The sequence below is a fragment of the Halobacillus yeomjeoni genome (assembly GCF_020171525.1).
GTDB classification, from domain to species: Bacteria; Bacillota; Bacilli; order Bacillales; family Halobacillaceae; genus Halobacillus; species Halobacillus yeomjeoni.
The window spans coordinates 115,344-173,014 of sequence record NZ_JAIVAI010000006.1 but is presented as its reverse complement, the minus strand read 5'-3'; the positions used below and the strand labels follow the sequence as shown (position 1 = coordinate 173,014).

The 57,671-nt window shown below is 44.1% G+C and carries 53 protein-coding genes (1 of these 53 only partly in view); 40 read left to right on the top strand and 13 right to left on the bottom strand.

Annotation, left to right across the window (positions count from 1 at the left end; translation table 11 throughout):
• Positions 1-251: the beginning of an AraC family transcriptional regulator gene (locus LCL89_RS14635; RefSeq protein ID WP_224810702.1), read on the bottom strand. The gene continues 598 nt to the left of window position 1, outside the view; only the first 251 of its 849 coding nucleotides appear in the window; its start codon is at positions 249-251; its stop codon lies beyond the left edge, outside the window.
• Between the two features lie 352 nt (positions 252-603).
• Here LCL89_RS14635 and LCL89_RS14630 point away from each other — a divergent pair, with 352 nt between their 5' ends.
• The 11 genes from LCL89_RS14630 (at position 604) to LCL89_RS14580 (ending at position 16,703) form a co-directional block, all read left to right on the top strand.
• Complete coding sequence (locus LCL89_RS14630; protein WP_224810701.1) at positions 604-1,779, top strand: galactokinase; 1,176 nt, start codon at positions 604-606, stop codon at positions 1,777-1,779.
• A complete protein-coding gene (galE, locus tag LCL89_RS14625; RefSeq protein WP_224810700.1) occupies positions 1,776-2,786 on the top strand; it encodes a UDP-glucose 4-epimerase GalE in 1,011 nt (336 codons plus the stop codon). The genes LCL89_RS14630 and galE overlap by 4 nt, the downstream gene beginning before the upstream one ends.
• The gene (galT, locus tag LCL89_RS14620; RefSeq protein WP_224810699.1) at positions 2,783-4,300 is read left to right on the top strand and encodes a UDP-glucose--hexose-1-phosphate uridylyltransferase; all 1,518 of its coding nucleotides are present in this window, start codon (positions 2,783-2,785) and stop codon (positions 4,298-4,300) included. Before galE ends, galT begins: the two co-directional genes overlap by 4 nt.
• 12 nt (positions 4,301-4,312) lie before the next feature.
• Positions 4,313-5,272 (top strand): aldose epimerase family protein, encoded by a 960-nt coding sequence (locus LCL89_RS14615; protein ID WP_224810698.1) that lies wholly within the window; start codon positions 4,313-4,315, stop codon positions 5,270-5,272.
• Complete coding sequence (locus LCL89_RS14610) at positions 5,260-7,212, top strand: beta-galactosidase (protein ID WP_224810697.1); 1,953 nt, start codon at positions 5,260-5,262, stop codon at positions 7,210-7,212. The genes LCL89_RS14615 and LCL89_RS14610 overlap by 13 nt, the downstream gene beginning before the upstream one ends.
• Positions 7,213-7,627: 415 nt before the next feature.
• Positions 7,628-8,884 carry an ABC transporter substrate-binding protein gene (locus LCL89_RS14605; protein ID WP_224810696.1) on the top strand — a complete coding sequence of 419 codons (1,257 nt, stop codon included), beginning with the start codon at positions 7,628-7,630 and terminating at the stop codon, positions 8,882-8,884.
• An 8-nt stretch (positions 8,885-8,892) separates the two neighbouring features.
• Positions 8,893-9,846, top strand: coding sequence for a carbohydrate ABC transporter permease (locus LCL89_RS14600; RefSeq protein WP_224810695.1), 954 nt, complete (start codon positions 8,893-8,895; stop codon positions 9,844-9,846).
• Positions 9,846-10,667, top strand: a complete 822-nt coding sequence (locus LCL89_RS14595; RefSeq protein WP_197317280.1) for a carbohydrate ABC transporter permease — start codon at positions 9,846-9,848, stop codon at positions 10,665-10,667. The genes LCL89_RS14600 and LCL89_RS14595 overlap by 1 nt, the downstream gene beginning before the upstream one ends.
• 38 nt (positions 10,668-10,705) lie before the next feature.
• On the top strand, positions 10,706-12,964 hold the full coding sequence (locus LCL89_RS14590) for an alpha-galactosidase (RefSeq protein WP_263620731.1): 2,259 nt from the start codon (positions 10,706-10,708) through the stop codon (positions 12,962-12,964).
• Between the two features lie 1,044 nt (positions 12,965-14,008).
• Positions 14,009-15,412 carry an FAD-binding oxidoreductase gene (locus tag LCL89_RS14585; protein ID WP_224810694.1) on the top strand — a complete coding sequence of 468 codons (1,404 nt, stop codon included), beginning with the start codon at positions 14,009-14,011 and terminating at the stop codon, positions 15,410-15,412.
• On the top strand, positions 15,405-16,703 hold the full coding sequence (locus LCL89_RS14580) for a (Fe-S)-binding protein (protein WP_224810693.1): 1,299 nt from the start codon (positions 15,405-15,407) through the stop codon (positions 16,701-16,703). The genes LCL89_RS14585 and LCL89_RS14580 overlap by 8 nt, the downstream gene beginning before the upstream one ends.
• A 163-nt stretch (positions 16,704-16,866) precedes the next feature.
• Here the strand turns inward: LCL89_RS14580 and LCL89_RS14575 are convergent, their stop codons facing one another.
• Complete coding sequence (locus tag LCL89_RS14575) at positions 16,867-17,592, bottom strand: DsbA family oxidoreductase (protein ID WP_224810692.1); 726 nt, start codon at positions 17,590-17,592, stop codon at positions 16,867-16,869.
• Positions 17,593-17,715: 123 nt separating this feature from the next.
• Here LCL89_RS14575 and LCL89_RS14570 point away from each other — a divergent pair, with 123 nt between their 5' ends.
• The 14 genes from LCL89_RS14570 to LCL89_RS14505 all read left to right on the top strand — a co-directional run bounded on the left by LCL89_RS14570 (position 17,716) and on the right by LCL89_RS14505 (position 33,261).
• Complete coding sequence (locus LCL89_RS14570; protein WP_224810691.1) at positions 17,716-18,087, top strand: cbb3-type cytochrome c oxidase subunit I; 372 nt, start codon at positions 17,716-17,718, stop codon at positions 18,085-18,087.
• Positions 18,088-18,510: 423 nt separating this feature from the next.
• Complete coding sequence (locus tag LCL89_RS14565; RefSeq protein ID WP_224810690.1) at positions 18,511-19,401, top strand: nitrilase-related carbon-nitrogen hydrolase; 891 nt, start codon at positions 18,511-18,513, stop codon at positions 19,399-19,401.
• A 491-nt stretch (positions 19,402-19,892) separates the two neighbouring features.
• A complete protein-coding gene (locus LCL89_RS14560; RefSeq protein WP_224810713.1) occupies positions 19,893-21,242 on the top strand; it encodes an NAD(P)-dependent oxidoreductase in 1,350 nt (449 codons plus the stop codon).
• A 28-nt stretch (positions 21,243-21,270) separates the two neighbouring features.
• Positions 21,271-22,557: an NAD-dependent dihydropyrimidine dehydrogenase subunit PreA gene (gene preA, locus LCL89_RS14555; RefSeq protein ID WP_224810689.1), complete on the top strand. Its 1,287-nt coding sequence runs from the start codon at positions 21,271-21,273 to the stop codon at positions 22,555-22,557.
• 19 nt (positions 22,558-22,576) lie between these two features.
• Positions 22,577-23,992, top strand: a complete 1,416-nt coding sequence (gene hydA, locus LCL89_RS14550; RefSeq protein WP_224810688.1) for a dihydropyrimidinase — start codon at positions 22,577-22,579, stop codon at positions 23,990-23,992.
• A 65-nt stretch (positions 23,993-24,057) separates the two neighbouring features.
• Positions 24,058-25,539, top strand: coding sequence for an NCS1 family transporter (locus LCL89_RS14545; RefSeq protein WP_404813434.1), 1,482 nt, complete (start codon positions 24,058-24,060; stop codon positions 25,537-25,539).
• Between the two features lie 82 nt (positions 25,540-25,621).
• On the top strand, positions 25,622-25,843 hold the full coding sequence (locus tag LCL89_RS14540; protein WP_197317288.1) for a hypothetical protein: 222 nt from the start codon (positions 25,622-25,624) through the stop codon (positions 25,841-25,843).
• A gap of 72 nt (positions 25,844-25,915) precedes the next feature.
• Complete coding sequence (locus tag LCL89_RS14535) at positions 25,916-27,382, top strand: CoA-acylating methylmalonate-semialdehyde dehydrogenase (protein ID WP_224810687.1); 1,467 nt, start codon at positions 25,916-25,918, stop codon at positions 27,380-27,382.
• 11 nt (positions 27,383-27,393) lie between these two features.
• Positions 27,394-28,752, top strand: a complete 1,359-nt coding sequence (locus LCL89_RS14530; protein WP_224810686.1) for an aspartate aminotransferase family protein — start codon at positions 27,394-27,396, stop codon at positions 28,750-28,752.
• An 88-nt stretch (positions 28,753-28,840) separates the two neighbouring features.
• A complete protein-coding gene (locus LCL89_RS14525; RefSeq protein WP_224810685.1) occupies positions 28,841-29,677 on the top strand; it encodes a peptidoglycan-binding protein in 837 nt (278 codons plus the stop codon).
• A 201-nt stretch (positions 29,678-29,878) separates the two neighbouring features.
• Positions 29,879-30,064, top strand: coding sequence for a hypothetical protein (locus LCL89_RS14520; RefSeq protein ID WP_197317292.1), 186 nt, complete (start codon positions 29,879-29,881; stop codon positions 30,062-30,064).
• 19 nt (positions 30,065-30,083) lie between these two features.
• Positions 30,084-30,389: a DUF4212 domain-containing protein gene (locus LCL89_RS14515; RefSeq protein WP_224810684.1), complete on the top strand. Its 306-nt coding sequence runs from the start codon at positions 30,084-30,086 to the stop codon at positions 30,387-30,389.
• 15 nt (positions 30,390-30,404) lie between these two features.
• Entirely contained in the window at positions 30,405-32,063 is a 1,659-nt protein-coding gene (locus LCL89_RS14510; RefSeq protein ID WP_224810683.1) for a sodium:solute symporter family protein, read from the top strand.
• Between the two features lie 301 nt (positions 32,064-32,364).
• Positions 32,365-33,261 (top strand): AEC family transporter, encoded by an 897-nt coding sequence (locus tag LCL89_RS14505; protein ID WP_224810682.1) that lies wholly within the window; start codon positions 32,365-32,367, stop codon positions 33,259-33,261.
• A 37-nt stretch (positions 33,262-33,298) separates the two neighbouring features.
• On the opposite strand, the gene LCL89_RS14500 is transcribed toward LCL89_RS14505, so the two are convergent.
• From LCL89_RS14500 to LCL89_RS14485, 4 genes are all read right to left on the bottom strand, one after another.
• Positions 33,299-33,688: a hypothetical protein gene (locus LCL89_RS14500; RefSeq protein ID WP_197317296.1), complete on the bottom strand. Its 390-nt coding sequence runs from the start codon at positions 33,686-33,688 to the stop codon at positions 33,299-33,301.
• Positions 33,689-34,371: 683 nt separating this feature from the next.
• Positions 34,372-34,542 carry a hypothetical protein gene (locus tag LCL89_RS14495; RefSeq protein ID WP_224810681.1) on the bottom strand — a complete coding sequence of 57 codons (171 nt, stop codon included), beginning with the start codon at positions 34,540-34,542 and terminating at the stop codon, positions 34,372-34,374.
• A gap of 89 nt (positions 34,543-34,631) precedes the next feature.
• Positions 34,632-34,916 carry a hypothetical protein gene (locus LCL89_RS14490; RefSeq protein WP_197317298.1) on the bottom strand — a complete coding sequence of 95 codons (285 nt, stop codon included), beginning with the start codon at positions 34,914-34,916 and terminating at the stop codon, positions 34,632-34,634.
• A 46-nt stretch (positions 34,917-34,962) separates the two neighbouring features.
• A complete protein-coding gene (locus LCL89_RS14485; RefSeq protein WP_224810680.1) occupies positions 34,963-35,430 on the bottom strand; it encodes a sigma-70 family RNA polymerase sigma factor in 468 nt (155 codons plus the stop codon).
• A 167-nt stretch (positions 35,431-35,597) separates the two neighbouring features.
• On the opposite strand from LCL89_RS14485, the gene LCL89_RS14480 reads away from it, so the two are divergent.
• Entirely contained in the window at positions 35,598-36,101 is a 504-nt protein-coding gene (locus LCL89_RS14480) for a sigma-70 family RNA polymerase sigma factor (protein ID WP_224810679.1), read from the top strand.
• A 36-nt stretch (positions 36,102-36,137) separates the two neighbouring features.
• On the opposite strand, the gene LCL89_RS14475 is transcribed toward LCL89_RS14480, so the two are convergent.
• Entirely contained in the window at positions 36,138-36,515 is a 378-nt protein-coding gene (locus LCL89_RS14475) for a hypothetical protein (protein ID WP_197317300.1), read from the bottom strand.
• Positions 36,516-36,715: 200 nt separating this feature from the next.
• Between LCL89_RS14475 and LCL89_RS14470 the strand changes: the two genes are divergently transcribed.
• Positions 36,716-37,162 carry a VanZ family protein gene (locus LCL89_RS14470; protein WP_263620730.1) on the top strand — a complete coding sequence of 149 codons (447 nt, stop codon included), beginning with the start codon at positions 36,716-36,718 and terminating at the stop codon, positions 37,160-37,162.
• A 28-nt stretch (positions 37,163-37,190) separates the two neighbouring features.
• On the opposite strand, the gene thrB is transcribed toward LCL89_RS14470, so the two are convergent.
• Genes thrB through LCL89_RS14455 form a run of 3 tightly spaced genes read right to left on the bottom strand, consistent with a single transcriptional unit; the run spans position 37,191 to position 40,463 of the window.
• The gene (thrB, locus tag LCL89_RS14465) at positions 37,191-38,117 is read right to left on the bottom strand and encodes a homoserine kinase (RefSeq protein WP_224810677.1); all 927 of its coding nucleotides are present in this window, start codon (positions 38,115-38,117) and stop codon (positions 37,191-37,193) included.
• The gene (gene thrC, locus LCL89_RS14460; protein ID WP_224810676.1) at positions 38,114-39,166 is read right to left on the bottom strand and encodes a threonine synthase; all 1,053 of its coding nucleotides are present in this window, start codon (positions 39,164-39,166) and stop codon (positions 38,114-38,116) included. The genes thrB and thrC overlap by 4 nt, the downstream gene beginning before the upstream one ends.
• A 1-nt stretch (position 39,167) precedes the next feature.
• On the bottom strand, positions 39,168-40,463 hold the full coding sequence (locus tag LCL89_RS14455) for a homoserine dehydrogenase (protein WP_224810675.1): 1,296 nt from the start codon (positions 40,461-40,463) through the stop codon (positions 39,168-39,170).
• Positions 40,464-40,797: 334 nt separating this feature from the next.
• Between LCL89_RS14455 and LCL89_RS14450 the strand changes: the two genes are divergently transcribed.
• The 13 genes from LCL89_RS14450 to LCL89_RS14390 all read left to right on the top strand — a co-directional run bounded on the left by LCL89_RS14450 (position 40,798) and on the right by LCL89_RS14390 (position 53,419).
• Positions 40,798-41,052, top strand: coding sequence for a hypothetical protein (locus LCL89_RS14450; RefSeq protein WP_224810674.1), 255 nt, complete (start codon positions 40,798-40,800; stop codon positions 41,050-41,052).
• A 291-nt stretch (positions 41,053-41,343) separates the two neighbouring features.
• Positions 41,344-42,333: a LacI family DNA-binding transcriptional regulator gene (locus LCL89_RS14445; RefSeq protein WP_224810673.1), complete on the top strand. Its 990-nt coding sequence runs from the start codon at positions 41,344-41,346 to the stop codon at positions 42,331-42,333.
• A gap of 156 nt (positions 42,334-42,489) precedes the next feature.
• On the top strand, positions 42,490-43,887 hold the full coding sequence (locus LCL89_RS14440) for a sucrose-specific PTS transporter subunit IIBC (RefSeq protein WP_197317307.1): 1,398 nt from the start codon (positions 42,490-42,492) through the stop codon (positions 43,885-43,887).
• Positions 43,888-44,173: 286 nt separating this feature from the next.
• Positions 44,174-45,133: a mannose-6-phosphate isomerase, class I gene (gene manA, locus LCL89_RS14435; RefSeq protein ID WP_197317308.1), complete on the top strand. Its 960-nt coding sequence runs from the start codon at positions 44,174-44,176 to the stop codon at positions 45,131-45,133.
• Positions 45,134-45,163: 30 nt separating this feature from the next.
• Positions 45,164-46,870, top strand: coding sequence for a phospho-sugar mutase (locus LCL89_RS14430; protein WP_224810672.1), 1,707 nt, complete (start codon positions 45,164-45,166; stop codon positions 46,868-46,870).
• A 354-nt stretch (positions 46,871-47,224) separates the two neighbouring features.
• Positions 47,225-47,683 carry an IDEAL domain-containing protein gene (locus tag LCL89_RS14425; protein WP_197317310.1) on the top strand — a complete coding sequence of 153 codons (459 nt, stop codon included), beginning with the start codon at positions 47,225-47,227 and terminating at the stop codon, positions 47,681-47,683.
• 260 nt (positions 47,684-47,943) lie between these two features.
• Positions 47,944-48,081 (top strand): anti-repressor SinI family protein, encoded by a 138-nt coding sequence (locus LCL89_RS14420; protein ID WP_224810671.1) that lies wholly within the window; start codon positions 47,944-47,946, stop codon positions 48,079-48,081.
• A 77-nt stretch (positions 48,082-48,158) separates the two neighbouring features.
• Complete coding sequence (locus LCL89_RS14415) at positions 48,159-49,367, top strand: helix-turn-helix domain-containing protein (RefSeq protein ID WP_224810670.1); 1,209 nt, start codon at positions 48,159-48,161, stop codon at positions 49,365-49,367.
• Between the two features lie 383 nt (positions 49,368-49,750).
• On the top strand, positions 49,751-49,978 hold the full coding sequence (locus LCL89_RS14410) for a helix-turn-helix domain-containing protein (RefSeq protein ID WP_197317312.1): 228 nt from the start codon (positions 49,751-49,753) through the stop codon (positions 49,976-49,978).
• 27 nt (positions 49,979-50,005) lie between these two features.
• A complete protein-coding gene (sinI, locus tag LCL89_RS14405) occupies positions 50,006-50,122 on the top strand; it encodes a DNA-binding anti-repressor SinI (protein ID WP_224810669.1) in 117 nt (38 codons plus the stop codon).
• Positions 50,123-50,139: 17 nt separating this feature from the next.
• Complete coding sequence (locus LCL89_RS14400) at positions 50,140-50,718, top strand: hypothetical protein (RefSeq protein WP_224810668.1); 579 nt, start codon at positions 50,140-50,142, stop codon at positions 50,716-50,718.
• Between the two features lie 743 nt (positions 50,719-51,461).
• The gene (locus LCL89_RS14395; RefSeq protein WP_224810667.1) at positions 51,462-52,550 is read left to right on the top strand and encodes a glycosyltransferase family 4 protein; all 1,089 of its coding nucleotides are present in this window, start codon (positions 51,462-51,464) and stop codon (positions 52,548-52,550) included.
• 131 nt (positions 52,551-52,681) lie between these two features.
• Complete coding sequence (locus LCL89_RS14390) at positions 52,682-53,419, top strand: 7-cyano-7-deazaguanine synthase (RefSeq protein ID WP_224810666.1); 738 nt, start codon at positions 52,682-52,684, stop codon at positions 53,417-53,419.
• A 46-nt stretch (positions 53,420-53,465) separates the two neighbouring features.
• Here the strand turns inward: LCL89_RS14390 and LCL89_RS14385 are convergent, their stop codons facing one another.
• From LCL89_RS14385 to LCL89_RS14375, 3 genes are all read right to left on the bottom strand, one after another.
• Positions 53,466-55,919 (bottom strand): EAL domain-containing protein, encoded by a 2,454-nt coding sequence (locus tag LCL89_RS14385; RefSeq protein WP_224810665.1) that lies wholly within the window; start codon positions 55,917-55,919, stop codon positions 53,466-53,468.
• 86 nt (positions 55,920-56,005) lie between these two features.
• Positions 56,006-57,124 (bottom strand): diguanylate cyclase, encoded by a 1,119-nt coding sequence (locus LCL89_RS14380; RefSeq protein WP_224810664.1) that lies wholly within the window; start codon positions 57,122-57,124, stop codon positions 56,006-56,008.
• A gap of 228 nt (positions 57,125-57,352) precedes the next feature.
• Entirely contained in the window at positions 57,353-57,526 is a 174-nt protein-coding gene (locus tag LCL89_RS14375; RefSeq protein WP_224810663.1) for a hypothetical protein, read from the bottom strand.
• Between the last annotated feature and the right edge of the window lie 145 nt (positions 57,527-57,671).

The window sequence follows — 57,671 nt, the reverse complement described above, 5'->3', positions numbered from 1 at the left end:
GGGATATTCACGATAAAGGCTTGACCAGGAGAGAGTTGAAACAGCTTCCCATCGATTTCGATAGCTCCCTGACCAGAGATCGTATATTGAAAAATATATTTCCCTGTATCTCTTCGATTCCTTCCATCCCAATCATAAAGTGTCGTTTTCTGCTCATCCCAGCCGAGGGACCAGATCTGGGCAGTTTTTTGTAATTTCCGGTCTGAAAATCGGTATCCATACGACCCGAATGTACTATTCGCTGTTTTCAAGTGAATCCTCCTCTTTTGGACGTAAGTATTTATTAGAGTTTGTGAGGGGGCTCTCAAATTAGTTTCGAAACGAAAGTCTCCCATTCTATCCATTGATAATACTTATTTGTTGTTGAATAAGAAAAGCAAATATAAGCAATAAATTGCACTTTTAGTGATAGTTATACTCTTAATCTAGCATATAATGCGAACTAACACGAGATGATAGAAGCAAAAAAGTACAAATATCACCTTCTTTATTTACCATTGATATCGAATTGAAACAGTCATTAGAATATAGATAGTTTCTTAACTTGGAAGCGTTTCCTTAACAGATGAAATGAATGAAAAATAACAAAGATGAGGTGATCGAATGCAAGATTTGATGGATCGTTTTAAAATCGAGTTCGGTGAAGGTGGAGAGGTGGCGACGTTTTTCGCGCCCGGCCGTGTCAATTTAATAGGAGAACATACAGATTATAATGGTGGGCACGTTTTTCCATGTGCTTTAAGCGTGGGGACCTATGCCGCTGCTAGAAAAAGGTCCGATGATAAAGTTCGTTTTTACTCGATGAATTTCCCTGAGTCAGGGGTCATTGAAACGACGAAGAACGACTTAAAATTTGAAAAAGCTCACGATTGGGCGAACTACCCAAAAGGAGTCATCGATATCTTCCAAAAAGAAGGGGTGGATATTCCTTATGGGCTGGACATCGCTTACTATGGAAATATTCCAAACGGTGCTGGACTTTCCTCATCAGCATCCATCGAATTGGTCACCGGTGTACTGTTGGACGAAATATTTGAATTATCAATGGATCGAGTGAAGATGGTCCAGTTATGTCAAAAAGCAGAGAATGAATTTGTCGGTGTCAATTGTGGCATCATGGACCAATTTGCTATCGGTATGGCAGAAAAAGACTATGCCCTGTTATTGAATTGTGACACCCTTGATTATATACAGACACCGATGAAGCTGAAGGATCATACTCTGATCATCGCTAATACAAATAAACGAAGAGGTTTAGCAGATTCCAAATACAATGAACGACGCAGCGAGTGTGAATCAGCGCTGAAAGATCTGCAAAAGCATCTCGATATAGAATCTCTTGGAGACCTCACGGAAGAAACATTTGAAGAGTATAGATCTGTGATTCAAGGTACGGTTGTTCAAAAGAGAGCTGCACATGCGGTTTTGGAAAACCGCCGGACCATCAAAGCGGTCGATAAATTGAATCAGGGAGATATTGAAGGTTTTGGGAAGTTGATGAATGATTCTCACGTTTCTTTGCGGGACGATTATGAAGTGACAGGCTTTGAACTGGATACCCTCGTTGAAGCCGCGTGGAATAACGGTTCTACAGGCTCCCGTATGACCGGAGCCGGTTTTGGCGGGTGCACAATCAACATCGTACCTCAACAAGAGGTGGATAACTTTATCGAAGCAGTCTCCAGGACCTATCACGAAAAAACAGGTATCGAAGCCGAATTTTACGTCGTTGAGGTCGGAGATGGTGCGAAGAAATTGGAAGAAGGGGTGACACTATGACAGTACTCGTTTGTGGGGGAGCCGGTTACATAGGCAGTCACGCAGCAGCACAATTGCTGGATGAGGGGGAAAAAGTAGTCATCATTGATAACCTGCAAAAGGGTCATACACAGGCACTCTTTCAAGAGGCTGAATTTTATGAAGGGGATCTTCGCGATTTATCCCTGCTCCGGAAGGTTTTCGATGAACATGAAATCGACTCTGTCCTACATTTTGCCGCGGATTCTCTTGTAGGAGAAAGTGTGGAACAGCCTCTGAAGTACTATGATAATAATGTGAATGGTGCGATTTCATTATTGAAAGTCATGGCAGAATACAATGTTTCCAAAATTGTATTCTCATCTACGGCGGCCGTCTATGGGGAACCGGAACAGATTCCTATCCAGGAAAGTGATGGGACGAATCCTACGAACCCTTATGGAGAGACGAAACTGGCTATTGAAAGGCTTCTTAAATGGGCAGAGCAGGCACATGGAATCAAACATGTCGTCCTCCGTTATTTCAATGTGGCCGGTGCCGATCCTGAAGGGAGAATTGGCGAAGATCACAATCCTGAGACACATTTGATTCCAGTCGTATTGCAGGTAGCACAGGGGAAAAGAGATAAAATCATGATGTTCGGAGACGATTATCCTACCGACGACGGGACGTGTGTCCGCGATTATATCCATGTGCACGATTTGGTCAACGCTCATCTGCTGGCAATAGATAAATTGAACCAAGATGGTGAAAGTGGAATCTTTAATCTTGGAAACGGACAAGGGTTCAGCGTGAAACAAGTGATTGAGACTGCCCGACAAGTCACAGGTCATGAAATTCCCGCTGAAGTTGCTCCTCGTCGTGCAGGGGATCCTGCTAAGCTTGTCGCTTCTTCAAGCAAGGCGATGGAAGAATTGTCCTGGAAGCCTCGTTTTGCCGAGCTTGAGACTATGATTGAAACAGCCTGGAATTGGTTCAAGGATCATCCATATGGATACAAGGAACAGGAGAAGGAGGTAAACCGATGAAAATTTATGAGGATATCGAGCGGCTGCTGGACTATGGATTGCATAAACAGATGATTTCAGTTTGGGATATCGATTACGTACGAAATTCTCTTTTCCGCCTTTTTCAACTGAACGGTGAAAAGAAAGTGCAAGTTCAGAATGAAAGAATACCAGAATCTCCAGTCGATATTTTAGAAAGCATGCTCGACTACGCAGTCGAACAGAACTTGATTGAAGATGACTCTATCACTGAGAAGGATTTGTTCGACCCGAAAATCATGGATTGCCTCGTTCCTGCGCCATCTGCTGTAATCAAAGACTTTTACGAAAAGTATGAGAGCGAGGGAGCGGAAGCGGCAACGCGTGATTTTTATCAACTATCCAAAGATACCAACTATATCCGTACAGACCGGATCGCAAAGAATATGCATTGGTATAGTGAAACGGAATATGGCGATTTAGAAATTACGATCAATCTATCCAAACCGGAAAAAGACCCTAAAGCGATTGCGGCTGCGAAAAACAATAAAGAAGCGAATTACCCGGACTGCCTTCTCTGTAAAGAAAATGTCGGTTACGCAGGTCGACTCGATCATCCGGCGAGAGATAACCACCGGATTATCCCGGTCGACCTGGAGGGAGAACACTGGTTTCTTCAATACTCTCCATATGTGTATTATAACGAGCATGCGATCGTTTTATCGCGGGAACACCGTCCTATGAAAATCAATAAAGAGAGTTTCGACCGTTTATTGGATTTCACTCATCAGTTTCCTCACTATTTCATAGGGTCGAACGCAGATCTTCCGATTGTAGGTGGATCGATTTTGAGCCACGACCACTTCCAGGGAGGCCATCATGAATTTCCTATGGCAAAAGCTCCGCTGGAATCCGTGTTCGAAGTTTCAGGGTTCGAGGATGTGCAGGCAGGAATCGTCCGCTGGCCGATGTCGGTGATTCGTTTATCATCGGAAAATAGAGAACGTTTATCTGAACTGGCAGACGTTGTTTTGAGTTCTTGGAGAAATTATTCCGATCCTGAAGCCGAAATCTACTCTGAAACGAACGGTGAGATGCACAATACCGTCACGCCGATTGCCAGGAAACGTGAAAGTCGATTTGAACTTGATTTGGTCCTTCGGAATAATCGAACGAGCGAAGAGCACCCACTGGGCATCTTCCATCCTCACGAAGAAGTTCATCATATCAAGAAAGAAAACATCGGCTTGATTGAAGTGATGGGACTTGCGGTACTTCCAGGACGCTTGGTCAAAGAAATGGATACCCTTGTTGATTATATCGCGAACGGTGAATTGGACGGAAAAGCTCAGGAGAATGAGGACATTGCCAAGCACGTTCCATGGGCAAAACAAATTACCGCCGAAGTGGACGACTTCTCTTCAGAAAATATTCATCGTCTATTGAAAAATGAAATAGGCAGACGTTTCTCAGAAGTATTGGAGCACGCAGGCGTTTATAAGCGAACAGAAACCGGCCGGCAGGCATTTGGTCGTTTCATTAAGCAGTTAGGATGAAGGAGGTTAACTATGGAAACGATGACCATGGATCATACGACCTTTAAAGGTATACAAGCGGTAACGATGGAAAATGACTCGATACGTACAGTCATTCTCCCTTCCTATGGCGGGAAGATGGTCAGCTTTTTTGATAAGGAAGCTGAATATGAATGGCTTTTTCAGACAGACCGGGAAGAGTTGGAGATCCCGCCTTATGGAGCGGATTTTTCTGCTTTTGACTCAAGCGGATTCGACGAGATGTTTCCTGGAATCGATCAAGGACCTCACCCGAACGATTGGAAGGAAATCCCGGACCACGGCGAAGTATGGGCTCTCCCATGGGATTATGAATTTGATGGGGAATTATTGATTCTTTCCGTGAACAGTCCCGTTTTTCCGTACCGTTTGACGAAATGGATGCAGCTTAAAGAAGGTGAACTGAAAATTTCTTATCAAGCTGAAAATAAAGGGGACAAGGATTTTCCTTTCATTTGGACACCGCATGCGTTGTTAAACTATAATGGCGAAACACGGATACAACTGCCTGAAGGCATGGATGAAGTCATGAACGTAGAAGCAGGTACTGAGCACCTTGGAGACTGGGGCGACACTCACAACTATCCTTTGACTCTTTCAAATAAAACGGGGCAGCAAGTGGATTTATCCAAATTAGAGCCAAATGAAGACGGTTCAGTGGAAAAGTTTTATTTCACAACCTCCATGACCGAAGGATGGTGTTCCGTCGTGCAGTCCGATATCCAACGGACGTTGACCTACGAATTTCCGAAAGATAAAGTTCCTTATCTCGGAATATGGAAGACAGAGGGAGGATATCGGGGAGAATACAATTTCGCATTGGAACCTTGCACGGGTGTCTATGATGATGTGTATCTGGCTGAGAAGATTGGAAGATCATCTTCCATCCCGGCACAAGGTGTATACCAATGGTCGTTGAAAATGAAAGTAGGAGGGGAAACATGCCCTATTTAGGAGTCGATTACTATCCGGAACACTGGCCGGAATCTCAAATAGAAGAAGATTTACAAGGAATCAAGGATCTCGGAGCGAATATCGTTCGGATCGGTGAATTCGCCTGGCATTTGATGGAGCCGGAAGAAGGACATTTTGATTTTTCATATTTCGATCGGGTCATCAAAAAAATAAAAGAGCACGGGTTTTCAATCATGTTCGGAACACCGACAGCGACATTCCCGGCTTGGTTATACAAAAAAGATCCATCCATCGTTTCGAAGGATGAAACGGGCCAGCCACGGGTATTCGGCGGGCGTCGGCAGTATTGTTTCAACTCCGATGTTTATCATGAACACGCTTCAAGGATTACACAGAAACTGGTTGAGCACTACCGTGATGAAGAAGCCATCATCTCCTGGCAGGTGGATAATGAATTCGGACATGAGGGTAGCGACATCTGTTTCTGTGAACAGTGCCATTCCCGTTTTCAAAGTTATTTACATACGAAGTATGAAACGATCGATGCTTTGAATGAAGAGTGGGGAACCATCTTCTGGGGGCAGACTTACAACGAATTTTCAGAAATTCCAATGCCGACCTCAACGATCACGACCCATAACCCAAGCCTGAAATTGGAGTGGGCGAGATTCCGTTCAGACTCATTGAACCGCTTTGCCAATGACATGACAGAAATCGTCAAACAACATAAAGGTGAGAATCAAACGGTGACGACGAACACGACTGGAGACTTTTTCAACAAGTACTTCGATCATGAAGAAAACGTCAAAGCCATGGATTTCGTGTCCTACGATAACTATCCGGTCTGGGGTGGATTGGAAAAGCCTGTTTCTCCAGATACCATCGCAATGATGCATGATTTCAACCGCGGCCTTTTAGGAAAAAATTATTGGATCGTAGAAGAGCTGATGGGGGCGCAGGGCCATGATGTCATCGGATATCTCCCCAGGCCCGATCAGGCGAAGATGTGGTCTTACCAGGCTTTTGCTCACGGATGCTCTCATCTGCTGTATTTCAGATGGCGCGGAATGACCCGGGGGGCGGAACAATTCTGCTATGGAGTCATCGATCAGGACAACCGTTATGGAAGAAAGTATCGGGAGGTCCAATCCCTCTTTGAAGATGTGAAGGACAGAGATGAACTTCTTGAAGCACCCGTCCATTCGGACATTGCTGTCGTTTATGATTATGACAACATTTGGTCTTGGCGGGCACAGAGGCAGAGCAAGGACTTTGATTTTAAAGAGGAACTGCTCCGTTTATACCGTCCTTTCTTCGATTGGAACGTATCGATGGATCTCATTCCTTCCAGTCGTGGCTTCAGTTCCTACAAAGTCATCCTTGTTCCAGTCATGCAGGTGATGGATCCGGATTTGGCTGAGCGTCTGAAAGATTTTGCTGAGAATGGCGGAACCGTCGTCTTTTCTTTCCGTACCGGGGTAAAAGGTAAAGACAATAATCTGCGCTTCGGCGAACCGCTCCCTGGTCTCGTGAGTGATTTGACAGGCGCATATGTAGAAGAAAGTGAATCTTTGACGAAGGAGCACGCCCTTCCATTACAAGGACAGGGCAAGTATGCTGAACAATCTGCATCGGTTTCCATCTGGCGTGATCTCCTTGTCCCTGAAACAGCAGATGTGCTGTACAAGTATAACGATCCTTTCTACGATTCGTATGCAGCCGTAACGAAGAATACATTCGGTGAAGGGACAGCTTATTACATCGGGGGCGGTCTTGATTCCAACAGCTTGGATGAAATTTCTGAGGAGATTCTAAAGGAACAAGGCATCGAGTACATGGAAACGGAAAAAGGTGTTGAAATCCATGATCGTAGAGTGGGAGAAGAATCCTATCGTTTTGTCATCAATCACAATGAGGAAACGAGTCACTTCCAAGGAGAAGCTCTCCAACCTTTTGAAAGTAAGATCATTAAACTGTGATAATCATATAGCTTCCAAAGAAACAACCAGTTTACGCTGGTTGTTTTTTTTTTCGTCCCGTTGGGTGCTGAGTTCAGATCAGGGAGAGGGCTGTCCCCGTTCACCCGAAATAAATTAGAAGAGAAGGCAAAATAGTACAAAATACACCGCAAAAAATTATTAAATACGAATTTTTTGCTTTTTTTAATTCTTACAGATTATAGTCCACAAAATTTATAAGCAGGTAAGTAGGTTTATAGATTAAAAACCGTGCATGATGATTTACATATTCATCCATGACAACTGTTCATACAGCAAAAAAGTGCAATTATTATACAATATTTTTACCGTTGAGTTGTCCTGGAATTATCACTACCATTAAATATACAGAAAGCGTTTTCAACAGTTTTCATAAAAATGAATGGAGGTTGGCGTAATGAAAAAATGGTTAGGATTTATAGCGCTTATATTAATGGTCGGATTTATATCCGCATGTTCAGGTGGTGGAGAAGGGTCAGCGAAAGACGGAGATACGATCACCCTTTTCTCTACCATTTCAGATGAAAATGTAAAAAGTGAAATGGAAGCGATCATCGATGATTTCGAAAGTGAAAATCAAGGCATCAAAGTTGAAACGAATTTCCCAGGAGGGGAATACGAAAACCTTTTGAAAGTCAAAATGGCAGCCAATGATATGCCGGATGTATTCGATACACACGGATGGGCGCAGATTCGTTATGGCGATTACTTAGCAGACTTGAGTGAGGAGGACTGGGCATCGGAAATGTCCGGAACGATTGAACCTGTTTTGACGGACGATCAAGGAAAGGTTTACGCCCTTCCTTTAAACGAAGCAAAAGAAGGAATCTCCTATAATGAAGAAGTCTTGGAAGAGTACGGTGTAGAAGTACCGAAGACGTTCGATGAACTGATGGCAGCTTCTAAGAAAATCCATGAAGGCAGTAATGGTGAAGTGACGCCATTCTTCTTCGCTGGTGCAGATCCATGGACACTCGGTCAGTATTTCGACTACTTTGCAACACCATTGTTGATCAGTGACGAACAACATGATTACGGCGAAGAGTTATTGAACGGTGAATTTGATTGGTCGAGGTGGACATTCCTACCTGAGAAATTCAAGGAAATGTATGAAAAAGGGTACATAAACAAAGATGTACTGACGGCGAAATACAGCGATGGACCCCGATTATTTGCAGAAAACAAAATTGCATTCGCAATGTATCCACCATCCTTCGTGACAGAAGCGAAAAAGATCAACGAAAATGTAGAAGCAGGATTGATGCCGATTCCAGCGATCCATGAAGGGGATGAACCTACTTTTGTCGGTGGTGAACGTTACACACTAGGGGTGTGGAAGGATTCACCGAAGAAAGAAGCTGCAAAGAAACTGCTTGCGCATTTCGCCAAGCCGGAGAACGCCAAGCGTATGGCTGAAGCTTCAGGTTTACCAGCAGGCTTAGAAGGAGTTCAAGCTGAAAGTATGTATCAAGAGTACTATCAGAAGTATTCCGATGTTCGTGTTTATCCTTACTTTGACCGCGTATATCTGCCAAATGGAATGTGGGATGTAATGACGACATTAGGCCAGGAAGTGTTGTCTGGAGCGATCACTCCTGAACAATACTCTGAGCGCATGTCTGAAGAAGTGGAGCGATTAAGATCTCAAAACTAAACAGAAAAATGCAGGAAGAAGAAGTGAATAACACTTCTTCTTCTCCGCATTTAAAACCAGTCGAGTCGCCTGAAAGTAAAAAGCCGGTTCCAAAGAAAAAGCGCGGTTTCCATATCAACTGGCTTTATGTTCCTGTCATCATTTTAATGTCTGTGTTTATCATTTATCCTTTCTTGAACGGTGTAAGAATTTCTTTTACCAATTGGAATGGCTACTCTCAAACGATGAACTGGATCGGGTTAGATAACTATATCCGCATGTTCACCGATCCGAATACATGGTTGATTGTAAAAAATACTTTGATATATGGGATTGGAAGTACGATTCTTCAAAATGGTATAGGCCTTCTGTATGCCATTCTTTTGAACAAGAGTATGAAGTTCCGGGCGGTGACCCGGACGATTGTTTATCTTCCTGTCATCATCAGCCCTCTTATCATGGGGTACATCTGGTATTTCATTTTCCAATACAACGGCGGGGCTTTGAACGATATCATCACTTTATTCGGTTTTGAACCTGCGAACCTTTTAGGAAATCCTGATGTCAACGTGTGGTTGATCACCTTTGTTAACACGTATCAATTCCTTGGTATTGCGATGATCATTTACCTGGCAGGCCTGCAGGGTATTTCAAAGGATTATTACGAAGCGGCGACTCTGGACGGGGCTTCCAGCTGGCAGCAGTTCAAAAATATTACGCTTCCTTTATTGATTCCATCCATCACGATCAATGTCGTCATCAACTTGATCAACGGTTTGAAGCTTTTCGATGTCATCATAGCGATGACCAACGGTGGTCCAGGGTATGCTTCGCAATCTCTTTCCACGATGATGTATCAATTGTATTTCGCAAGACAGGATGCAGGGTATGCAGCTGCACTCGGAAACCTGATGTTCTTGATCATCGTCATCATCAGTCTGACAGCTCTTATCTACCTGCGTCGTAAGGAGGTTGAAGCCTAATGGATAAACAAAAGAAAGTGGTATGGACGATTTTAGGAATCACCGTCAGTCTTATGCATATCATTCCGTTCTATATTCTAATGACGACCTCTTTCAAAAATAGTAGTGACTTCAGCTCGAAATGGCTGTTTCCTGATTACTTGGATTTCAGTAATTTCTCGAATGCGTGGACACAGGCGCAGATGGGGACTGCATTATTCAATAATGTGGTCATCACGGTGATATCTGTCACGGCCTTGATCGTTTTAGGTTCACTGGCTGCCTATCCTTTAGCCCGTGTTGCAAGCCGTTTGAATAAAGTCATGTACATCAGTTTTGTCGCGGTAATGATTGTGCCGCCTCTGACTATTTTAGTTCCATTATATAAATTCATTGTCGATATCGGAGGACTGAATACGATTTGGGCGGTCGTTCTCGTCCACGTATCGTTCTGGCTGCCTCTGACGATCTTCCTTTATACAGGTTTCATTCGTTCGACGATTCCGAAAGAATTGGATGAAGCGGCGATGATTGATGGAGCCAGTCGACTGCAGATTTTCTTTAGAGTGGTATTTCCACTCCTGAAACCAGTGACAGCTTCAGTCATCATCATTACAGGAATGTTTGTATGGAATGATTATCAGTTTTCCGTGTTCTTTTTACAGGATAAAGATGCGCATACCATCACTGTCGCTTTATCCCAGTTCTTCTCGCAATATTCGAATGATGTAGGACTGGTCGCAGCAGGGTCATTGCTCGGGATGCTGCCGATGGTCATCGTATTCTTGTTCTTGCAGAAATATTTCATCGCTGGACTGTCATCCGGTTCAGTCAAAGGGTAAACAACCAGAGTTTAATTTAGAGGGGAAGTTTTATAATTATGATTTTTGAAAACGAATCACCAAGGCAGTTCCATTTGCAGAATGACGAAATCAGCTACGTGTTACATGTTCTGAAAAATGGACATTTAGGCCACCTTTACTTCGGGACACGTTTGAACCACAGGGAAGATTTTTCTCATTTTCAGCAAGAAGCAGAACGTGCAGGTACGTCATATGTCTATGAAGGAGATATGAATTTCTCCCTGGATTTGGCGAGACTTGAGTATCCGGTCTATGGGAGCACCGATTACAGAGAGCCTGCCCTGCAGATAGAACAGTTGAACGGAAGCAGAATCAGTGATTTTAAGTATGCTTCGCACCGGATTTATGCAGGTAAACCTGAACTCGAAGGCTTGCCGGCCACATATGTGGATGAAGAGGAAGAAGCGCGTACGCTTGAAATTACACTTCATGATCGGGTGATGGAAGCGGATTTGATTTTGACGTATACGATTTTCAAAAATTACAATGCGATTACTCGTTCGTCTAAAGTCGTGAACCATGGCAGAGAAGATCTTAATCTCTCCCGTGTTCTGAGCGCATCAATTGATATGCCCGATTCTGATTACGAGATGATCCAGCTTTCTGGAAGCTGGTCGAGGGAACGCCACGTAAAATCGCGCCGGATTGAAAGTGGTGTGCAATCCATCGGCAGCACGAGAGGTACGAGTTCCAGTCAGCAGAACCCTTTTTATGCGCTTAAGCGACCGAATACGACGGAAGATGTCGGAGATGTCATCGGAATGAGCCTCGTATACAGCGGGAACTTCCTCGGACAGGTGGAAGTCGATCATTATGATGTAGCAAGAGCTTCCATCGGACTTCAGCCGTTTGATTTCAATTGGAAGTTGGAGCCTGGAGAAGCATTTCAATCTCCTGAAGCGGTCATCGTGTTTTCAAATCAAGGAATGAATGGCATGAGTCAGATTTATCACAATCTATATCATCAAAGGCTGGTCCGAGGGAAGTGGAGAGATCGGGAGCGTCCGATTTTGATCAACAACTGGGAAGCGACGTACTTTGATTTTGATGAGGACAAAATCGTATCCATCGCTTCTCAAGCCAAAGAATTGGGAGTCGAACTTTTCGTCCTCGATGACGGCTGGTTCGGAAAGCGGGATGATGATACCACTTCCCTGGGAGACTGGTTCTATGATGAACGAAAACTTCCTGGAGGAATCTCTCGTTTAGCGGAAAAAGTAACGGAAGCAGGGCTGGATTTCGGGCTTTGGTTCGAACCGGAAATGGTGTCCAAGCAAAGTGAACTCTTTGAAAAGCATCCGGATTGGGCGATCCAAGTAGAAGGACGGCCGATGTCTCATGGAAGAAACCAATACATATTGGATTTTTCCAGAAAAGAAGTGGTTGATTACATTTATGAATTGATGCACGATGTTCTGTCCAATGCTCCGGTCACCTACGTGAAGTGGGATATGAACAGATACATGACAGAAATCAGTTCAGCCGCGTTACCTTCAGATCGTCAAAAAGAACTCCCGCATAGATATATTTTAGGAGTTTATGACTTATATGAACGTCTGATCAGAGATTTCCCTGAAATCCTATTCGAATCTTGTGCATCGGGCGGTGCCCGCTTCGATCCGGGGATGCTTTATTACGCGCCCCAAACATGGACGAGTGATGACACGGATGCGGTCGAGCGTTTGAAAATCCAGTATGGAACGTCGATGGTATATCCGCTCAGCACGATCGGTGCCCACGTTTCAGAAGTCCCGAACCATCAGGTGAAAAGGATCACTTCATTGAAAACCCGAGGTGAAGTGGCGTTCTTTGGAACATTCGGCTATGAGCTGGATGTGACGAACATGTCTGAAGCCGAGAAGGAAGAAACGAAAAACCAGATCGATTTTTATAAACAGCACCGCGAATTGATCCAAAAAGGAGACTTTTACCGCCTGGTCAACCCATTCGAAGGAACTGGCAATGACACGGCATGGATGGTCGTATCCGATAATCGCGACAAAGCTTTGGTCGGTCACTATCGAGTACTGGCAAGGCCGAATGACGGATTCCACCGCCTTTACGTGAAAGGACTGGATCCTGATAAAAAATATCACGTCCGCCAACTCGCGAGTCATGAAGATTACAACGAGTCCCATAGTGGTAGCACTCACTTTGGAGATGAGCTTATGTTTGCCGGCTTGAATCTCGGAGCCGGTTACTCCGGAACCCAGGCGGGTGGTATAAAAGAAAGTGGAGATTTCTCATCAACCTTATGGCTGATTGAAGAAGCATAAAGAATGAAAATACACCTGAGGTCATCCATGAATAGGATGACCTCAGGTGTTTCTTGTAACTCTCCCTGCACATCACTATATTTTCCCCCGCTACTCCCTTATACTCTTATATTAATAGATCTATTAACCTCAGAAATCAGGAAACTGTCCGTTCGCCTTTGTATGGTTTGGGAGAGAAGGGAAAACAGGTCGCTTTCCGCGGGCAGCTGTCGAGCCTCCTCGTTTCACTGCGGGGTCTCGCCTAACCTGTATTTCCCCTCAGGAGTCTCCCCATTTTCCCTTCTCTCCCTATAAAATTCACCTGAACGGACATTACCAAGGATGAATACCAAATCTTCGCTTAAAATAATCATGTCTTTAAGAAACCAAGAAGACATTTATATCTTATATAAAAGGGTATATAGAAAACACCTCCTATCCTATGCCGGAAATCTTTTGGTACTAAAAAAAGGAAAAGAGGCAAGGATGGTTTCGAAATTATAATTAGGCAATTACACTAAGACCTGGTCCGTTGCGATGAAAAGAAAAGGGCGGGCTCGGAAACGACTCCCTTTCCTGCGGTGGAACAGGCGAGCTTCCTCGAGCTTTTCGCCCTGTGGGATCTCGCATAGTCCCTTCTCCCGCGGGAGTGTCGCCGTTTCCAAGCCCACCCGCCTAATGATACGAACGGACCATTCTATTTATTGTATTGAGAACGGATATAATATACACAATCTACCAATTTAATAATCAAACTTGGCAGAATAATAGCTTTTTATTATGTATCATTATTTTTTAGGATTACTCAATATTCCGTGTTTCCGTTATTCGAATAATCGGAAGGAGGTCCGGGAAATCGGGAGACTCCTGTGGGATGCACATGTCAGGTGAGACCCCGGAAGACGGAGTCTGAGGAGGCTCAGCGCATGCCCACGGAAAGCGAGTGATTTCCTGGACGTCCTATTTTCAATACAGCGAAACGGAAACACCCCAACCTCGGTATAAATCTACAGTAGCTTTGGACATTTGTTGAATGAGATATATCTTTGAAGAGGAGTGGAGAGGATGGAATCGTGGATTGAGAGATTAAAGGAAATTCTTCCGGAAAAAAGAGTCATGACCGATTTGGCGGACCGATACAGTTACAGCTTTGATGCTTCATTCGGTGAATACCTGCCGGATGTCGTCGTCCAGCCGCAGCAGAAGTCAGAGATTGTATCCATTCTTAAATTGGCAAACCTACATAAAATTCCCGTCTATCCTCGAGGCCAAGGGACGTGTCTGAGCGGTGGACCACTGCCTGTCTATGGCGGGATCGTCCTCGATATGTCACAGTGGCCGAAAACGATTGACCTGCGACCGGAAGATCTGATCGTTTCCGTATCACCGAGCGTTTTGACAGCAGACATCAATAAAGCAGCCGAAGAGCACGGATTGATGTATGCGCCCGATCCCAGCAGCGCCCATGTCGCTACGATTGGCGGAAATCTAGCGGAAAATTCCGGGGGACCGAGAGGCTTGAAATACGGGGTTACGAAAGATCATGTCATAGGCCTTGAAGTGATCACTCCAGAAGGGGAGATCATACGGACAGGAGGACAGACGATCAAAAATGTGACCGGGTATGACCTGACCAAACTGATCGTAGGTTCGGAAGGGACGCTTGGGGTCATCACTGAAGCGACGTTGAAATTGATGCCGAAACCTCCTGCCGTACAGACGATGATGGTCAGCTTTGATAAAGTTCGCAGCGCAGGAGAGGCTATCTCAAAAACACTCACATCAGGGATTCTTCCTTCCAAAATGGAGTTTATGGATCAAGCTTGTATACAGGCAGTTGAAAACTTCAAACCGATTGGACTGCCGGTGGAAGCTGCAGCAATTGTCATTATAGAACTGGATGGGCATCCTGAAACGTTGAAAATCGAGCGGAAACTCGTAGAAGATATCATGAAGAAAATAGGGGCCACGGACATTATCATTCCGAAAACTGAAAAAGATGCGGATGAAATATGGCACGCAAGAAAACAAGTTTCTCCGGCTATCGCACAAATCAAACCGACGAAGGTATCTGAAGATGCGACCGTCCCCCGCAGCAAAATCCCCGATTTGATTGAACGCCTGCAAGTCATTAAAGAAAAATATGATGTCGAAATCGTCGTGTTCGGCCATGCCGGTGACGGAAACCTCCATCCGAATGTGCTGTGTGACAAGCGCGACCATGAAGAAATGGCAAGGGTGGAACAGGCGGTCGGAGAGATATTCGAAGCGGCGATTGAACTAGGAGGAACACTTTCCGGGGAGCATGGAATCGGAACGATGAAAGCCCCGTTTATGGAACAGGAACTCGGTGAAATCGGCCTGGATATGATGAAACGGGTGAAAGAAGCCTGGGATCCCAATGGAATTATGAATCCAGGAAAAATATTTGCGGAAAAAAGCCAGAAACTGGTGCTTCGGAATGAGTAATCTAAAAGCTTTGCAGGAAAAGCTCAATTATGACAAAACGTTTGACTGTGTCCAGTGCGGCTATTGTCTGCCCGCTTGTCCAACGTATGAAACGATGGAAAGGGAGACACATTCTCCTAGGGGGCGGATCAATTTAGTGAAAATGGTCGCTGAAGGAAAAGGAACCGTCCAGGACCTTGAGAACCCTATTGAAAAATGTCTCGGGTGCATGGCCTGCACGACCGTCTGTCCGACAAATGTCCAGTACGGACAAATTTTAGAAGGGGCCAAGCAAGTCATCGATGAACAAAAGGTGAAATCTCCAACTCAGAAGAAGCTGGAACAGTTTTTATTCCAATCATTTTTCCCTTCACAAAAATGGATGAATACTTTGGGGCATGCCACATGGCTGTATCAAAAGTCAGGATTTCAAAAAGTAGCGCAAACCTTGGGGTGGACGAAACTTGCCCCCAATCATTTGGATGCCTTTGAGAGAGTGCTCCCGGATCTGCCTTCTCCAAAAAGGAGAAAGAAACGCGTGAAGCGATACATGAGAAAAAGGCCCGCATCAGCCAAAGTGGCTTTTTTTACAGGGTGTATCATGGACAGCATGTTTTTCGAATCCAATGAGAACACGATAGAATTGCTGCTTAGAAGTGGAGCGGAAGTCGTGATTCCGGAACAACAGACGTGCTGTGGGGCACTCCATGCCCATTCAGGAAAAATCAGTTCTTCTGTGGATTTGGCTAAAAAGAATATTGCAGTCTTTGAAGAGGAAAACGTTGATTATATCGTTAATAATGCAGGTGGATGCGGAGCGAGAATGATTGAATATCATCATTTGTTTGAAAAAGGATCCGCTTGGTATGAACGAGCGCTTACGTTTGTTTCTAAGGTGAAAGATATTTCAGAGGTTTTAGTCGAATTAGATGGTCTGGAGTTTAAGTGTTCACTTGATAAAACCATAACCTATCAGCCTTCCTGCCATATGACCAATGTACAGAAGGTGACGGAACCTCCTCTTGAATTGATCGGGAAAATACCAGGAGTCCAATTGAAAGCAATGGATCGCCCTGATTTTTGCTGCGGTTCAGCGGGGGTTTATAACATCGTGAATTACGAGGACTCAATGGAGATTTTAGATGTGAAAATGGAGGATGTATGTGGAGTGAATCCTGATGGTATTGTGACATCAAATCCAGGGTGCTTACTGCAAATGAAGCTTGGAGTCGAACGGTCCGGCAAAAGTAATCAAATCGACGCTGTCCATTTAGTCGACCTCCTCATCCAAGCGGATCCACAACCGAAATAAAACCCCCACGGTCGGGTGATCGTGGGGTTTGGTTGATAAATTGGGATTTTTGCTGATAAATTTCCTTTTTTGGTCGATAAATTGGAATTTCCGCCGATAAAATCCCCTTTTTGGCTGATAAACAGCTCGCACGAGAACATGTAAACGGAGAGTAGAGGCTGAATTATTGTTTATCCCCGCTCGGAACTTCGCATCCGTCTTCAGTGCATGCCGCGTCTTGGTCAGTAGACAGATCTTCAAATGGAGAAGACTTCTGCTCTTCTTCAAAAGCTTTCTCAAGACCTTGGACGAAAATCTCTGTCGGCTGAGCTCCGGACACAGCGTATTTACGATTGATGACAAAGAAAGGCACGCCCTGGACGCCGATCTGGTGTGCTTCCTGCTCTTCTGAGCGGACCGCATCCGTATACTCTTCTCCTTCAAGGACAGATTTCACTTCAGCACGTTCCAAACCTATTTCAGATGATAGGTCCATCAATGTTTCATGGTCACCGATGTCTTTTGAATCGGTCAATACCGCTTTAAGGAAACGCTCCGTGATTTCTTTTCCAAGTCCTTTCGTTTCAGCGAGTTTCGCAACCCGGTGGGCATCGAGAGTATTTGTCGGAATCATTGTGTCGAAATGGAAATCAAGACCGGACATCGCAGCTTGCTCAGTCATATTCCTTGTCATTTCACGTGCCTCATCTAAAGTCCGACCGTACTTTTTTGAAAGTTTTTCATGCATGTTCGCTTCTTTATTCCGTTCGGCATTCGGATCCAGCTCAAAGCTTTTATAAACAACTTCGACTTGATCTTTCTGTGGAAACTGCTCCAACGCTTCTTCCAAACGTCGTTTTCCGATATAGCAAAAAGGACAGACGAAATCTGACCAAATTTCAATTCTCATAAATAATCTCACCTCTTTATAAAGATACATTCCCATTTTACGACTTTTCCCCCGCCAAAATCTATTATTCTGTTTATGCCTCAAGGAGCGTATAGATGAAGGGAATAAAGAAGGAGGTCGCTTATGGGGATTACGTTAATCAAAATTTCAAGCATTTATTTTGCTGTGGGGGTGGCGATCGGCTATTATATGTCACTCGTTCACGATTATGCGTTGACGCCTGTACACGTACACATCAACTTATTAGGATGGACGGCACTCACACTGGCCGGGATTTTGTATCACCTGTTTCCAAGCCTTGGAGAAGCGAAACTGGGTAAATTTCATTTCTGGCTTCACAATGCAGGACTTCCGATCATGATGGCCGGACTCTATTTGTCCATAGTCTTAGAGAGTGACCAGTGGGTACCGGTGATCGCTACGGGAGCTTCTCTTACAGTACTCGCTGTCTTCTTATTTGTCTTTAATATCTTCTTAAACTTAAAATCTGAATAACGAATAGAAGGGGGGCATCCTCAATCATCTGTGAATGCATGGATGGTTGAAGATGCCCCTCTTTTTTCATGTTTTCTTCCATATGGACGAAGATTAGTAATGATATGACAAAAAAACAGTATATTTATGGAAAAATTCAACAATCTTTTTACAAGAGTTGTGATAGTTTTTTATTTATAGACTTCATGAAACAACGAAACGAAAAAAGGAGGGGCGTTTCGAATTCCAGTTAGATAGATTTCACCTAAGGTCAAATGACTGCCACCATGATTCCACAATACATCTCCAAAATGAATAATCTTAAATCCCTATCATGACTGACCCACACCTATCAAAATTTTTAACAAAATAAAACTGAGCGTTCGTGCAATGACCGTAATACTTGCTACATATAAGGTTCACGAAACTAAAGGAGGAATATGCATGTCCGATATCGTAAAAATCGGTTTGATCCAAGCCAGACATGAGGTGGATGGAAACGAGCCTGTATCCGTCCATAAAGAAAAATCGATCGAGAAGCATATCCAGCTTGTAAGGGACGCAGCAGAAAAAGGAGCACAAATCATCTGCCTGCAGGAGATATTCTACGGTCCTTATTTCTGTGCTGAGCAGAATGCCAAGTGGTATGACTCGGCTGAAGAGATTCCTGAAGGGCCGACGACGACTCAATTCCAGGCCCTCGCAAGAGAACTGGGTGTGGTCATCATCCTCCCGATTTATGAAAGAGAAGGAATTGCTACCTACTACAATACAGCTGCAGTCATCGACGCTGACGGCTCTTACCTTGGTAAGTACAGGAAACAGCATATTCCCCATGTCAAAGTCGGAGAAGAAGGCTGCGGTTTTTGGGAGAAATATTATTTCAAACCAGGCAACTTAGGATATCCGGTATTTGACACAGCTTTTGCTAAAGTCGGGGTCTATATTTGTTATGACCGCCACTTCCCTGAAGGCGCGAGACTGCTCGGTTTGAAAGGGGCGGAAATCGTGTTCAACCCATCGGCAACGGTTGCCGGCTTATCTGAGTACTTATGGAAACTCGAACAGCCGGCTCATGCCGTCGCCAATGGTTATTATTTAGGAGCCATCAACCGTGTCGGTACGGAGGGGCCGTGGAACATGGGAGAGTTTTATGGACAATCCTATCTCGTCGATCCACGCGGAAGCTTTGTCGCCACCGGCAGCCGTGATGAAGAAGAAGTCATCATAGGGGAAATGAACAAAAAGATGATCCGTGAAGTACGCGACCTATGGCAGTTCTACCGCGACCGCCGGCCAGAAACCTACGGCGAAATGACTTCCCTACTACCATAAGAAAATACACCAAAGCTGACCAACACAAATGAAAGTGAAGAATGGTCAGCTTTTTTATTTTCAAAGATAAGCGGGTTGTTTTTGATAAGTGGGAGGGGAGTTGGAAATGGATCGCTTTCCGCGGGCGGTGCTGAGCCTCCTCGTTTCACTGCGGGGTCTCACCCTTACCGCTTCTCCCGCAGGAGTCTCACCATTTCCACCTCCCCTAATCTTCATAAGTTTCATTGTAATTAGATATAGCAATCTTACACTTCATGGTTCCGTTACGCTTGATTGTCGCAAGGAGTCAGGGGGACGGGGAGACTCCTGCGGGATGCAAGTACAGTTGAGACCCCGGAGGTCGTAGGCCGAGGAGACTCAGCGTCACGCCCGCGGAAAGCGACTCGTCCCCCTGACTCCTGAACCTTTCTCAAACAACGGAACAATCTAGAGCCTTGACTGATGTTACAACTTCTTGAAGGAGGCGGAAAGTATTGACCAAGTCTGAAAAAATGAAGATTTCCCTCACAGACCTGTCTCGAAATTTCGAGGAAGTCCACCCGGCATTGACCGACCGGGAAGCGGTGGAAGAAGCGAACCGGTGCCTGTATTGCTATGACGCTCCATGTATACAGGCATGCCCCACCGGTATTGACATTCCTTCGTTCATCAAAAAAATCGCTTCAGGAAATTTAAAAGGATCAGCGACGACGATCATGAGCTCAAACCCCGTCGGCGCAAGTTGTGCCCGCGTATGTCCGACGGAAGAATTGTGTGAAGGAGCGTGCGTACTCAACCACTCGACAAAACCGATCGTTATCGGAGATCTCCAGCGGTACGCAACTGATTGGGCGATTAAAAACGATCAAGTATTGTTCAAAAAAGGAGAGCGGAACGGGAAGACGGTCGCGGTCGTCGGAGGAGGCCCAGCAGGGTTGTCAGCGGCCCGCGAACTGGCGAGACTCGGCTATGACGTGACGATCTTTGAATCTTCTTCCAAAGCGGGAGGCCTGAACTCGTATGGAATCGTGTCATTCCGTCTCCCACAGGAAGTTTCCTTCTGGGAAGTCGATCAAGTGAAAAATCTCGATGTGAAAGTCCGTACCAACACCACTGTCGGAAAAGACATATCAGCTGATGAGATGCTTTCTACATATGACAGCATTGTTCTGGCTGCAGGAATGGCGCATGTCCCTGACCTTGGCATTGAAGGAGAAGAGTTGGACGGCGTGTATGACGCAATCGAGTTCGTCAAAGATACGAAAACGAAACCGTTGACGGATGCGTTCATAGGCAAGACGGTCGCGGTTATCGGAGCTGGAAACACGGCGATTGATGGAGCCACTTGTTCCGTCCGTCTGGGTGCAGAAAAAGTGAAAATCCTTTACCGCCGTACTCAGGAAGAGATGTCTGCTTATGACTTTGAATTCGAATTTGCGAAGCAGGACGGGGTCGAGTTCGAGTGGCTGACCCAGCCGGTCAAAATACATGGTGATGAAAAGGGCAGCGTTCGATCCATCGAATGCGTAAAAATGGAATTGGGTGAGCCGGATAAGGATGGAAGAAGACGTCCACAGCCGGTACAGGGATCCAACTTCAAAATCCCTGTTGATGCAGTGATCAAAGCCATCGGTCAAACGCGGCACCTCAGCTTGATCGAACAATTCCAATTGGATCATAAAGATGGAGTCGTACAAGTGACTGAATCGTACCGTACCTCCAACCCGAAAGTGTTTGCGTGCGGAGACGTTGTATTCGGTAAAGGAAAAGGGGAAGCGATGGTGGTCACAGCGGCCCAGCAAGGGAAAGATGCCGCTTATGCCATACACAAACAATTCAAAGAACAATCCGTGACGATATAGGAAATTTCCGTAGAAAGGGGAGTTCAGTATGGCAGATTTAAGGAGCAATCTTGCAGGAATCCAATCACCGAACCCATTTTGGCTTGCCTCTGCACCACCGACGAATTCAGGGTATCAGGTGCAGAGGGCTTTTGAGGCTGGGTGGGGCGGAGCCGTCTGGAAAACGCTCGGAGATCCGATTTTGAATGTATCCTCCCGCTTTGCCGCTGTCAGTTTCAATGGGCAGCGCGTGGCTGGTTTCAACAACATTGAATTGATCACGGATCGCCCGCTCGAGGTCAATCTGAAAGAAATTTATGAAACGAAAAAAATGTATCCCGACCATGCCATCATCGCTTCATTGATGGTCGAACCCAAGCAGGAGAAGTGGCATGAAATTGTAAAAAGAGTCGAAGAAGTCGGGGTAGACGGACTGGAACTCAACTTCGGGTGTCCGCATGGGATGGCAGAACGGGGGATGGGTTCTGCATCCGGGCAGGTTCCTGAGCTTGTTGAAAAGCAGACCTTTTGGGCGAAAGAAGCGGCCGAGACACCGGTCATCGTCAAGTTGACCCCGAATATCACCGATATCACCGCCACCGCTGAAGCGGCTGTGAGAGGCGGAGCGGATGCGGTGAGTATGATCAATACGATCAACAGTCTCGCAGGTGTCGATATCGATACGTGGAATACGATTCCTCATGTTGGCGGCAAGGGAGCACACGGAGGGTACTGTGGTCCGGCCGTCAAACCGATCGCACTCAATATGGTAGGGGAATGTGCGCGCAGTCCGCGTATCAATGTGCCGATATCGGGCATCGGTGGCATTTCCAATTGGCAGAATGCCGTTGAGTTCATGTTGATGGGAGCGTCGAACGTACAGATTTGCACCGCCGCCATGCACCATGGATTCAGGATCGTCGAGGACATGATCGACGGTCTGAACAATTATCTGGATGAAAAAGAGATCCCTTCCGTCCAGGAACTCGTAGGGAAGTCTGTTCCCAAGTACTCCGATTGGGGGAACCTCGACCTCAATTATAAAATCGTCGCCCGCATCAACAACGATGTGTGTATCAACTGCAACAAATGTCATATCGCCTGCGAAGACACGTCCCATCAGTGCATCGATATGCTGAAGGATGGACAAGGGAATCCAATATTGAAAGTCCGTGAAGAAGACTGTGTCGGCTGTAACTTATGTTCGATCGTATGCCCGGTGGAAGGAGCGATCGATATGGTCGAGCTCGAAAGTGAGCATCCTCCGATGACATGGAACGATCGACAGGCGGTCCTCGGATTGGTTCAAGAGAAAAAGGGCAACTTAACCCCTTAATTCAGAAAGGAGAAAAATCATGAAAAAAATCATTGAAAATGGAACGATCGTCACGGCTGCAGATACGTACAAAGCAGACATTTTGATTGAAAATGAACAAATCACAGCAATCGGTGAGAACCTGGATGCACCGGATGCTGAACGCATCGATGCCAAAGGGTGTTATGTCTTCCCGGGCGGCGTCGACCCACATACGCATTTAGAAATGCCTTTCGGCGGGACAGTATCGAAGGATGATTTTGAAACGGGAACGATCGCCGCTGCTTTTGGTGGTACGACGACGGTCATCGATTTCTGCCTGACGAACAAAGGGGAGCCGCTTCAAAATGCCATCGACGTCTGGCATGCCAAATCGAAGGACAAAGCGGTCATCGATTACAGTTTCCACCTCATGATTTCTGAACTGAATGACGAGGTGCTGGATCAGCTTCCTGCCATCATGGATAACGAAGGAATCACGTCTTTCAAAGTATTCATGGCTTATAAAAATGTGTTCCAGGCGGACGATGAAACTTTGTTCCGCACATTGAAGATGGCTAAAGAGCACGGCGGCTTAGTGATGGTCCATGCAGAGAACGGAGATGTCATCGATTACCTCGTCAGTGAAGCCTTGGAAAAAGGGAACACCGATCCGATTTATCATGCTCTCACGCGTCCACCGGAAGTGGAAGGAGAGGCGACAGGCCGTGCCGCTCAATTGACCGGACTTGCAGATTCACAACTGTATGTGGTACATGTCTCCTGCTCAGAAGCGGTTGAAAAAATCGCAGAGGCGAGGAGTAAAGGATTCAATGTGTGGGGCGAAACTTGTCCGCAGTACCTGGCATTGGATCAAAGCTACTTGGAGCGGCCGAATTTTGAAGGGGCGAAGTACGTCTGGTCTCCTCCACTCCGTGAAAAGTGGCATCAGGAAGTGTTGTGGAATGCGCTCAAGAGCGGCCAGCTCCAGACGCTCGGTTCAGACCAATGCTCCTTTGATTTCAAAGGTCAAAAGGATTTAGGAAAAGGGGATTTCTCCAAGATTCCGAACGGCGGTCCGATGATAGAAGACCGCGTAAGCATCCTGTTTTCTGAAGGCGTGAAAAAAGGACGCATCAGTCTGAATCAGTTCGTGGATATCATGTCGACTCGCAGTGCGAAACTCTTCGGTCTATATCCGAAGAAAGGGACCATCGCTGTCGGATCGGACGCGGACGTTGTCATTTTCGATCCGAATGTCGAACGCACTCTTTCCGTCGGTTCCCACCACATGGCTGTCGATTACAATGCGTTCGAAGGAATGAAGGTCACAGGCGAACCTGTCACCGTGCTTTCCAGAGGGGATTTCGTCATCCGTGATAAGAACTTCGTAGGCGAAACAGGAAAAGGCCGATATTTGAAGCGTGCCCGCTACAACCAACTGCTCGCTCCAGTTGATGAAAAGCTGAAAATATAGGAAGGACATGAACTGTAGAGGCACAGAGAGGAGGTGAAACGATTCACTGATTCCATTTTTGAAGAATGGGTGAAGGAGTGAGTTTATTGAAAAAAGGAGAAAGTCATCTGAGGTCTCCAGACTTGCTGCCGATCCATCAGGAAGGCAGAAAAATCACCACCTTAGGTTTTTCTTTCATGTGGGTCGGAATGGTCGTAGTATTGGCTACCTTCGCTATCGGGGGCGCCGGCGTGGCATCACTGCCATTGCCGCTCGTCATCCTGGGTACCATCATCGGTTCATTAGCCATCGGAGCCTTCATTGCGTTGATTTCCGATATCGGCATTGAACATGGGTTGTCCTTCCCGGTGTACATGCGTGCGCCGTTCGGAACGATGGGGACACACCTCCCATCTGTTGTCCGTGGGGTGGCCGCTTCCATGTGGTTCGGTATCAATACTTATTTCGGTGCAACCGCCATGAATGGAATTTTGAGTATGCTGTTCAAATTCGATAACTGGCTCGTCTGTTTCTTCATTTTCGCTTTTGTCCAATTATTGAATACTTCCCTTGGAATCAAAGCCGTAGAACGATTTGCCGATATGGCAGCCCCGACCATCCTGCTCATTTCCATTTGGATGTTCTTGGAGCTCTCCGGTACTGCGGCTGGTGAAGGACGTAACATTTGGACATGGTCTGAAAATCCGGCAGCAGGAGCCGATGCCTTTACGGCTTTCCTGGTTGTCATTTTCAGCAACATGGGCTTCTGGGCTACGCTTGCTGCAGACATCCCGTCGATTTCAAGGTTCATCAAAGCACCGAAAAATGAACGCAACTGGTTCAAACGGAACAAGGGTGCGTTGATCGGAAGTCTGGTCGCCCTTCCACTGACTCAAACGTTCATGATCATCATCGGGGCCGTCGCTTATATCGCCGTCAAAAACTATGACCCTGTCATCGCGCTTCAGGAAACAGCGACCGGCTGGGTGCTCGGTCTGTTACTTCTCATGATTGTCCTCGCTCAGTGGTCGACCAATATTTCCGCAAACATTGTGCCCGCGGCTACGATTTTTTCCAATGTAGGCGGACCGAAATTCCCGTTCTGGGCAGGCGTATTTGCAGCCGGAGTGGTAGGGACGATTGTTCAGCCGTGGAGTTTGTTTGCAGCGATCATTCCTGTTCTTCTAATTGTCGGTGGAATATTATCTGCCATCGTCGGAATTCTTTTTGCCGATTATTACTTATTGAGAAAACGAAGAGTCAATGTGTACGACCTTTACAAGTCCGATGGACAGTTCAGGTATGCCGGGGGCATCAACTTGGCAGGGTTCATCTCGTGGGTGGCAGGGGGATCTGTCTCATACTTTTTCCCGAGTTACTCCTTTTTGATCGGCTTTGGTCTCGGAGCCGTCTGCTACTATCTGCTTTGTAAGCACTGGTATTTCAAAAAATACAAACAGGCAGAAATCGAGGACCCGAGTGATGAACGTTTCCTAGGAATCACTGTCGGCCGGGACTGGGATCTTGAAGATGAAAACAGCCGGGAAGCTTTGAAAGACGCGAATTAATATCAAATATCCGTCATCCGCTTTTAGACTCGGTGATATCCATTGAGTCTAAAAGTCGTATGACTATAAGGAGTGCATATGGATGTCTGATTACCAGGAATACTTACTTGAACGAGAGAAAATTGACCATTGGTTAGACAAAGGCTACATGATTACGGACGTTACAGAAAACTTGAGCGGCGCAGAACTGACTCTGAAAAAACCGGAAAATGATCTCGAGAAGCTTCTTATTAAAACGGCAGATGGAAGAAAGTATTTCTCCAACCTTCTTTTTCAGAAGAAAGAAGAGTTGGAAAGTCGTTGATGCACGTGTTTTTAAGCCTACGTACATAAGCGTAGTGACGAAAGTTTCAACAATGAAGGAGGAAGGTCTACCATGGCTGTGACGAAAAGCGATACGAAATTACTGAAGAATTTCATTAACGGAGAATGGGTGGAGTCGGAGAGTTCAGAGCAGTTGGAAGTACCGAACCCTGCGACAGGAGAATTGCTCGCACGTGTGCCTATTTCAACAAAAAAAGATGTCGATAAAGCGGTAAAAGCTGCTGAGGCGGCTTTTCAATCATGGAAAAACGTTCCCGTGCCGAAACGGGCGCGAATCATGTACAAGTTTCACCACTTGTTGAATGAAAACCACGAAGAGCTTGCCCACCTGCTCGTTCAGGAAAATGGTAAAGCATTCAAAGAAGCCTACGGAGAAATTCAGCGCGGCATCGAGTGCGTGGAATTTGCAGCCGGAGCACCGACGCACATGATGGGAGAAACGTTATCCAATATTGCAGAAGACATTGATTCAGAAATGTTCCGCTATCCACTAGGAGTGGTTGGAGGTATTACTCCATTCAACTTCCCGATGATGGTGCCGTTATGGATGTTCCCATTAGCCATCGTCTGTGGAAATACGTTCATACTGAAGCCTTCTGAGCGTACACCGATTTTGGCCAATCGGTTGGCGGAACTGATTACAGAAGCCGGAGCTCCTAAAGGAGTTTTCAATATCGTTCATGGAGCGCATGATGTCGTCAATGGTCTGCTCGATCATGAAGATATCAAGGCGATTTCATTCGTCGGATCCCAGCCCGTCGCTAAATATGTCTACCAAACGGCAGCTCAAAACGGGAAACGGGTCCAGGCCCTTTCTGGAGCCAAGAATCACCATATCGTCATGCCGGACGCCGACTTGGATAAAGCGGTACAGAATATCATCAGTTCCACGTTCGGGAGTGCTGGGCAGAGGTGTATGGCATGCAGTGCTGTCGTCGTGGTCGGGGAAAACGACGCTTTAGTCCAGGCGCTGCGTGAAAAAGCAGACGGTTTGACGATTGGGAACGGCATGGATGAAGAAACGCTGCTTACTCCAGTCATCAGAGAGTCCCACCGCGAAAAAGTGGTCGGATATATCGAAAAAGGGGTGCAGGAAGGGGCGGCGCTGATTCGTGATGGAAGACAGGAAATGACGGATTCAAAAGACGGCAATTTCCTCGGACCGACCATCTTCGATCACGTAACACCGCAAATGACGATCGCCAAGGAGGAGATTTTTGCTCCTGTTCTCAGTCTTCTTCGCGCGGAGTCGCTGGATGAAGGATTGGATTATATCCGTAAATCCCGTTATGGAAACGGAGCCACACTTTACACGAAAGATGCATCCGCGGTGCGTAAATTCCGTGAAGAAGCGGATGCAGGAATGCTCGGCATCAATGTCGGAGTCCCTGCAACGATGGCGTTCTTCCCTTTCTCCGGATGGAAAGATTCTTTTTATGGAGATTTACATGTGAACGGAAAAGACGGAATCAATTTCTATACACGTAAAAAAATGATTACATCTCGCTACGATTATTAAGGAGGAATCCGATGGTCCATCAAATCGATCGAACGCAGGATGTATTGGAGAAGGATGAACAATTCCTCTGGCATTCCATGAAGCCCTACAATCCCGATTCAACAATGGTAGCAGCAAGCACGAAAGGGGCGTGGGTGACCGATATCAACGGGAAGAAATATTTGGATGCCATGGCAGGCCTGTGGTGTGTCAATGTCGGATATGGACGAACAGAACTTGCGGATGCCGCATATGAACAGTTGAAACAAATGGCATATTTTCCTCTCACCCAGAGTCATGTCCCTGCGGTGAAACTGGCTGAAAAGTTGAACGAGTTGCTTGGTGATGAGTACGTTATCTTCTTTTCAAACAGCGGTTCCGAAGCGAATGAAACAGCTTTTAAAATAGCGAGGCAATACCACCAGCAGCGTGGGGAGTATAATCGTCATAAAATCATATCCCGTTACAGAGCCTATCATGGAAACTCCATGGGGGCCCTTGCAGCAACAGGTCAGGCGGAACGGAAATACAAATACGAGCCGTTGTCCTCCGGGTTTCTACACGTTTCTCCCCCGGATTCGTACCGGATGACAGATGCCCATTTGGAAAATGCTCACGAAATGTCCTGTGTCCAGGAAGTCGACCGGAAAATGACATGGGAAATGAGCGATACCATTGCAGCCATGATCATGGAACCGATCATCACAGGCGGCGGGGTGCTCGTTCCGCCGGAAGGGTATATGAAAGCGATCGAAGAGACATGTGAAAAACACGGAGCCCTTTTGATTGCAGATGAAGTTATCTGCGGATTTGGACGGACAGGGGAAACATTCGGGTTCAAAAATTACGGCGTCCAACCGGATATCATAACAATGGCTAAGGGACTGACCTCCGCCTATTTACCTTTATCGGCAACAGCAGTCAAAAAAGATATTTATGAAGCATTCAAAGGAGCGGAAGATTACGATTACTTCCGTCATATCAACACGTTCGGAGGAAATCCGGCCGCTTGTGCGTTAGCTTTGAAAAATATAGAGATCATGGAAAAGGAAGACTTGTTTTCCCGTTCAAAAGAATATGGGGACCGTTTACGGTCTGAGCTGCAGACACGCCTTCATAACCATTCATTTGTCGGAGATATCAGAGGAAAAGGCATGCTCGTGGGAATTGAGCTGGTGAAAGATAAACGATCGAAAGAACCGCTGGAGGTCTCGAAAGTCAATGAAGTGATCAAGCGATGTAATCAGAACGGATTGATCGTTGGTAAAAATGGGGTCACGGTCGCAGGGTATAACAATGTCCTTACACTCGCGCCGCCATTGAGTATCGATGACGAAGAAATCACTTTCCTTATAGAGACTCTGACGAAAGCGGTCCATGAACTGAAATGATAAAGAAGCCATCCTTTTTAAAAGGATGGTTTTTTGTATGACACGTATCTGCCCCTCCTTTCGATTATAGAAGTAAGGAGGGGATCGTATGATTTCATTGGAGATCTTGAAAGAACGCAGCTTGAAAAACATGGGTCCTGTCATTCGTGAAGTCCGTGAAAATGCTTTGCGTATGATTGAACTTGCTTATGAAGAAGGTATCCAGGTGCAAATTTCTTCAGGGTATCGGTCGCTGGAAGATCAGGCGAGACTATACGGACAGGGCAGACCCGGATATATTTGGAGAGGAAGGAGATATGGTTCAAAAGGGAAAATTGTCACGTATGCATTGCCGGGTCAGAGCACCCATAACGACCGGCGTGCCGTAGATTTCTTTATTCTTTCCAATGATGGTAAGGCCCACTGGACAGTGGACGACCGCTGGAAGAGAGCAGGCGCGATCGCCAAGTCGCTCGGTTTTTCGTGGGGCGGAGACTGGGAGAAATTTTTGGACTACCCCCATCTGGAATGGCCAAAACGAATCAGTGCCGGTTATGTCCTGAAGCGAGGGGCACAGGGAGCACAGGTGAAAGAATTCCAAAATCATTTACAAAGCCTCGGTTATGACCTTTTGGTGGACGGCCGATTCGGTCCAATTACAGAACAGTCCGTACAACAATTTCAAAAGAAACACGGATTGAAAGTCGACGGTGTAGTCGGCCCGATGACGTGGAGAAAGTTGAAGATGATGGCATATCCCGGTACACCACTGAAAAGAGGGGCCGTAGGAAGAGAAGTGATTAAGGTTCAAAGGAGAATAGGCGTCAATGCGGACGGATTATTTGGAATACGGACGGAAGCGGCAGTGAAAAAGTATCAGCGTCATTTTCAAATCGAGGTCGATGGGATCGTGGGTCCAATTACTTGGAGGTACCTTTTTGGATAGATGGATACGCCCTTTAAAAGCTGACCTGCGGCTGGCAGGTCAGCCTCTCAATTAGGAAGTTAGACCCTTATTACCCAAATAAAGGTTGACAAAAAGACGGCAGTTTAGAATAATAACAATTAAATGTTCAGTAAATTCTAACTTTTTTAACAATTTTTTTAGTTGAAAATGATACCGCTTACACATGAGGGGGGAAGTTAAATGTTCATACCGATTTTCCTGGCAGTGGTTACGATTTTATCAGTAATATTCGCATTGCGAAAAAAACGTCCTTTGTTTTTAGCACTGCCTTTGGTAGCGATGATTACGATCGCTTTTATTAAGATCATGAGTGTCCCGCTTCCTTTTTGGGAAACGGTCCAATTCATATTTAACTTAAGAGGATAACACGAGAGGAGGTGTAACTTTGAGAAAAATCGACCGGGCTCACGCAGATGCTTATTTCCGTGTCCGCACGACGATGATCGCCATATACTTATTCATCGGGTTGAGTGTTTCCTTTGGTGTGGCTTTTTTTGCCCGTGAACTTTCGCACTTCACAGTGATGGGGGTTCCATTCCACTACTATATGGGATCGCAGGGGGCAATCGTAACATTTATTATACTGCTGTTCGTCAACGCAAAAGTAAGTGATGTCATTGATGAAAAATTCGGGATCTCTCCAAAACAGCTAGAGAAAAGCAAACAGGAAGACAGAGCGGTCAATCAGTAACTTAGGAGGAAAGGTATGGATGCACAATTTCTTGTTTCGCTTAGTTTAATCGGAGCAACATTCGCTTTATACATAGGTATTGCCATGTACAACAAAGCAAAAGCCACGGATGATTTTTATGTAGCAGGCCGAGGGGTCCCTCCTGTTTATAACGGGATGGCCATCGGAGCCGATTGGATGAGTGCAGCTTCATTCATCGGTTTGGCAGGTACGGTCATGATCTTAGGATATGATGGGCTTGCGTATATCATGGGGTGGACAGGCGGTTATTTATTACTGACTTTCCTTCTCGCACCTCAGCTCAGAAAATACGGTCGTTATACGGTACCGGAATTCATCGGGGACCGATATAAAAGCAACACCGCGCGCTTGCTCGCGGCTGTCGCTACGATCATCATCAGTTTTACATACTCGATTGGACAACTTTCCGGTTCTGGTGTAGTTATCGGGCGTCTCCTCGAAGTCAATACAATCATCGGTACACTGATCGGGGTTGTTCTCATCGCTTTTTATTCAGCACTCGGAGGGATGAAGGGAATCACATGGACCCAGGTCGCTCAATATATCGTGCTGATCATCGCTTATTTGATTCCTGTCATTTTCATGTCCTTACAACTGACTCAAAACCCGCTCCCATGGATGTCCTATGGTAGTGTCATGTCTGAAATGAGCGCGTTGGACAGGGAGCTTGGCGTATCGGAATACCTCGTTCCATTCACGGAAGGGAGCAAGTGGCAGTTCTATGCCTTGATGTTCACGTTAATGTGCGGAACCGCTGGTCTGCCACACGTAATCGTCCGCTTTTACACGGTTGCGACGATGAAAGCAGCCCGTTGGAGCGGGGCGTGGGCACTGTTATTCATCGGACTCCTGTACTTATCAGCTCCAGCTTATGCCGCTTTTTCCCGTTTCATTTTAATGACTCAAGTTGCAGGATCTTCCTTAGATAACCTGCCTGCCTGGACATCCGCGTGGGTGGATACCGGACGTCTTTCTGTGGCAGATGGTAATGGGGATGGTGTCCTGCAATGGTCGGAACTCGTCATCAGTAATGACATCGTGGTCATGGCTACGCCGGAAATCGCAAACCTTGGAATCTTCGTCATCGGTCTGATGGCAGCAGGGGCGATGGCCGCTGCATTATCCACGGCCGGCGGATTGATGATTGCTATTTCTGCATCACTGTCTCACGATATTTATTACCGGACGATCAATCCGAATGCCAGTGAGAAGAAGCGTCTGGCTGTCGGACGCTGGTCCATCGTCATCGCTACTGTAGTCGCCGGACTGGTCGCTTTGAACCCACCAGGGGCGATCACACAAATCGTCGCATGGGCTTTTGCCCTCGCATCAGGAACCTTCTTCCCGGCCTTGCTGCTCGGCGTATGGTGGAAACGCGCAAATGGACCAGGTGCAGTCGCAGGGATATTGGTCGGTCTATTCGTGACACTTGGCTATATCTTTGCATCCAAGTTCGGCGGATTTACGATATTAGGAATCATCGACACGGGAGCAGGGGTGTTTGGTGCAACGTCAGCCATTCTCGCCAACGTGGTCGTATCATTGATGACCAAGCCGCCTTCCCAGAAGATCCAAGAGGAAGTGACGGATCTTCGTTACCCTGAACAAATCGAGTACAAAGATGGAGAGGTGTGGCTGAAGGACGCCAAATGATTTTTCATGAAATAACCCTCGGGTCCAGGTGACCTGAGGGTTTATTTTGTGCCATCGTGTCGGTTGGTGGGTCAATCAAACGTTTGTTTTTCAGGTGGATCTTGGTGGAAGGTAGTATTTATCAGCGAAAAAGGACTGGTTATCAGCGGAAATTATAATTTATCAGCGAAAAATTCATTTTATCGGCGAAACTTGAATTTTATCAGCGAAAAACCGAATTTATCGACCAAACTCCCATTCGCGCCGCCATATATTTCTGATACACTGATAGAGTTCTACCAGAAAGGAGGGAAGCTCGCATATGGCGATATTCTTTCAAGTGGTACTTCCTGTCATTCTTGTATTTTTTGCAGGATTCGTTTTACAAAAAGTATTGAAGCTGGAAATCAAATCGATTTCCACTGTTGCCCTATATATCATGCTGCCCTGCCTGGTTTTTGAGACCTTTTATGATGCGACGTTCGATCGCGATTATTTGATGATGGTCGTTTTTTCAATCCTGTTATTGTTCGCCATCGTCCTCATCAACAAAGTGGCAGCCAAACTATTAAACTATGATACGCCTACAGAAAGTGGACTCATTCTATCTACTGCCTTTATGAACGCAGGGAATTACGGTGCGCCCATCGTCCTGTTCGCCTTCGGTGAAGAGGGATTCGTCTATTCCGTTTCCTTCCTTGTCCTGCAGCAGATTGTCATGAACTTTTTCGGTGTCTATTATGCCGCTAAAGGTTCGGCTGGCATATCCATGGCGGTCAAGACGGTTTTGAAAATGCCGCCTACCCATGCCGTATGGCTGGCCCTACTTTTCAAGTATATGAATGTACCGATTTCTGAAAACTTGATGTCGAGTATCCAGCTGGTGGGAAATGCGACGATTCCCACAGTCATGGTCTTGCTTGGAATGCAGCTCGCCAACATTACAGTGAAGAATCTTTCTTGGGATAAAATTTCCTATGCAGCTTCACTGCGTCTGATCGGTTCACCATTGATTGCCTGGGGGCTGACAGTGATCTTACCGATGGGGGACATGATGGCGAACGTCCTGATCATCTCAGCAGCGATGCCGTCGGCTGCTACGACGACGATGTATGCCGTCCAGTTTGATTCAAAGCCCGATCTTGTTTCAAGCATCACTTTGATCACGACAGTATTAAGTATAATTACAATACCAATCGCTCTAAATATCCTCACATAATTATAAAGGAGGCAGGCCGTTGAAGTGGCCTGCCTCCTTATTTGTTTCCTTCCTTCTGCCGCTTGAATATCATATAATCAATGAGTGTTTTTCTCAGGAGACTTTTCCTTTCTTCCAACCCTTCCCGCAGGTCTTCATTCCGCTGATGTAACTCTCTCATCTTTTCTTTCAACTTCTGGTTGTTCCTGATGCTTTCTTCATGTTTTTTTGAGGTTTTCAAAAGGCAGTCATTCAGTTTCTTAAGCTCGTTGATTTCATTTTCGAGCCGTTGATTCTTCGATCTTTCTTTGATTACAAGGAGAATCAGGAATAGAAAAATGAAAAATAAAAGGACGGATGCCAGGTAAACCCACTGAATGCCGCCATTAAAATCATAAAGAGACTGAAATGGTTCTTCATTAGTCACAAAACCGAATGGCTCATTCACGAATTCTCCCTCCAATCATTTTCGTTCCATTATATACCAATACCCGATTTTCAAGAAAGCAAGCTCGAATTTATTCCTTTGTCTGTTGGCTCTGTTAAAGTCTGTTGTTTACTAAATAGTCTTCGTCTAGGATTAGGTGTCCGGTCCGTTATTTACGCAGAGTATGGGATGGCAGGGAAAACAGTCCGCTTTCCGCGGGGAACGCTGAGCCTCCTCAAACTTCGTTTTCCGGGGTCTCACCTTGTTCCTTTTTCCCGCAGGAGTCTACCTGTTTTCACTGCCTTCCCTTTCGTAGTTGGTGTAACGGACTTCGGTAATGGCCTTTCTGACCCTTCTACTTGGAAGAGGCGGCCTTGGAAATGGCGAGACTCCTGTGGGGTAAAGGTACATCGTGAGACCCCGGAAGGCGCAGCCTGAGGAGGCTCACGGTACCCCACGGAAAGCGAGTCATTTCCAAGGCCGCCTCAAACAAATTCCAGGACAGAAAGAGCTGATATGAGCTCACATGTGAAATAACAACACCAAGCAATAACAGAGCCTTTCTGCTAAAAGAGTGATGTTGATTTATAGAAAGGTGGACGATTTCTGCGTGAAGCGAATGGGTTTCGAAAGCCACTCACCTCTCACAAAACCCTCTAAACTAAATAAATCCATCCCCTCACAATGGGGATGGATTCACAACTTTAATCAGTATCCTCTTTTTCCTCTTTCTTCGATTTGAAGAACATATAAAGATTACCGCAAATGAATGCAGTTGATAAAACAACGGCCATTGTAGATAGATCAATGACATCAGTGGTGAAACCGATCACCAAATAACCGGCAAAGAATAAAGCAAAAATTAAATAATACACAATGATCTTCCTTTCTTACTAAACACTGAACCTATTATAACACTGGTGAAAAAATGAAAGAAACGCCAAGCCTTTGCCTGACGTTTCTTTCAACCTGGTGGGTACATGAAAAAGCGATAAATGGTGAACTCGTTTCCTTCTTCCACATCATAAGATTCGATGGGGATGGAAGCATAAAATTCTCCGTCCACCTGTTCGATTGTAATGATGGTTACGTACTCTTTGTCTTCTAAGATGGGGATCGGGATGGGATTAACAATTTCGACCATCCATTGGTAGGCTAATCTTTCGCAAAACGCGTGAGTGAATTTAGTAGGGGCGTCGTCTAACCAGATGTGGACAAGGGGCATCAATGATCGTGCCGATTGTTCCAATAGTATTCCTCCGTATCAGTGGTATGAATAAATAAGTTCCCTATCATCATAAGGAATAAACGTACAAGTGTGACAACTTTTCTTTTAATTTTTTCCGGGTCCTCTTCACAGTAGATATACTGATGTTTTTCTGTTCTGCGGTTTCATTGACCGTGTATCCTTCATAAGCAAGAAGAAGAACATCTTTTTCAAAGGCAGATAAATGAGAATGGTAAATAAGGTCATGCAGCATCAGTGTAGTGTCGATCGTGTCCGGCGGCTGCACCGGTGAAGGCAGAAGAAAACAGGAGGAGGTGTAGCGTTTTTCATTTCGATATAAGTTCTTATAGTGGTGGTAAAGTTCGTGGACATAAAAGGTGGAGAACTTTGAACGCTTCGGGTTATACCGGCATAGACAGTTGTTAAAGACGAGGAAAGCTTCCTGGATGTGATCATCATAAGGTTTCGGGATGTTCATTCGTTTCAATGTGTAATAAGTGAGTTTTCGAACCTGTTCAAAAGAATAAGTAGACATGCAGGGCTCCTTTCCTTATCCATTATCCCTTTAAATCTATGAAAAGGGAATAGAAAATTCAATTTTTGTAAGAAAATTCTATCAATTTATAAAAAGTTGCCCATTTTATGACACCAAAATGGAAGTTTTAAACGATTATAGTTATGGAAGGAAAAAAATTGAAAAAGATGAGGTGTCGGAAGATGATGGACGATCAGGAATTTGAAAGAATTGTATATGAAAATGAACGGCTGATTCATTACCATATCAGGAGTTTACAAATTAATGATAGAAATGGAGACTTTTTCGCAGAAGGGTTGTTTGCATTATGGCAGGCTTTCAGTACATACAAGCCTGAACTCGGACAATTCTCCACCTACATAAGCTGGAAAATCAGGAACGCACTCATAGATAAAATCAGAAAGGATAGTAAAACAGAAGAAGTGGAAGCCCGCTTTCAAACGCTCTACAAGCACAACGCCTTCATAGAAAATGAAATACATGACGAGTTGTTTTGGCAGCAGGTGAAAAGCCATCTTTCAACCAATCAATGGAAGTGGGTCTACTATTACATAATCCTCGATCGGTCGGTTGAACAAATCGCTAAGCTTGAAGGAGTGACCCCGAACGCGGTTAAGAATTGGGGGAAGCATGCAAGAAAGAAATTAAAGGAGATTCGTTTCGATACATAAGGAAACCCTGAAGAATAAGTTCCCCAGGGCCTTCTATTATTTTTCAATTGTGATATTGATTTTGTTCAGGCCTAAAGCGTAAGCAGCTTTGATCAACTTAGCAGCTTCCCGTTCAGCATCGTCAATTTTAATGTTATTTCTTGAGATGCTCAATGTTGTCCCGCCAGACACCATTGATGGAGATTCCTCTGTCTGTATATCGTTTAGAGAAAAAGCCATAGAAGGGTTAACTTCTTGAATTTCTTCATTTCGCTTACGATTGACGCGGCCACGAATTTTTCTGCCATGATAAACGACGCTTGCGTAAGGGCACCCTGTCTCAGCTGAGATTTCGCGGTAATTTTTCTCTGTTTCTCCAATCAGCCGCTTGACCTCGCCAAGGTCGTAATCATATTGTTTACTTCTCTTCGCCATTTTTAAAATCCCCCTTTTCTTCTGCATACAAATATTGTATCCAATAAAACTGTACTTTCATAGTAAAAACTATTATTTTTCTGGTTTTTAGAATAAATATATGATTTATTTGGTTATAGTATACTATTAATCACAACAAAAGTAGGATGTGTATATACATGGTAAAGAAAATTCTATATCTTTCCTTACCTATTCTAATAATGTTAGTAATTTTCAGTTTTTCTCATCAGCCTTATCAGGAACAGGACATCAAGCCATCGATGAATGAATATCTCCCCTTGGAACACATCGAACCGCTGGTTGAGCCGATCGACTTCACTTATATGAATAAACCGGTCAATGTGGAAACCCATGGTGTCGATGGGGTGGTGGAATTTTTGATTCGGAAGTCTGCTCACTTCGGCATTTTCTTTGCATTGATGGCGGCGACGGTGTTAGCGCTCCATAAGGTTTTTGAGTTCAAGTTTTCCAAAGTCCTGCTTCTATCATTGGTCATTACAGTGGGGTACGCTGCTCTGGATGAATTTCACCAGTCGTTCACGCCGAATCGGACACCTTATGTAGGAGATGTAGTCCTCGACAGCATGGGAGCGGTGACAGCAGGATTCATGATCTACACCGTATTCTTCTGGAAAAGAAGAAAATAAAGAACCGAGCGGTTATCCGCTCGGTTCTTTATGATTCAAGGGGAGTGCGTTTGGAACACTCTTTTTGTTCGACGGTTATTCCGTCTACGTCGGCTTTCAACGGAAGAATACTGCATTCAGGGAAAAGGGACTGAAGATTTTCTTTTTGTTGAATGTCGAATCCATCATACAAAGCGATCATGGTCGGACCAGCACCACTGATATATAGACCGAGAGCATCTTCTCTGACGCTTTCTTGGACTAAGTCGAACTCAGAGATCAGCTGCTTCCGGTAGGGCTGATGCCATTGGTCCCGGGTCATCATTTTACCGGCAAGTTTCCAATCTTTTGCTGCTAAAGCGGCGACTAATACATTCGCTTTTGCACTACTATGGACACCATCTTTGTAATCGATGCTTCTCGGGAGCAGCTGGCGTGCCTTTTCCGTTTCCAAATGATAACCAGGAACGATGGCTAACCAGGTGAGGATTTCCACCCCATCCGTGAAACGGACGTAATCAAGTTCGTTTCTGTCGTAGCTTGAAATCATGATGCCTCCGCATATGGCGGGGGCGACGTTATCCGGATGTCCTTCGATGGCACAGGCAAGCCTTACTTTCTCATAGTCACTCAATTGTAAGTCGAGAATTTGGTTGGCGAGTTCGATGCCTCCGACGACAGCCGTCGATGAACTGCCCAAACCTCGTGAAACCGGTACATCATTCACTGCACGGACATGATAGGCCGGTAGAGAATCATAGTCGTATGCATTAGCCGTGTACAAGGCAGATTTGTAAATTAAATTGTTTTTCCCGGAAGGAATGTGAGCACGATCTTGTTCAGGAACAGAGAAAAACCATTCTTCAGCCGGCTCACAATGTAAAGTGACATAAAGAGAAAGGGCAATGCCGATCGAATCGAATCCAGGCCCTAAGTTTGCTGATGTTGCGGGTACTTGGATCTGAAATGCATTCATGATTTGACTCCTGTCACGGCTGATGCGAATGCTTCGAAATCATTCTCAATGACCGTCGGTTGGACAGGGCTTTGATCAATCGCAGTGGCTGGATCCTTCAAACCATTCCCAGTAAGGACATGGACGACTTTCGAGCCAGGTGGAATCGTGCCGTCTTTCACTTTCTTAATGGTTCCGGCAAGAGAAGCACAGGAGGCAGGTTCCGCAAAAACGCCTTCCGATTGTGCCAACCATTGATAGGCATGGACAATCTCTTCATCTGTCACCTCATCAATCAAACCACCGGACTCTTCCTTCGCCTTGATCGCTTTATCCCAGCTTGCAGGATTACCAATACGGATAGCAGTTGCTAACGTTTCTGGATCCTCAATCACTTGATTACGAACAATGGCCGCAGAACCGCTCGCTTCAAATCCCATCATCTTCGGTAATGCATATCCGAACTCATGGTACTCTTTGAATCCTTTCCAGTACGCGGTGATGTTCCCCGCATTTCCGACAGGGATGGATAGAACATCCGGCGCATCACCCAGAGCATCACATACTTCAAAAGCAGCCGTTTTCTGCCCTTCGATTCTATAGGGGTTCAAAGAATTGACGAGCGTAACCGGTTCGTTTTCTGCGATTTTTTTCACCATTTCCAACGCCTGGTCAAAGTTCCCTTTGATCGCGAAAATTTCAGCACCATACATGACCGCCTGGGCGAGTTTCCCTTGAGCGATTTTCCCATCAGGAATGACGACGATACAACGGAGCCCCGCCCGTGCTGCAAAAGCGGCAGCTGAAGCGGATGTATTACCAGTAGAAGCACATATGACAGCTTTCGATCCTTCTTCAATCGCTTTTGCCATTGCCATCACCATCCCCCTGTCCTTGAATGAACCTGTCGGGTTGGCACCTTCAATCTTTACGTAACCCTCGATTCCAAGTTCTTTAGATAATGTAGGGATTGGAAGCAAAGGAGTGTTTCCCTCGCTTAAGCTAAGTTCAGGCGTTCGGTCAGTTACTGGTAAAAGGTCACGGTAATGATGAAGCAGTCCTTTCCACATATCAACTTCCTCCTTCTACACGGAATATGCTGTCGATGGATTTCACCGAAGCTAAACCTTCGAGATCCTGTCTGGCTTTTTCAAAATCTTCTTCACTGACTTGGTGGGTGACCATCATGATTTCCCTCTGGTCCTCTTTTTCTGAGGAACGTTGGATAATCTGATCGAAAGAAATTCCATATTCAGCGAAGATGTGGGTCATTTCGTTCAACGTACCCGGCTGGTCCTGTACTTGAAGTCGTAAATATTTCTTTGTCCATTGCTGCTGCTTCGCTTTTACCTGCGTCGGGAACTGCGGTTGTACATAGGCGGTTCCGGTCGTTCCGAGACGAATGTTTTTCAGGACAGCGATCAAGTCGGATACGACCGCTGTTGCTGTCGGCAGTTTTCCTGCGCCTGGTCCGTAAAACATCGTTTCTCCGATTGCATCTCCGTACACATATACAGCGTTGTATTCGTCGTTAACGGAAGAAAGTGGGTGATGAATCGGAAGTAGTGTCGGTTCTACACTCACGGAAACACCTGACTCGTCATTTTCAGCAATACCGATCAGCTTGATACGGTAACCGAGCTCCTCAGCATATTTTATATCTTCGAGGGAGATCCCGCGGATCCCTTTTACATCCACATCCTCTAATTGATAGGGCATGGAAAATCCTAGTATGGATAAAATCGTCATTTTTCTTGCTGCATCCAGACCATCGACATCTGCTGTAGGATCAGCTTCAGCAAATCCGAGGTCCTGGGCTTCTTTCAGGACGCTGTCAAAATCGACTCCCTCCTGTGCCATTTTTGTCATGATGTAATTGGTCGTCCCGTTCACGATTCCCATCATCTTTGTTATCCGGTCAGAAGATAATCCGTCCATGATTGAGCGGATGACAGGAATTCCGCCTGCTACACTCGCTTCATAAAACAGGTCACATTTGTTTTCCTGGCACGCCTCAAAAAGTTCAGCACCGTGCTTCGCAATCAAATCTTTGTTTGCGGTCACGATATGCTTTCCGTTTTTTATTGCTTTCATTAATATCGTAAACGTGTGATCGATTCCACCCATTACCTCTACGATAACGTCTATATCAGGGTCATTCGTAATATCTTCATGACGATCCGTCAATAATGTAGAAGACGTGGGAAGCTCTCTCTTTTTGGATGGATCATTAACAAGAGCAGCTTTGATCGTCACATCACACCCCGTTTTATGTTGAATCCTCTCTTTATGATCGTGAAGAATTTCAACGACACCGCTTCCTACAGTGCCTAAGCCTAATAATCCTACAGTAATGGTTTGTTTCATCGTTCACACTCCTTGTCCACTTGGTAGATACATTGTTCTTTGTATAAGGGACATTGTAACTGAACAAGAAGAGAGTGACAAGCTAGATTTCTAAACAATTAGAATTGAAAGAAAATTGTAATTGTATTTACATATTTATAAACTTGTAGATTCCTATTTAAATAGGAATGAAAAAAATATTTTTTACGGAATTTTAATATGAAAGTTATGATTATATAGACTTATTCATTTGAAAAGATAATTATCATACTTTGTATAATTTTGCATAAACTTGACTTATTTTAGGAAATCAAATATAAATAATTATACCTATATAACAGAAGGGAGGGAGTTGATGAAGATTGCTTTGGTATGTCCTCTGACCGGTCCGTTGAAAAAATACGAATTGATTATTGATGAAATCGTCCGGGAGATGGGGTTCGGTGGAAAAATCGAAGAATTCAAACAAGAAGGAAGAAAGATCGTTTATCGAGAAGAAGATGAGCTTTATTCGATGAGCACGGAGGAAATGAAAGACGCATACATGGACAGGAGCATCAGGGATCACTACAGAAATCTATTCAGCCATCAATCTACCAATCAGTCTTAATCATAGTAATGCTCCCTGGGAACGTGCGTTTCTGGGGTTTTTTTGACCCTGTCATTCTAGGCTTACACGGTCTCGTTCCTCCTCGTGATTGATCTCCAACTCTTTTCCTTCCAAAATTCCCCTGATCTAATACGATTTTAATATTCCGGCTCCCACCATAACTCTTCAATGACTTCCTTCGCTGCCTGCTTTTCTCGAACGTATAACTGAAATAACACTTCGCCCACTGGACAAACGGTAAATTTTTGAATACGATTACATGTGAAAAGGATTCCATGGAGGATGAAAGCTATGACAACCATCAACGATATTGCAAAAATGGCTGAAGTATCTCGGACAACTGTTTCGAGAGCCTTGAACAATAGTGGTTATGTAAGTGAAGACGTCCGAAAGCGGATCATGAAAATCGTCGAAGAGACGGGTTATATGCCAAGTCAGTCGGCCAAGTCTCTCCGGACGAAACGATCCGGAGTCGTCGGGGTCATCCTGCCACGCTTAAGCACAGAAACTTCATCCAGAGTCGTTCGCGGCATTAACGACTTCCTGGCGAAGCAAGGGTATCAGATTCTGCTGACAGACACAGAACTGGACTCTGATAAAGAAATCGATTATATCCGTCTGCTTAAAAGCCGGCATGTAGATGGGATCATTCTATTGGCGACTAATGTGAATGATCGATTATTAAAAGCCATCCATGATGCCGATATCCCGTTCCTTTCCATCGGTCAGGAGCTGCCGGGAATCACTTCATTGGTTTATGATGATTACCATGCGGCGAGTGATTTGACGAATATGTTGATTCATAAAGGGCATGAAAAAATCGGTTTTATCGGGGTCACGAAGGAAGACCCCGCTGTAGGACAGCTGCGAAGTAAGGCATACAAAGATACGATGGAAAAACGAGGTCTTCCTGTGAAAGATCATTGGATCGGTGAAGGTGACTTCAGTATCGAATCAGGTTACGAGCAGATGAAAAGAATATTGAAAAACAGCCTGAGTGATGTACCGACAGCCGTCTTTGCGGTAACGGACCGGATGGCGATCGGTGCGATAGAATACTTGAAGGAACAGGGATACCGCATTCCGGAAGATATGGCTGTAGTAGGAATAGGTGCTTCAGCGATGTCCAAATATCTGACTCCTTCGCTGACGACGGTAGACTACTTTAATGAAGAGGTAGGTAAGAAAGCCGGAAGTTTATTACTGGACAAAATTAACAATAAAAAAGTTGAAAAGAAATTTGAGCTGACTTATAGACTAATTTTACGAGATAGTGTATAGTACAACGTGAAAACGCAATCATGTAATCGTTCACACATTGAAAGATATTAAAAATATACTGCAATTTTAAATACCTATTCATGTAAGACTGTTTTTTTATGAGTGATGTGTAATCGATTACACAATTTAACTGAAATTCAGAAAGGAGAATCATTCATGGCCGATAATTCGCAAATTGCTAAACAGGTCATCGAAGCAGCTGGTGGAGAAGATAACATCGCTTCAGTAGCACACTGTGCCACACGTCTTCGAATCATGCTGCACGACAAAGAGAAAGCGGATATTTCCGCTGTAGAGAATGTGGATAAAGTCAAAGGGGCTTTTTATAACTCTGGACAACTTCAAGTCATCTTCGGAACAGGTACCGTTAACCGTATTTATGAAGAAGTGACGAAACTGAATGTGCAAGGAACTTCCAAATCAGAAATGAAGGAAGAAACGAAAAAACAGGGGAATATGTTCCAACGCTGGATCCGTACGTTTGGTGACGTTTTCGTCCCAATCATCCCGGCACTTGTTGCGACAGGTTTGTTCATGGGTCTTCGTGGCCTTGTCACTCAGGAACAGATTCTTGCGATTTTTGGATTGACGCCTGACAGCATCTCAGATAACTTCATCCTGTTTACACAAGTCTTGACGGATACGGCGTTCATCTTCCTGCCGGCTCTAGTTGCCTGGTCTACGTTCCGCGTATTCGGAGGAAGTCCGATACTCGGTATAGTCATAGGGCTCATGCTCGTATCGCCGGCACTGCCGAACGCATGGGTCGTTGCAGGCGGAGATGCAGAACCGATCATGTTCCTTGGATTCATCCCGGTCCTTGGTTATCAGGGATCCGTTCTACCAGCATTCATTACAGGTATTGTCGGAGCTAAATTAGAGAAAGCCATCCGTAAGAAAGTACCAGAATCACTGGATCTGATCTTGACTCCATTCTTAGTTCTATTGATCATGATCACGCTCGCGTTATTCGTCATTGGACCGATCTTCCACATCGTAGAAAACGGAATCTTCTCTGCGACACGTGCGGTTCTTGAACTGCCACTTGGTTTGAGTGGTATCATCATTGGTGGTCTTCACCAAATCATCGTTGTTACAGGTGTTCACCACATCTTCAACTTGCTGGAAATTCAACTGCTTGAACGTGTGGGTGAGAATGCGTTCAACCCACTGATCACGGCTGCAATCGCCGCTCAAGGTGGTGCTGCACTGGCAGTAGGTGTGAAGTCTAAAGCTAAGAAAATGAAAGCATTGGCTCTGCCTTCTGCACTTTCAGCATTCTTAGGTATTACAGAGCCAGCGATCTTCGGTGTCAACCTGCGCTACATGAAGCCGTTCATCATGGGTCTGATCGGAGGAGCTGTCGGTGGTTTCTTCGCATCCATCACAGGCATAACAGCTTCCGGTATGGCGATTACGGTTATCCCAGGTTCTCTGCTTTATCTGGATAGTTCATTCATCTTCTATCTATTGACGAACCTGATTGCCATCGGTGTCGCATTCGGTCTGACATGGGCATTCGGCTACAATGATAAGATGTTGGAAAACAAATAATGTATAGATAGTAAGAAGACCAGGTCATCGATGACCTGGTCTTTTTTGTTGAGGGGTCTGTACGGTTGAGGTGAAAATACGCAATAGTGCGGTGAAAACTTGCAATGTAGGTCTGAAAATACGCAATAACGCAGTGAAAACCTGCAATATAGGGCTGAAACTCCGCAAATAACAAACTTAAAAAACAGTCGATAATAAGGGAAAAGTTAACATCTACTTTATAAGAAATTGTAAAATCTATGGTACAATGAAGGATGGAAGCGTTACAAAGAAAGGCGGATCGACGATGTACAAGGAACCGATTTTTTTAAAGCCTGAATTCAAAGAACGAATTTGGGGAGGAACGAAACTGAACGAATTGTTCCACTATGACATTCCTTCAGACCAGACCGGGGAAGCTTGGTGTATTTCCGGACATGCCAATGGTCCGAATACCATCCAGAACGGTCCCTTGAAAGGAAAGACGCTGGCGGAGGCGTGGGATAATCACCGTGAGCTTTTCGCTGATGAAAAAGGAGAGGAGTTTCCTCTTTTAGTGAAAATTTTGGATTCCAAAAGTGATCTGTCTGTCCAAGTACACCCGAACGACACATATGCCCGGGAAGTTGAAGGGCAGAATTATGGCAAAACCGAATGCTGGTACGTCATCGATTGTGAAGAAGGCGCAGAAATCATTTTTGGACATCATGCCTCTGATCGACAGGAATTGGAGGAGATGGTGGAGAAGGGAGAATGGGACAGCCTTTTACGCAGTATTGAAGTTCATCCAGGGGATTTCTTTTATGTCCCAAGCGGAACCATCCATGCGATCGGTGGAGGAATTCAAATCCTTGAAACCCAGCAAAGCTCGGATATCACATACAGAGTTTATGATTATGACCGAGTTGGAGACGACGGGAAGAAAAGAGAGCTTCATTTGGAAAAATCCCTGGAGGTTACGAATGTCCCTCACAAAGATCCGGAAATCGACCGCGTGCAGGACATCGAAGCGGATCTGCGCATAGAAACATTGATTGAACAAGAATACTTTTCTGTTTTCCATTACGACTTGGAAGGTAGAAGTGTGGAATTACAGCCGGAAACATACTTATTGTTCAGTGTGCTCGAAGGAGATGGAGAAGTGAAAACGGATGGTAAGGTTCATTCCTTTGAAAAAGGAGACCATTTCATCATCCCGTCTACTGTTGATACGTATGAACTGGAAGGGAATGCTTCATTCATCGTTTCCCGTTCGAATAAAAACTGACATAGTTACTTACTAAAAGGAGTGGTGTACATGTGGAAAGAGCAATACAATCGCTGGAAAGAGTATAAGGAGCTTGATAAAAAGTTATCAAGTGAGCTTGATGCGATCGTTTCTGATGAACAGTCGCTTGAGGATGCTTTTTACAAGAACCTGGAGTTTGGTACCGGCGGTATGCGTGGGAAGCTTGGACCAGGAACAAACCGTATGAATATCTACACTGTACGTAAAGCGGCCGAAGGACTTGCTTCTTACGTCAATGATCAAGGGCTCTCGAAGCGAGGAGTAGCGATTGCTTATGATTCACGCTACATGTCGAAGGAGTTCGCAGTGGAAACAGCTCGCGTTCTTGGCCACCACGGCATCCCTTCTTACGTATTCACCTCATTAAGACCGACTCCGGAACTTTCTTTTGCTGTCCGTCATCTGCAGGCAGCGGCCGGGGTAGTTGTAACGGCAAGTCATAACCCTCCTGAATATAATGGTTTCAAAGCTTACAATGAAGACGGTGGGCAATTGCCTCCATTGCAGGCAGAGTCGATGATCGACTTCGTCAATCAGGTGGAAAACGAACTGCAGGTTGAAGTTGCTGATCAGAAGGAGCTCGAGGACAATGGGCTGCTGAAGTGGGTGGATGAAGAAGTCGATCAAGCCTACTTGGAAAAATTGAAAACGGTGACTGTGAAGCCTGAAATCGAAAGAGATATATCGCTGGTGTTCACTCCATTGCATGGTACGGCTCGTGATCTCGTTGAAAAAGGATTGAAGCAGAGTGGGTTTTCTTCCATACATGTCGTGGAAGAACAAGCGAAGCCTGACCCTGAGTTTACGACAGTTGCCTCTCCAAACCCGGAAGAACATCAAGCCTTTGAAATGGCAATCGACCAAGGGAAATCCATCGGTGCTGACTTGCTGATGGCGACTGATCCAGATGCGGACAGATTGGGTGTCGCTGTTCCGGATGGTACAGGAGACTACAAAGTTCTGACTGGAAACCAAACCGGTGCTTTAATGCTGGATTATATTTTAGAGCATACACCGAACCTTCCTGACAATGGTCAACTGATCAAGACGATCGTGACTTCTGAATTCGGTCGTGTCATCGCCAATTCTCATAATATAAGCACGCTGGATACATTGACAGGGTTCAAATTCATCGGAGAAAAAATCCGTGAATATGAACAGACAGGAGATCACACTTTCCTCTTCGGATATGAAGAAAGTTACGGTTACCTCGTCAAAGATTTCGCTCGTGACAAAGATGCTGTACAAGCGGCGGTCTTAATTGCTGAAGTCGGTGCTTACTGGAAAAATCAAGGGATGACATTGATCGATGCTCTTGAAGAACTTTACCAAAAGCATGGGTATTTCTTAGAAGACCTTCTTTCAGTGAAACTGGAAGGTAAATCCGGTGCAGATACGATAGAGAAAATCATGGATGATTTCCGAAATGCGGATATCAAAGAAGTTGGAGGGAAGAAAGTTGTGGCCATTGAAGATTATGCTACAACGGTCCGTCGTTATATCGAAGGCGATACGACAGAAGAAATCGACCTGCCGACATCAAATGTCCTGAAATTCATTTTGGAAGATGACTGCTGGTTCTGTTTACGCCCATCCGGCACTGAGCCGAAAATCAAGTTCTACTTCGGCGTCAAAACTGAATCAAAAGCAAAAAGTGAGCAGCTGATTGAATCCTTGAAAGATACAGTGAATGAACGCTTGCATGTTTTGATCTAATCCTTAAATAAATTAAACGATGAAGAGCAGGAAATCTTAAGATTTTCTGTTCTTTTTTTGTTACAAAGTTATAATTCACCAACTCTCACAGTCCTACTTTTCGTCAACTTCTTTTCCTGTTCGACAGTAAATGATGGAGTGTTAGATCAACGAGTCATAAACGAAATACATGTGGAATGATCTCCATAAAATTTTCAACTGTAACACCCATGTTAAATGTTGAAGTACTGCCACTCCGCCTTTTTTCGTCTATAGCCGTCACGTCCATCGACAAAGAAAAGGCTTTAAATTTATTGGCAAATCGGCGATAATAGAATAAAATACAGAAAATTCTGATTTTAAGGGGTGAGCGAAGTGTTAAATATTAAAATGTTGAAACCGTATTATGTCAAGGAAGACAAACGTTTCATTCGTGTCGTTCTTGCTTATCAATATTTCTCACTGTTCATTGACAACGAATTGTATCAATTTGTCCCTGTAGAATCCCGAGAAATCATAATCGACCGCACTCGCAAACGTGTCCACAATGTCTTCGATATTTTTGTCTTTCAACGCGGTAAAAAAATGGTGTATGTATCAGTAGCTGATCTTCTTCATACGCCAGAATTCATTACTCACCTGAAAACGATCATTGAACCTTATTATGAGGAGGAAGATTCTTTGGAAGACGATGTTTACTCCGATGAAGTACAAGGAGTCATCAAAGAACTGGAAAAAGCAAACCTTAGACGCCTGATCGATCATTCCATCGATACCAACGATCCTGATGCGTTTCAGACATTGAGTGATGAATGGAATCGGATGTACAGCTGAAACAATTAGGGCAATGAAAAGAAGCGGTTATGAATGAAACAAATGACCTGCTTCTTTTTTTCTGCATAAAACTACATATTTTTTATCTAAAAAATCAAAAATTGAATGAGTTAAGTTAAAAAAAGGTGATCAATGTGCAAAAATATTGAAATTTTCCCTGTATAATAACATTATAATCTTCTTTTTTGGAATTTAGTGGGTGTCTAATGCTGAACCAAACCTATATATAGACACACGTTCAGAAAATAGGAGGGGAAAGAATGAAAAGGATGAAGGACGAAAAAAGAATGGATCCTGAATGGGTATTATTGATCAAACAGGCGAAAGAAATGGGAATAGATATTGAAGAGGTCAAAGAATTCCTCGATCAAACTATAGTAAGAAAACGAATTTTATAACACCATCTATTTATCTAATAGAAGGTGTTCTTTTTTTTAGTGTATAATGTATGGTAAGTAGGAGGAGAGAAGGGGGGATGGACGTGGTAGATTTGAACTATGAATTGATTCAATTATTGAAAGACTGTTCTGCAGTCCTGAATGCACCGGTGCTGTTGATCGATCATAATAATCGAATTAAGTATCACTTCCCGGATCACTTGAAAAATCCCCCACCCATCGTCAGAAAATATATCGATCAATATATCGATCAAAGTAAGAAATTTTTACTGAAACTTCAATTCTTCTCTGACCCATTCAATCAGCATGTATTTCTTTACCCCTTCAAGACATCTCAAGGAACGGAAATGGTGATCGGAATCGGACCATTCCTGCATCAGGAAATCGGTCGCTCACAAGTACAGCGAATGTTGAAGGTAAACGATATGGACCCTACTCTGGAATCGAAGATGATGGCTTATTTTGATCAGCTTCCTGTATTCGATCGGATGCATATGCTGTCCATTGAACGGCTGCTGAATATTATCCTCCCCGGGACAGACAACAATTTCCGGACAGCGAATGCAATGAGTAAGAAGTATTACAAGAAAGATCACTCATCTAAAGAGTTGATTTCGGATCAGGGCGATGAAATTAAACGACAATTCATAAGTTCTTTCAAAATGAAAGATCATAAAGCGCTCCACCTCTATCAATCATACAAAGAAGAATACAGCAATCCACTTGCTGAAGCAGATGAATTGAGGTCAGAAAAAAATCAATTGATCCGCATGATTACAGAACTCACACAGATTTGTATTGAAGAAGGCGGTCCAAGAGACGAATTAGAATCCTTATGTGAGTTTTACATCCGCTATGGAGAAACAAAAGAGAGTACGGAGGAACTTCAAGAATTAGAAAATAACATCATTCTTACTTTGATGGAACGATGTGGCTCGACTAGAAAAGACGCCTATTACTCTCCTCACGTAGAGAAAGCTCAAAGGTATATCTTGAATAATTTGACGGAAGAATTGACGCTGAAGGACATTGCAGCAGACTTGAATGTCCATCCTAATTATTTATCAGGCATCTTCACGAAGGAAACCGGAATTTCCATATCACAATTCATCAACGAACAGAGGGTCAATGAAGCAAAAGAGCTTTTGAGTATTACAGATTATTCTTTGATGGAGATCAGTATCCTGCTGGGTTATAACAGCCAGAGTTATTTTACAAGGGTCTTCAAGAAACATGCAGGAGTTGGACCGAAAGAATTCCGAAAAAAATATCATGTCATGGGATGAAAAGGAGAGAATGTGTTTCTCTCTTTTTTTTGTGCACAAATCTAAAAAAAATTTAATGGAAATCATAAATCAGCTTCAAGTTGGAAAGACTTATAGCGAAACATGCATGACTTTGTTGAAGATAAGCCGATACTGTTGTTGGTATAGGTGTTTTTATTAATAGTGTTCATTATAAAGTGCGTTTTTATATAGTGTGTTCTTTAAAAAGGAAAGAAAAACAAAGATAATGTTCGTTATTGAGAGCATTTGATTCATATTTGTTCTTTATATTGAAATACAGTGGTTTCTTTTACGAGTAAACCGGCTTATAATATTCTTAATAAAGAACAGAACAACAAGATAAAGAACGTTCAATCACTGAATAGAAAGTGGCGGTGAAGCAGATGACAACGATAGGTCAAAGGTTGAGGGTTTTGAGGTTGGGAAAAGGATTTTCAGTCAATGAATTAGCTAAAAGATCCAAAGTATCTAAGTCATACATCAGTAATATTGAAAGAGGGGTCCAAAAGAATCCGTCTCTCATCATCATGAGCAAATTATCAAAGACACTGGAAGTCCCTTTGGAAGATCTGGTTTCCTTTAAGATGGAAGAAGAAAGCGATGTGAAATGATTCCTTGAAGAAAGAGAGGATATCTCTATGGATCATGATGAGTCAAAACAGATGGATGAAGAATGGGTGACTTTGATCAAGGAGGCGAAGAACCTTGGATACAGCATTGAGGAGCTTAAGACTTTATTGAGTAAATGTAAGTAATTTAAGGGGGGAGTGGAATGGAAGGGAAAGTAATGTTCACTAAAGATTCAACAAAAGAGAATATCTATATAAAGAACCGCCCCCCTTACCATAGTGAGCCTCATATTATCTGCGACTTAGGAATTCTGCTCGACCAATTTTCACAAATCAGGCTCAAAGAAGGGTGGAGTATCCACAGCAGCGAAGGGAAAGTCTATGCACAATCACCATCTCGAGCCATACTAAAACCGTTGTGCGCCATTGAAGGGGATGAATCCCCTTTTTCGTACATGCAGGCAGCTGTCTGCTATCATCACCTCTGTTCTTATTCAGAAGAAGGAGCGAGTGTGGTTCCTGAAAGTATTGTAGATGACGAATGGATCAGGAAGTTGAAACTGTTCGGGTATTGGAACTTCGGAGAAGTCAGGAGGAGTTTGAATCCGATTTTCTTTTATGATTCTTTACTTCATCCAGTCGTAATATTCTTTACGTGTCATCATGAAGGAATCGAAGTCATACAAAAACACATACATCGCTTTGATTATGAAGGCTATCAGCTGAAGTATATGGAGCGGACATGGGCCATGAGGGATAAAGGGAATTATTTTACAAGATAAAGCCTGATTTTGGTTAATCCAGAGTCGGGTTTTTATTATGCCTATGATTTTCACGTTTTTTTATAAGAATCATATACTATGATAATTCCAAATTATGATAATACATGACAAAAAGTTCTATACAAAGTTAACATTTTACTATATTATTAGGACAAAGCTGTTTCTGTCTACATAAAAAAACCGTCAGAAAAAGCCGTTTAGGATCGAAGATTTAAGTAAATAGGGAGTATAGGATTTAAACAGAAAAGGTGGGGCGAATGGAAAACTTAAAAGAAGTATTGGAAAATATCATTCAACGAACAGAAAACTCCGAATTGTTGTCCTCTCGCGAAGTCATAGATCATTTGATTGAACAACTCCAACAATAATAACCTCATGAATAGACATAAATAAATCCAGGCGACTGAATATCAGTCGCCTGGATTTTTCTTTTAACTATGTATTGCGTTTGCTATGGTTTCTCTTATTGTCAGTCCTTTTCAGATACTGAATGAATACTTTCAATGCTTTTGATTGGAAAGTGTTAAATATAACAAACTTAAAAACATTGTTATTTGCAACATATAGCAGTCATTACCAGTTAATGGTTTGTATGGAATGTACTGCTGCTTGTTTTTCATGTAGTACGTTTTGTTCACCAAAACAAGGGAAAAATAAAGATTAGGTACGACTTATTCTCTCATTCTGTATGATATAATGAATGCGCGTAAATGTTATGACTTAAAAAAGTAAGGTAGGATTCTATGAATATATATTTGGATATCGCAATAGCTATCGCATTATCCATGCTCGTCAGCTATTTGCTGGTCTTTCCAGTAATAAAGCTGGCAGCCAAATGGAAGATGATGGACTATCCGGAATTGAGAAAGATTCACACGGAGATCACTCCCCGTATGGGGGGCTTAGCCATCTTCGGTGGTGTCGTTGCAGGTATGATTTATATCCGGCCGGAGATGCCTTATTTCATTCCGATATGCATCGGTGCGGTCATAATCGTACTGACTGGTTTATTCGATGACCGTTATCAAATTCGACCGATTTTTAAACTGGCTGGTCAAGTGACTGCAGCCGGAGTGCTGATCATCTCAGGATTGAAAATAGATATAATCAGTATTCCTTTTATCGGAATGGTTCCATTGAATGATTTTATCAGTATCCTGTTCACTTTTTTATGGATACTGGGGATTACGAACGCAATCAACCTGATCGACGGGTTGGACGGACTCGCTACAGGGGTATCAACTATCTCCCTGATCAGCATATCCGTCATGGCTTTGGCCCTGGAACCTCAAGTGACCATCGTGTACTTGTGCGTCGTCCTTATCGGTAGTAACCTTGGTTTCTTGTTCCACAATTTCTACCCGGCCAAAATTTATATGGGGGACACTGGTTCCTTGTTCCTCGGTTATTCCATGGCTGTCATTTCCATGGTCGGTCTTTTCAAAAATGTGACGCTGTTCAGTTTTGTCATTCCAATCATTGTTCTTGCCGTTCCGGTATTTGATACGCTGTTTTCCATCTTACGTCGAATTATCAACAAGCAGAAAATCATGATGCCGGATAACAAGCACATTCATTATCAAATTTTAGCGGCAGGGTTCAGTCATCGCACGACAGTATTGATTCTTTATGGCTACAGTGCTTTGTTCGGCCTGCTTGCGATTCTTTTTTCACTAACGTCATTTGGAATATCATTGATCATCACCTTCATTTTACTGCTGATGCTCCATTTGTTCGCGGAAATGACAGGTGTAGTTTACAAAGGCAAACGACCGTTGATCAATTTGATCTCAAAAAATGAGAAAAAATCACAGGAAAAAGAAAAAGCGTAAAACAGTCAGATTTCTTCTGACTGTTTTTTTATGTTACTCTCAGAAGGTAAAGACCTATGAAAACTCTGACTATAGGCAGACTTATAGGGAATGGTAGTAAACAGAAGAATACATATCAGGAGGTCACGGTTATGGCAAATGATGTACTTTGGACAGGCGGCTGGGACTCGACGTACCGGGTTCTGAACTTGGTGTTGGATCAAAAGAAGACGATCCAGCCGTATTATGTTTTTGATCCCGTGCGCCCTTCCACGGAGAAGGAATGGGAGACCATGGAAAAAATCAAAAGTATGATTATTGAAAAAGTTCCAGAAGCAGAAGAGCGGATATTACCTACAATAAAGATAAAGAAAGAAGATATACCTCGAGATCCAGCATTCACAGAGGAATATAAAAAACTGCAACAGGAATTCCGACTGGGTGATCAATATGACTGGCTGGGGAGATATGCTGAGTCCGTCGATATGGATACGCTGGAACTCTCTGTCCACCATGACGACAAAGTCCAGGGCATGATTGAAAATGATGTCGTTAAAGTCGAAGACGGCGATGACTTCTATTATAAAGTTGTCGATGAACCTTCTCATCCTGCATTCGTGATATTTAAGAAGTATAGGTTCCCTTTGTTGAGAATTACGAAATTGCAGATGGAAGAAAGCGCTAAGCAGCGTGGGTATTCTCATATCATGGAACAAACCTGGTTCTGTCACACACCTAATAAACGTGGCGAACCATGTGGTCTTTGTAATCCATGCAAGTATACGAAAGATGAAGGGCTGGGGAGAAGGATTCCTGAACCGAGTCAATGGGAACGTGTCCGATACTTTTTATTCAAAGTCAATCGGCGTTTGAAAAAGACGTTGAAATAGAAAAAGCGCTTGTAGATTGTTCTACAGGCGCTTTTGTTAGTTTATTTTATGAATGGTCTTCTCTAATCATACTTTGACTGCCCTTTACTTCAGTAAAAATCATACTGGTCGTAATATTACCTGCGTCCATGGGCGGGCTGAACAAGTACCCTTGATATCCAATATTGATATTCTTTTTTAAGTATTCCAGTTGATCCTCCGTTTCCACACCTTCTGCAATGACTTTCAAACCTAACTGTGCCGCCATATTGATAATCGTATCCACTATCGCCTGATCTTTTTCACTGAATAAAACGGTTTGGATGAACGACTTATCAATTTTTAACGTATCCAGTGGGAAATCTTTCAAATACCGCAAAGAAGAATATCCTGTACCGAAGTCATCAAGCGATAACTTGCAGCCAATCGCTTTAATTTCTTTCATAATCGGGATCGCCGTAAAGGAATCTTGGATTACACTTTCTGTGATTTCCAATTCAAAGCTTGAAGGGGGAAGCTTGTGGCTGTGGATTTTTCTCCTGACCATCTGCACGAAACCTGTGTTATGAAATTGTATGGTCGAGATGTTCACAGCTATCCGATTGATAACAATTCCTTTATCGTTCCATTCCTTTAGCTGCAGACAGGTTTGTTCCAGCACCCATTCACCAATCGGGATGATGAGCTTCGTTTCTTCAGCGATTGGTATGAATTCCGAAGGGGGTATATTCCCAAGCTCTGGATGTGTCCACCTCAATAAGGCTTCAACTCCGATGATACCTTTACCATCTCTGTCGACTTGGGGTTGGTAATAGACCTTCATTTCGTTTCTTTCTAAAGCTCTGCGAAGACCTGATTCCAATAAAACTTTCCTGGAAATTTTCTGCTCCATTTCGTTGGTGTAAAAACAGGACTGGGTCCCGCCGGATTGTTTGGATTTATACATGGCCGTATCTGCATGCTTCATCAATTCGCCTGCTGTAGACCCGTCTTCCGGGAAAAGACTGATGCCGACTGAACAGGATACGAACAACTCAGCCCCTTCGATTTCGACAGGAAGGTTAATGGCATCAATGATTTTCTTGGCGATGCTTTTTGATTCAAATGGGGTGGTGTTGGGGAGGATGACAAGAAACTCGTCGCCACCAAGCCGTCCGATCATGCCTTCATCCTTTAAGCATGCCCGTACTCTTGAAGCGATCTCAATTAACAATTTGTCTCCAACTCTATGTCCGTGAATATCGTTGACGTGTTTGAACTTATCCAAGTCGATGAACATGACGGAAATCTGCCTGTCCCGTGTTTCGGTATCTTCGATCAATGAAGCCAGGTGTTCCTGGATCAAACGGCGGTTGGGAAGTTCAGTTAATGGATCGGTATACACTAAAGCTTCGATTTTTTGTTTGTTCATCTCACGTTCGGTTATGTCCCGGATGATTGCGGTGTACACATATCCTTCTTCCGACTCAATCGTTGAAATCGAGACTTCGATGGGGAATTCACCATTGACTGAATGCTTTCCGACCAGTTCAATGGTACCCGCAGAAGAAAAATCCCCGGATGCTTTCTGCTTTGACTTTTGTCTCATTTGGCAGACTTCTTCCATCGTTGAATTGATGATCTTGCTGATTTGAGAGTGGACAATTTCTGATTGTTTGTAACCGAAGATTCGTTCAGCGGATTGATTCCAAGAAAGGATTTTTCCTTCAGGGTTTACGGTGAAGACCCCATCGTTCGCCGCATGAATAATCGATTGATACATTTGATTCGCAAACTTGGACTTGCCTTTGGTATGGTCGAGTTTTTTTTCGAAGCTGAGGATGGAAACCATCAAACTCATCATGGTAAACAACCCTAGGAACAATAAGAAAATCAGTGAATTTTCATTGATGGCGATCACCCCGGTAACCGGAAAAGGAGTACCATTCATATCATAATTCACTGTCCCAGTCCGTATGACATTAAAACTGAAAATAGTCAGACCGATCATTAACGCAGTCATCCATCCGAATTTTCGTTTGTCTTTTTCCTTGGTATAAATGAAAAAGATGCGCAGTGCCATATAAATGGTCCCTGTGGTTAAAAAGAAAAGTGGAATGGCGACTTCCGGGAAAAGCGTGTACAGAGCAGGCAGGTTTACAGATTTTTCACAAAAGAAGTTGATGACATAGATGCTGGATGTAAGCAAAGCTGTCGATATAATCGTTTGGCCTTTGAAGCTTTTTTTCGAACTCATCAAGTAAAATGCAGAAAAACTGAAGAGTGCAGAAGCACCTACGCTTGTGAATAAAATAATAGGACGATCTGTGATGGCCATCTTCATTCCATAAACGATCATCACGAGAAAGTGAATCAGCCAGACGACACCGCTGAAACCGATAGCACGACCAATCAACCAAGCAACACGTTCCAACTGTCCCATGAAAATTGCTCGTTTAGCAAAAAAGAGAGATACATAAGAAGTCAAGATACCTAACGATAGTGAAAGCAAAAGTAAGGCCGTATTGTGTGCTAGAGACATTTCCAAGGTCAACACTCCTTTCTACCTCTGATCGGGTAGGGGTTTTGTCGAACAATCGAAGAGCGAACCGTTCATAAGCTGGAGTTCTATTTACTGGATGCCTGCATTTTCAATGGAACTGAATCAGCTCCAGGGTGGGAGATTTTCACTTGATTTCTACCGCTGTTTTTGGCTTCATACAATGCCAGGTCAGCAAGTTTGTACAATCCGTCTGTGTTTTTTGATGAATATGGGAAGAGGGCAACCCCGATCGAAACGGTCAAAGTGATGTATTTTCTTTCATGATCGATTGCAAAACGATGATCCGCAATCGATTTTCTTAATTTCTCCGCCACCGCTTTAGCCGAGTGATGGAGACATTCCGGCATGATGATGGTAAACTCCTCTCCTCCGTTCCGAAAAACGAAATTGGTGGTCCCGCATGAATCCTGAAGCAGTCTGCCAAGCTGTGCGAGAACCATGTCGCCGTTCGGGTGACCATACGTATCATTGATGTTTTTAAAATAATCGATATCGATGACCATCAAAGCGAAAGGCATCATTTCTTTCCCTTGAGTCAATTCATTCATCTTTTCATCAAATTTACGAATATTAAATAGTCCTGTTAATGGATCCCTGACAGCAAACTTTTCATACTCATCATATTTGTGGTGGATTTTCTTCATGAAATCAAAAAGGTAAACAGTGAAAAATCCTGCTCCGAAAAGCGTAGGCCAAAAAATCAAGTTCAGCTGTATGAAATAGACTTTGTCTGGAATCAAGGAATACGTCAAAATCAAAAAAATAGTATTGGAAGTAAGAATCATTAAAAATGTTTTTTTCCACAGATTATGGACTTTGAAATGAATCGCAAGGTAAGCCAGCGAAATAAGAGTCATCCCTATGAGATTAGAAATTGAAGAGGGGGTGATTCCCATTGAAAATCGTATAGTAATATTTGCGAACCAAGTGATGAAAAGAGACAGCCATCCTCCGAAAATGGTGGAGATAAGCAGAGGAATATGCCTTAAGTCGATAATGGTGGTGTCATTGGCTTGAATGGAGAATGTCATGAGAAGAAGCGTAAGAATGCCGCCAGCTACCCCTATAAAAATCGTTTTTGTCATTTTTTTCTGTTTTTTGATGAATGACGTTTGTAGGAGCTGAAAGTAGATGAACAAAAACGTCACCAGGATGGATGCGTTGATGATAAAATCTCCAATCACTAGACTCCCCCCTCTTTCTAAGTAAGGTATAGTACGTTTAAAAAACGAACGGTCGGTTGTTTAAGTGAGCATGGATGATAAAGCGCTGCTAGTGTGTAACGGCGATATTAATTTTGAGTCAGAAGACCACGAAAAGGTGACTCGAATTCAGAGAGGCGTGGAGCTTATTGATGATTAAGAAATTTTCGTATCCTGTATTGAGTAGGAACATAACTGTAAAAGGAGTGTTCATTCGGAATGAATTGTTTTCACAATTTTTAAGTGCGGAGAATTTTTTTTAGTGTATTTTTTGTTATCCAGCCATTGCTTGAACAATTCTTTGCTACAGTGGTTCTCGGAAGCATACACGGCTATTTCCTCCCAGTCCCCTGTAAGTTCTACTTTGTTTGCATCCTCCTTCATTCATTTCCCTCCTAATGAGTCAACTGATAATAAAGTCCGAATAGGTGAGATGATCATATATAAGTTGTGGAACTTCCCTAATTTTTTCTACTGATTACACGCGGTGCAATATCCAAAGCTCAGCTTTTTTTATACCTCCACTCCT

Excerpts from the sequence above, each read along its gene's own strand:
- LCL89_RS14630 (WP_224810701.1), top strand. The coding sequence starts at position 604 with ATGCAAGATTTGATGGATCGTTTTAAAATCGAGTTCGGTGAAGGTGGA.
- galE (WP_224810700.1), top strand. The coding sequence starts at position 1,776 with ATGACAGTACTCGTTTGTGGGGGAGCCGGTTACATAGGCAGTCACGCA.
- galT (WP_224810699.1), top strand. The coding sequence starts at position 2,783 with ATGAAAATTTATGAGGATATCGAGCGGCTGCTGGACTATGGATTGCAT.
- LCL89_RS14615 (WP_224810698.1), top strand. The coding sequence starts at position 4,313 with ATGGAAACGATGACCATGGATCATACGACCTTTAAAGGTATACAAGCG.
- LCL89_RS14610 (WP_224810697.1), top strand. The coding sequence starts at position 5,260 with ATGCCCTATTTAGGAGTCGATTACTATCCGGAACACTGGCCGGAATCT.
- LCL89_RS14605 (WP_224810696.1), top strand. The coding sequence starts at position 7,628 with ATGAAAAAATGGTTAGGATTTATAGCGCTTATATTAATGGTCGGATTT.
- LCL89_RS14600 (WP_224810695.1), top strand. The coding sequence starts at position 8,893 with ATGCAGGAAGAAGAAGTGAATAACACTTCTTCTTCTCCGCATTTAAAA.
- LCL89_RS14595 (WP_197317280.1), top strand. The coding sequence starts at position 9,846 with ATGGATAAACAAAAGAAAGTGGTATGGACGATTTTAGGAATCACCGTC.
- LCL89_RS14590 (WP_263620731.1), top strand. The coding sequence starts at position 10,706 with ATGATTTTTGAAAACGAATCACCAAGGCAGTTCCATTTGCAGAATGAC.
- LCL89_RS14585 (WP_224810694.1), top strand. The coding sequence starts at position 14,009 with ATGGAATCGTGGATTGAGAGATTAAAGGAAATTCTTCCGGAAAAAAGA.
- LCL89_RS14580 (WP_224810693.1), top strand. The coding sequence starts at position 15,405 with ATGAGTAATCTAAAAGCTTTGCAGGAAAAGCTCAATTATGACAAAACG.
- LCL89_RS14575 (WP_224810692.1), bottom strand. The coding sequence starts at position 17,592 with ATGAGAATTGAAATTTGGTCAGATTTCGTCTGTCCTTTTTGCTATATC.
- LCL89_RS14570 (WP_224810691.1), top strand. The coding sequence starts at position 17,716 with ATGGGGATTACGTTAATCAAAATTTCAAGCATTTATTTTGCTGTGGGG.
- LCL89_RS14565 (WP_224810690.1), top strand. The coding sequence starts at position 18,511 with ATGTCCGATATCGTAAAAATCGGTTTGATCCAAGCCAGACATGAGGTG.
- LCL89_RS14560 (WP_224810713.1), top strand. The coding sequence starts at position 19,893 with ATGAAGATTTCCCTCACAGACCTGTCTCGAAATTTCGAGGAAGTCCAC.
- preA (WP_224810689.1), top strand. The coding sequence starts at position 21,271 with ATGGCAGATTTAAGGAGCAATCTTGCAGGAATCCAATCACCGAACCCA.
- hydA (WP_224810688.1), top strand. The coding sequence starts at position 22,577 with ATGAAAAAAATCATTGAAAATGGAACGATCGTCACGGCTGCAGATACG.
- LCL89_RS14545 (WP_404813434.1), top strand. The coding sequence starts at position 24,058 with ATGGGTGAAGGAGTGAGTTTATTGAAAAAAGGAGAAAGTCATCTGAGG.
- LCL89_RS14540 (WP_197317288.1), top strand. The coding sequence starts at position 25,622 with ATGTCTGATTACCAGGAATACTTACTTGAACGAGAGAAAATTGACCAT.
- LCL89_RS14535 (WP_224810687.1), top strand. The coding sequence starts at position 25,916 with ATGGCTGTGACGAAAAGCGATACGAAATTACTGAAGAATTTCATTAAC.
- LCL89_RS14530 (WP_224810686.1), top strand. The coding sequence starts at position 27,394 with ATGGTCCATCAAATCGATCGAACGCAGGATGTATTGGAGAAGGATGAA.
- LCL89_RS14525 (WP_224810685.1), top strand. The coding sequence starts at position 28,841 with ATGATTTCATTGGAGATCTTGAAAGAACGCAGCTTGAAAAACATGGGT.
- LCL89_RS14520 (WP_197317292.1), top strand. The coding sequence starts at position 29,879 with ATGTTCATACCGATTTTCCTGGCAGTGGTTACGATTTTATCAGTAATA.
- LCL89_RS14510 (WP_224810683.1), top strand. The coding sequence starts at position 30,405 with ATGGATGCACAATTTCTTGTTTCGCTTAGTTTAATCGGAGCAACATTC.
- LCL89_RS14505 (WP_224810682.1), top strand. The coding sequence starts at position 32,365 with ATGGCGATATTCTTTCAAGTGGTACTTCCTGTCATTCTTGTATTTTTT.
- LCL89_RS14485 (WP_224810680.1), bottom strand. The coding sequence starts at position 35,430 with ATGTCTACTTATTCTTTTGAACAGGTTCGAAAACTCACTTATTACACA.
- LCL89_RS14480 (WP_224810679.1), top strand. The coding sequence starts at position 35,598 with ATGAGGTGTCGGAAGATGATGGACGATCAGGAATTTGAAAGAATTGTA.
- LCL89_RS14475 (WP_197317300.1), bottom strand. The coding sequence starts at position 36,515 with ATGGCGAAGAGAAGTAAACAATATGATTACGACCTTGGCGAGGTCAAG.
- LCL89_RS14470 (WP_263620730.1), top strand. The coding sequence starts at position 36,716 with ATGTTAGTAATTTTCAGTTTTTCTCATCAGCCTTATCAGGAACAGGAC.
- thrB (WP_224810677.1), bottom strand. The coding sequence starts at position 38,117 with ATGAATGCATTTCAGATCCAAGTACCCGCAACATCAGCAAACTTAGGG.
- thrC (WP_224810676.1), bottom strand. The coding sequence starts at position 39,166 with ATGTGGAAAGGACTGCTTCATCATTACCGTGACCTTTTACCAGTAACT.
- LCL89_RS14455 (WP_224810675.1), bottom strand. The coding sequence starts at position 40,463 with ATGAAACAAACCATTACTGTAGGATTATTAGGCTTAGGCACTGTAGGA.
- LCL89_RS14450 (WP_224810674.1), top strand. The coding sequence starts at position 40,798 with ATGAAGATTGCTTTGGTATGTCCTCTGACCGGTCCGTTGAAAAAATAC.
- LCL89_RS14445 (WP_224810673.1), top strand. The coding sequence starts at position 41,344 with ATGACAACCATCAACGATATTGCAAAAATGGCTGAAGTATCTCGGACA.
- LCL89_RS14440 (WP_197317307.1), top strand. The coding sequence starts at position 42,490 with ATGGCCGATAATTCGCAAATTGCTAAACAGGTCATCGAAGCAGCTGGT.
- manA (WP_197317308.1), top strand. The coding sequence starts at position 44,174 with ATGTACAAGGAACCGATTTTTTTAAAGCCTGAATTCAAAGAACGAATT.
- LCL89_RS14430 (WP_224810672.1), top strand. The coding sequence starts at position 45,164 with ATGTGGAAAGAGCAATACAATCGCTGGAAAGAGTATAAGGAGCTTGAT.
- LCL89_RS14420 (WP_224810671.1), top strand. The coding sequence starts at position 47,944 with ATGAAAAGGATGAAGGACGAAAAAAGAATGGATCCTGAATGGGTATTA.
- LCL89_RS14415 (WP_224810670.1), top strand. The coding sequence starts at position 48,159 with ATGGACGTGGTAGATTTGAACTATGAATTGATTCAATTATTGAAAGAC.
- LCL89_RS14410 (WP_197317312.1), top strand. The coding sequence starts at position 49,751 with ATGACAACGATAGGTCAAAGGTTGAGGGTTTTGAGGTTGGGAAAAGGA.
- sinI (WP_224810669.1), top strand. The coding sequence starts at position 50,006 with ATGGATCATGATGAGTCAAAACAGATGGATGAAGAATGGGTGACTTTG.
- LCL89_RS14400 (WP_224810668.1), top strand. The coding sequence starts at position 50,140 with ATGGAAGGGAAAGTAATGTTCACTAAAGATTCAACAAAAGAGAATATC.
- LCL89_RS14395 (WP_224810667.1), top strand. The coding sequence starts at position 51,462 with ATGAATATATATTTGGATATCGCAATAGCTATCGCATTATCCATGCTC.
- LCL89_RS14390 (WP_224810666.1), top strand. The coding sequence starts at position 52,682 with ATGGCAAATGATGTACTTTGGACAGGCGGCTGGGACTCGACGTACCGG.
- LCL89_RS14385 (WP_224810665.1), bottom strand. The coding sequence starts at position 55,919 with ATGTCTCTAGCACACAATACGGCCTTACTTTTGCTTTCACTATCGTTA.
- LCL89_RS14375 (WP_224810663.1), bottom strand. The coding sequence starts at position 57,526 with ATGAAGGAGGATGCAAACAAAGTAGAACTTACAGGGGACTGGGAGGAA.